The organism is Streptomyces sp. NPDC001544, assembly GCF_042894285.1.
Lineage (GTDB): Bacteria > Actinomycetota > Actinomycetes > Streptomycetales > Streptomycetaceae > Streptomyces.
In genome coordinates, this window is record NZ_JBIAVN010000014.1 from 153,617 (window position 1) to 206,501 (window position 52,885).

The following is a 52,885-nucleotide window of genomic DNA, read 5'->3' on the forward strand; positions in this document are numbered from 1 at the left end:
CCGGGCCGGCATCGGTCACCGCAACGGTCACCGCGGCCAACACCGCCTGCTCCTGCACCAACGTCACCTCCACCCCCATCACCGTCAACGTCAGCGCCCCGTCGTCCTGTCTGGTGTTCCTGCTGCCGCCCTCGGGTGCGGTGGTGGCCGGTCAGCCGACCACACTGACCGCGGTCGTACTGTGCAACGGTGTACCCGTCTCCGGCGCCTCGGTCACCTTCAGCGGAGGCGGAGCGACACCGGTGACCGTCACCACCAACGCCTCCGGAATCGCCACCGGATCGCTGACCTTCCCCACCGCCGGAGCGGCGTCGGTCACCGCAACGGTCACCGCGGCCAACACCGCCTGCTCCTGCACCAACGTCACCTCCACCCCCATCACCGTCAACATCACAGGTGCGGGGACGGGCGTGACAGTGCAGGTGCTGCCGTCCTGCTGGCAGTTCAACCCGCAGATCCCGCTGCCGAACACCTTCGCGGCAACACTGCGGGCGCGTGTCTCGCCTGCGACCGCGGGCGTGACGGTGAGTTTCTTCGTGGGCGGGCAGTTGGTCGGCACCGCGGTAACCGACGCCACCGGCACGGCCACCCTCAACACCAGTCTGAACCTGGCGCAGGCACTGTCAGGCAGCTTCACCGCCACCGCCACCGTCGGGGGGACCACCGTCCAGGCGACCGGTCCCCTGCCGCCCTGCCGGCCGGTGTGACCGGTCCCGACCCCGCCTCGGCCGGAACAGCACCACACCGTCGGGACAGACGGTTGCCAGGACCCGTCCGACGGTCAACCTGACCTGACGGTTCGCCGACAGCCGATCACCTTCCCCTGCAAAGTCGTCCCCCCGTTGCGCAAGGACGGGGGGACGACCCGGCCTCCAAGCCTAACGGCGAGCGTATACACGCCGCCCGGTCCCACACCAAGCCCACCTGCACTGAGGGGAGCCTTTCATGAGCCTGACGGACTTCCTGCTGGCCCTCGGCGCCACTTGCCGCATGACCCGCCTTCTCACCAAAGACACGCTCGCGGCCGGCTTCAGATCACATATCGCCGATCGCTTCGGCGACGACTCCAAGGCCGCCTACCTGGCCAGCTGCGGATGGTGCGCAAGCGTATGGGTCGCGACCGCCGTGACCGTCTGCCTCCTCGCCCTGACGGACAGCATCTGGTTCACGGCACCGGCAACCGCCCTGAGCCTGTCCTACCTCGCGGGAGTGGCCTCCCGGTGGCTGGACTGACCAACACCTGAACGCCATCAGGGCACCACCCATCAGGTGCACTGCAGAGCGCGCGCATGCGGACGGCATGACAGCGCAACGGCCGCCACTCCGGCACTCAAGCGCCGAGACACGAAACGAGAACGAACATGACCTGCAACTGCGGCGGGGTGTCCCCGCAGACCCCCATCGTCTACCAGCTGAACTTGCCCGACGGCACAACCCGCCAGTACGTCACCTACCAGGAGGCCCTGGCCGCCCAAGAACGAGCAGGCGGCGTCGGGGAGATCACGATCAGCACTCAGTGACCCTCAGGGCCCGTGCTTCGGCATCGCCCGCCTGCACAACCTCGCCCTCACGGGACGACTCGGCCCCATGTGCTCAGTCGATACAGAGCTTCTGCCCTTGATGTCCAGCATCGGGATGCGCGCATCATTGCCGTATACAACGTTGGTACGTGTACTACGCCGAGCGGGACCAGTCGTGCGCATTCGACCTCAAGCACGGCGAGGTGATCGTCCCTGTCAGCGGGTGGTGAGCATTCCCTCCCGCAGCCGAGCCAGGCAGCGAGAGAGCAACCGGGAGACATGCATCTGGGAGACGCCGAGGCGTTCGCCGATCTGTGCCTGGGTGAGTTCCTCGACGAAGCGCATGTGGATGATCTGCCGGTCGCGTTCGTCGAGTGCGGCGATCATCGGCGCGAGGGCGTGGAAGTCCTCTACCAGCTCGAGGGCCCGGTCGTCGGTGCCGACGAAGTCAGCCAGAGCCGTCTCGCCGTCCTCACTGCTGCTGATCGCAGCGTCGAGGGATGAAGCACTGTAGCCGTTGGAGGCCAGCCGGGCCTCGATGACCTCGTCCTCCGTGAGGCTCATCAGCTCCGCCAGCTCCTTGGCGGTGGGCGTACGGCCCATGCGGCTGCGGAGCTCTTCGGTGGCGCGGGCGAGCTGGACGCGGGCTTCCTGCAGCCGGCGCGGCACGTGGACGGCCCAGGTGGTGTCACGGAAGAACCGCTTGATCTCGCCGACGATGTAGGGGATGGCGAAGGAGGTGAACTCCACCTCCCGGGACAGCTCGAACCGGTCGATCGCCTTGATCAGGCCGATCATGCCGACCTGGACGACGTCCTCCATCTCCTCCGGCCCGCGGCTGCGGAACCGGCCGGCCGCGAAGCGGACCAGGGACATGTTCATCTCGATCAGCGTGTTGCGCGCATAGCTGTATTCGGGCGTGCCCTCCTCGAGGACCGCGAGCTGGTCGAAGAACAGGCGCGTCAGCTGCCGGGCGTCCTTCGGCGCCACCTGGGAGGGATCAGCGACCTCCGGCAAACCGCTTACGTTCGTGTCCGTCTTCGCCGCAGTCACTGTCGCCATGATGCTTCCCTCCCCTGTCACTGCACGCTGCCGGCCTGCCACGGACCGACGGCAGGGCGCCTGCCCCGATGTCTGCAAGTCATGCTCACAACGAAAGCGGGTGCGCCCTCTCGCGTGCGGGGCAGCTGTCACCTCGGCCTCGACCCCACCATCCCGCACCGGAGGAGCTCCGAGAAAGAGACTCGCAGCAGACGGTCGGGCTGCTTTCGGACTGGGCCCCGGTGCACCGCCGTGCAGGGGGCCCAGGAGCACGCCGCCTCCCGTATCCCTCGTGTCGGCAGGTGCTCGAACGGACACATCGGTCCGAACCCTTGCTGTTCATTCTTGAAATATCCGCGAATCGGATGCGTCTCCGAGGTGGCTTTATCGAGCAGTAGCGACGTCGCTTGTCGATGGGTTCGCTGGACTCGTCCTGGCCGGAGCCGCACAAGCTTCGGCCCCCGTGCTGCTGTGCAGCGCGGGGGCCGAAGGGGTGCCGTCCTTGCTCCGACTCAGGTCACTGGATCCCGGTGGCTCCGGTCACCAGACGGTGATGGCCGGCGCGTCGGGTTCGTGCTGCCGCCAGGCCTCGTCGAGGCGCGCGAGCCGGTCCGCGGCGGCGATGCCGTGCAGGGCCGCGACCTTGCCGTCGCCGACTTCGAACGCCACGGCGCCCACGACCCGGTCGTCGACCACGGCGAGGACGGCCGGGGAACCGTTGACCAGCGCGATGTGGAACGCGGGGAAGCCGCCGGCCAGCCGCCGCTTGGCCGCCGTGGGCTTGAAGCCGGCCCGCACATAGGAGGCGATGCGCTCGCGGGTGTCGTACCGCAGCAGCCGCCTGGCCAGTCCGTAGCCGTCCGAGACTGCGGTCGCGTCGTCTGTGAGAAGAGCCACCAGCCGTTCGGTGCGCCCCGACGTGGCGGCGGCGAGGAACTCCTCGACGATCCGGCGCGCGGACGCGGGGTCCACCGGGCCGCCGCCGCGCCGCTCGGCGGCGACCCGGCGCCGGGCCCGGTGGACATGCTGTTGGCTCGCGGACTCGGTGATGTCGAGAATTCCGGCGATCTCGGCGTGGGGGTACGAGAAAGCCTCGCGCAGGACGTAAGCGGCCCGCTCGACCGGCGAGAGGCGCTCCATGAGAATCAGTACGGCCAAGGACACCGATTCGCGCTGCTCGAAGGTATCGGCCGGACCGAGCATCGGGTCGCCCTCGAGGAGTGGCTCCGGCAGCCACACACCGGCCGCTCGCTCGTGGCGCGCCTGCGCCGAGCGGAGCCGGTCAACACAGAGATTGGTGACGACCTTGGTCAGCCACGCTTCCGGCACCTCGATACGTTCCCGGTCCGTAGCCTGCCAGCGCAGGAACACGTCCTGCACGGCGTCCTCGGCGTCGGCGGCCGAGCCCAGCAGACGGTACGCGAGCGAGGCCAGCCGGCCCCGGCTGGCCTCAAACCGATCGAGGGCTGCCCTGTCCATGGGGAGCAGCCTATGCGGCGGCCCTCACGCCAGCCCGGTCAGGCGAGGTGGCCAGGCGGCGCCTGCGCTTCGGCATGCCGAAGGTCGGGTGGGCGATGCCCCACCCCGCCCCCTTGAGCACGCCCGACTTGAGCCGCGCGGCGGTCCGGCCGCCCAGGTACCAGGACTTCGCCCGGACGTTCGCGTCCACCATCTGGAAGATCGCGTCCCGCCGCCCGAGGCTGATGTGGTTACCGTAGTACTTCAGCCCGGTGGTCGGGACCTTGCCGCCCGTCAGGCGCGCGATGATCGCGGCGGTAGCCTGCATGTTGGTGACGCCGGCCGAAGCGCAGGACATCGGCAGCGGCCGGCCGTTCTCGCCGATCGCGTAGGCGCAGTCACCGGCGGCGTAGACGTCCGGATGTGAGACCGAGCGCATGCTGCCGTCGACGACGATCTGGCCGGTCTCGGCGACCTTCAGACCGCTGCCGGCCGCGATGGGGTCCACTGCGAAACCAGCGGCCCACACGGTCACGTCGGCCGGGATGGACATGCCGTCGGCGGCGATCGCCTGTGTCGGCTCGACGGCTTCGACGTCGGTGTGCTCGTGGACGGTGATGCCGAGCCGGTCGAAGGCTTGGCGCAGGTGACGGCGGGCCTTCGCGGAGAGCCAGGCTCCCAACTCGCCTCGGGCGGCGAGCGCGACCGAGAGGTCAGGCCGGGATTCGGCGAACTCGGTCGCGGTCTCGATGCCGGTCAGCCCCTCACCGACGACCAGCACGGCGCCGCCCTCTCCCATTCCGGCCAGGCGCTCGCGTAGACGCAGCGCCGAGGACAGGCCGGTCACGTCGAAGGCGTACTCGGCCACGCCCGGGACGCCGTGGTGGGCCACGGAGCTGCCGAGCGCGTAGAGAAGCGTGTCGTACACGAGCTCACCGTCGCCGTCCTCGCCGGTCACGGCGACGGTCCGGCGCTCGGGGTCGACACCGGTGACGCGCGCCAGGCGCAGGCACACCCCGGTGCCCGCGAATACATCGGTGAGCTTGCGGAACGTGAGGTCCTGGCCGATGGCGAGCTGGTGGAGCCGCATCCGCTCGACGAAGTCGGGCACGGCGTTGACGACGGTGATCTCGGTGTCGGCCGGAGAGAGCCGGCGGCCCAGGTTTCCGGCGGCGAAGGCCCCGGCGTATCCGGCTCCGAGTACCACGATGCGATGCTTCATGGCGTTGCTCCTGTCTCATTCGCGTGCCCTTCGAACGAGATGGCGCCGCAATTGCTGACAGGAGCCGGATGTGACGCCGGTCACATAACCAAAACGAGCGGCTGAGCCTCCGGCAGGTGCCTGGGCCTGCGTGTCGAAACGGAGAGATGGCGGACTATGGATCGGCATCTCAATCGGGAAGGGCTCGCTGCCCAGCCGCGGAGTGGCACGGTCGGGTGACCTTTGGCATGCAGTGCGTGTCCCGAGCGGCCGCCGACGCCGTGCAGCGGCAGCGTCCGAGTGCCGGTCTGCGAAGGACTGGGCCGTGTGTCGGAGCTATCCAGTCCACACTGACCCCGGCGAGCGGCACGACCTCTTCGCGGCGCAGGCCGGGGTACTCGCCGGCCCGGGTAGTCGGCCATGCCGAACTGGGAGCACAAGGCCGCCCGCCACGCCACCAAGGCCACACCCCGCTCCCGCTGAGCACACGCTCGCCGCTCTGCGACCTGGAAAGCCTCCCCGGCCGTTCTTTCCCGCCTGCATCGGTCAGTCGCCGAACTGCACTGCCCTGCTGCGGGAGAGCGGACCGGGCCGGCTTCACGATCCGGAAGGGTGAGGGGATGGCACCGGCGGCTCGGGGGGCTCGAGCAGGTGACGTTGCCCGCCCGGCTTCGTGCAGCCGTGTCGACCGGAGCGCAGCTGCGTGCAGGCCTTCGCCTCCGAGGGGTCGGAGGCGGGGACCATGGCGGTGTACACATCGGTGTCGTAGTGCACCCGTTCCCGCATGTGTCTGCCGCGTGCCGGGACGACCTCTGCCACGTCACCGGGGACGCCCCAGCTGATACGGCCCCAGGCGGCCCGGCATGCGTCGCTGTACCGCAGCTCGACGTACACCCCGTCCACCCGGATCAGGGCGGAGGTCCAGGCGTCGCCTGCGCACCCGGTGTCCTTGGGGTCGAGTCCGGCGCAGCCGTCCGAGTAGCACTGCGTGTCCGGACCGGCTTCCGCGCCGGTCGTCGATGTCGCCGGGGTGGCGGACACCCCGTGCGGGCCGGCCGCGTCATGACCGCCTGCGGCGGCGAAGGCCGCCAATCCGGCGGCCACTGCGGCCGACAGGACGAGGACGCCGGCCAGCCGCGCACCCGGGGACATCCGGCGCGCGAGCCGAGTGGCCGGCTTCACCGCCTCAGCCGCCGGCTCTTCGCTGGGGCCGCCCTCCGCGCGGGGAGTGTGCGGCCGGTTCCACGCCTGCTCCGCCAGTTCCCACAGGGATGTCAGGGCTGCGGCATCGCTGCCCACCAGCCGACCCAATGCCTCGACGGCCTCTCGGGGCGGCAGCTTCTTGCCGTTCAGGTACCGCTCCCAGGCGGATTTGCTGAACGGCGTCTGCCCGGCCAGCGCCGCGAGGCTCAGCCCGCTGGCGTCCTTCATCTTCCGCAGCCGGTCCACCAAGGCCCATACATCGGGCTCCAGTTCCTCCGGTAACGCCCGCCACTCCCCCATTGCCGGCCCCTCACACCATCCGCCACGGACGACACGCCCAACCGACGGTACGGGCACGGCTGCTGTCGCAAAAGCGCACTGCTTGCCATTTCCCGTCGCCGGGTAGAGGCGGGACATGGGGGTTACCGGGGGGCTGCATCCAGTGCGCGTGGTACTCGTCCTTGCCGTCGCGACGGTCCTGGCGTCCGTACCGGCCGGTGCCGCCGACCGGCCGACGGCGTCGTATGTCACCGGCCGCGGCGCCCTCAGCGACGACTGGCGGGACGAAGGGCTGCTCGACGCCCGCGAGCATCCGCGCAGTGATCTCGTCGGCCTGTGGCAGTCCGTACTGTGGGCGGACGGTTATCTCGCCCGGGCCTTCGTCACCTGCCGCTACGACGGCCGTACCCAGGAGGCCACCCGCGTCTGGCAGAGCAACCACGGTCTGATCGCCGACGGGGTCACGGGAGCCCAGACGTTGGGCTTCGCGGCCGGCAGACTGGTGTCCAGACCGCCGTGGACGGTGTACGTCGGCGAGTGGTACGCCCTGCCGCTGCGCCGCACGGGCGCGGGTGTCTACGAGGCGTACGACGAAGGCCGCTTCGTCCCGCTGCGCACCGACGCGGCCACTCTGCACGTCTGCCGGGACGCTCACTGATCCACGATCCAGGAGGTGCGGGCGCTGACCCCGAGTTGGCGGCCGGGCAGGTCCACGCTCCCCTTTGCCCTGTCGGGTGTGGCGCCCAGCATGCCGGTGCGTGCGTTGCCGGCGGGTGCGGTCACCGCGTGGCCGTCGGCGGAGACGGTGAGATCTGTCGTTCCGGCGCCGGGGGCGACCTCCGCCCACACCGCACGGCAGAGCGGGCTGTACCACAGCGATAGCGTCCGGTGGTCGGCGCGGAGCGTGTGCACCGGCACACTGCCCCGGTCGCAGCCGATCCGGTACGGGTCCCGGCCCCGGCAGCCGTCGCCGAGACAGGGCGCCCGCGTTGGTGATCCGGTCGCGGTCTGCAGCGGCCAGGGCCATTCGGGGGCGCCGGGCGGCGCCGCGTGGGGAGCCGGGACACGGAACGCTGGGCGACCGCCGCCGTCCCAAGGGCTCAGCAGGGTCAGCAACGAGGCCAGCAGCAGTGCCGTCCCCAGCAGACCGCCGAGCGTGGTCGTCCGAGATCCGGGGCGAGGGGCCGCACCGGTCGCCGCCGCTGCGGTTGCCTTCGCGGCCCGGGGCGGGAGCCCTGTCCGCCCCGGTGCCGGTTGCCGGGCGACGGCGGTCGCGGCCACCTCCCACAGTGCCAGCAGTCGGCTGCGCTCCTGGGAAGCGAGACGTCCAAGGGCGTCGACGGCTTCCCACGGCGGCATCGCCCGCCCGGACAGATAGCGGTGCCACGAGGTCGCGCTGTAGCCCGTCTTCCGAGCGAGCTGGGCGAGTGTCCAGCCGTGGCGGCGTTTCAGGCGCCGCAACTCGTCCAGCAGCCGCCGGTGGGCGTCCGGAAGGTCTTCCGGCACGGGCCTTCGCAGCGTCACGCGAGACGCCGGGCGATGCCGGGCGCGCGGAACCGGCCCCGTCGTGCTCGCGCGCCGGGGTGCGCGGTCAGCAGCCCGCCTTGCCGTCGATCTGGACCGTGCTCACGGTGTCCGGCTGGAGCGTCCGGTCCTCGTGGGGTGCCAGGCAGATGCCGTACACGCCGCCACCCGCGGCGGTCATGTGCAGGATCGCCCGCTCCTCGTTGAGGGCGCTGTAGACCGCGTAGGCACCGTAGGCGTCCGGTTTGAGGTCTTGCGGGAACGACGTGACGCCGCGGTACGAACCCGTCGGCTGCCCGCGCGCCCAGTCGTCCGCCGTCTTGTAGAAGCAGACGTCCAGTTCCGCGCAGCCGTTGTCGGCTCGCGCCGCCGCCGACGGGGTGCCCGCGGCCAGGGCGGTGGTGGCGAGTGCGCCGGCCACGGCGGTTGTCGTCAACCTCTTCGCACGTCCCATGACCATCAGGGCAACACGCAGGATGCGAGAGGGAAAAGGAGTTTTTCGGTCCGCCGTCCCAGCCGTCTCGCGGGGTCGTCTTTCCGCCCGGTGTCTTCCGAGGTCGCCGGGGTGGGGTCCGCCGCCACAGACCTCGGCGGTCGGTTCGCGACCGTCCCGGCCACCACCGCGGCACCGTCCCGGCAGTACAGCGCCGTCAAGGGCGACAGGAGGTGGACCGCGCGACGTATGGTGCGCACGAGACCTGTGCGCCGCACGCGCCCAGCATGCCTGCTCGGAGACCCTGGCGGGTTGCCTTCGACCTAATGGAGATTCACATGCGTATACGTACCCTGTCGGTGGCCCTTCCCGGCGCCGTCGCTCTGTCCGCGCTGTGCCTTCCGGCAGCCGCTCAGGCGGCGGAGCGTCCAGGCGCGGCCGCGAGACTCGGCTCCTTCGCCGCCCACGACGTCCATCCCCGCACCTCGCTGGGCGACATCAGTTTCTCCAAGGCGGTCATCAACGGCGGCAAGGACATCGTTCTGGGCACCGCCACCAGAAAGTCCGTCACCGTGACGTACACGGCCACCAGTTCCAGTGGGGTGGCCCTCACGGAAGCGTTCCTCTGGCAGGGCACGGACAGCTCGAACACAGACACCATCACCGGATCCCTGGGCACTGACGACGACCCCACCTGCACCGAGTCGACGACCCGGACCGGCGTCTACGCCTGCAAGGCCGTCTTCCACATCAACGCCGCGTCCGACCTGAAGAACAACGGCGTCGCAGGGACCTGGAAGCTGTTTCTCGGCGGGTACGACCTCTACGCCAACGCAAGCTACAACGACGACGTCGCAACCACCCGGATCAAGAAGGCGTCCCAGGTGACCGTCGACGCCACCCCGGAGCCGGTGAAGAAGGGCAAGACCGTCACGGTCACAGGCAGCCTGAAGCGTGCCGACTGGAACAACGGCACCTACGCGGGCTACGCGGGGCAGGAGGTGCTGCTCCAGTACCGCAAGAAGGGAAGCAACACCTACACGACCCTGAAGAAGGTCACGAGCAGCACCGGTGGCGCGCTCAAGACCACCACGACGGCCACAGCCGACGGGTACTACCGCCTGTCCTTCGTCGCCAACACCACGACCGCTGCCTCAACGGCGGCCGGTGACTACGTCGACGTCAAGTAGTCGCGGGACACCCGCTGTTCAAAGCGTCATGAAGCGTCATTCTGGATGAGGCCAGGGGCCGCTGTCCTCTTCATGGACCGCGGCCCCTTGCCGTGTCGGCCGCATCGGGTGTTCGGCTGACCGTCACGAGTCGTCCGCGCGGGGCCGGACGGGATCCCAAGGCATCCCAGGTACCGTCTGTTTCCGCAGGTCAACGAGGGTGGGACCGTTCCACCGCTGCTGGTGCGGCGACAACGGTTGTGTGGATTCCCGCCGTCCTCGAAGCTCTGGGTGTCGCACCGGCCGAGGCAGCACGACCGCCCCGGCAGCGGCATGGCAACGACACCACCCCGCGCCCCCGTACCGGGGCACCTCTGTGTGTCCGAGGGCCGCATGTGCGACACGGACGCGGAGGAGGTGGGTGGCGACAAGTCGGCACGCGCCTTCGGTACTGAAGCCGGAGTCGGCCGAGAGCAACTGCCCACGGACCAGACGGACAAGAAGAGGAAGACACAGATGAACAGCAAGTCCCCCGCACACCGCCGTACGGGCCGCCGCGTGGCCGTCGCAGCCGGCCTCGTCCTGGCTGTCGGACTCGGTGTGTCGACCCAGGTGCCGGCACAGGCGTCCGTTCACGCCCCCGCAAAGGCGTCCGCCGCCGCACCACAGTCGGTCAGCGGCACGACCGGCCAAGTGGTGACCCGGGTCGCCGACTTCTACGGCGCTTACATCGACGCGTTCCACGACTACGCGGACCCGGACGTCACGCTCGCCGCGGCGCTCCGCAAGCACTACCTGACGCCCGACTTCGCCAGGCGGCTGGCGGCCTGGGAGAAGGAGAACGGGGAGGACGGCGTTCTGCGGGCCCAGAACGTCCCGGCGAAATGGACGGTGGGCGACAACGGCGCCGTGGGCAACGGCCATGAGGTCGTCGTCACTCTGACCTTCGGCAGCGGGGAGACGACGACGAAGATCAAGCTCTTCGTGCTGGTGGAGCGGTACAACCACATCGTCGACATCGGCACCACGAGCGCCCGCTGACGACGTAGCCGCTCCGACCCGGCCTGCCCCGGTCGGGGCAGGCTCGAAGGTCCGCCGAACACATGACGGGTCATCACCTCCCTCTAGCTTCGGCAAATCGTTCGATCATCGAGTAGTCGTCCCCTATCGTCAGCTTGTCCTGTCCGGTCGCCCGTCGGGGGAACGCACGAGTGAACAGACCTACCAAGCTGCTCAGTTCATTGACTGCCGCCTGTGTGGCCGTCGGGCTGATCACCACAGTGGTGGTCGAACCAGCCGGCGCTTCCCCTGCCGTTCCAGCCGCACCGCACTGGACGGCCGCGGCGGCGATGCGGTTCTGGACCGATCAGCGTATGGCGGAGGCCAAGCCCTTTCCGGACGCGCCGGGAAAATCCTCGTCACAGCGTGCGCTGCACGCCCGGGCAACGGGGGCCGGACCTACGAGCTCGCACTTCGACGGGCTGGCGATGATCGGGCGGATGTACCTGCGAGCGGCGGCGGATCCTACTTCTGCACCGCGAGTGTGATCAACAGCCCGCACCACAACATCGTGCTGACCGCAGGCCATTGCATGGACGCCAGGGCCGGTGGCGGCTCGATGGCGTTCGTGCCGCAGTGGACCGCGGCGAGCCCACGACCGCACGGGATCTTCCCGGTCGCCAGCGACTCCCGGGGGCGCGGCCGGGTCTGGATCGATCAACGCTACTACGATCGCGGACATGTGAAGGGTGCCCCGTGGGATGTGGCGTTCGTCCAGGTCGGGGCCCGCAACGACGGCAGGCAGGTGCAGGACGTCGTAGGGGGTAACGCCCTTGCCACCGGGCGCGGTTACGCGTTTCCCCGAGTCAGGCTCATCGGCTACCCGAACACGGATCGCCAGCCTCTGTCCTGCACCAACTCCACGAAGCGGTTCGCACCCACGGACGGCACACCCGGGGTGTACCTCCGGATCGCCTGCGACGACTACCGGTCGGGTACCAGCGGCGGCCCGTTCCTGGCGAACTTCAACTCGCGCACCCGGACGGGAGACGTGGTGGGCAGCATAGGTGGTTGGCAGACCGGCGGGCCCACCGCGGACATCTCGTACAGCCCGTACTTCGGCTCCGATGTCCGGCGCCTGTACAACGCGGCCGTGGCCGGCACCCCGCCCGCCCGCCCGGCCTGACCGCACCGCTTCGGTCCGCCTGGACGCCGGCACGGGCCGTCGGTGAACCTCGCCCGCGGGTACCGGCGTTGACGACATCCGCCGGGCTGTCGCCGCACGACGTCCAGGGTGCCGCTCGTCCCGGAACTGCGGCGGCCGGTGCATACCTCCGTCTCCCGGCCTGCCGCTGGATGTGCGAGCACCTCGACCGCGTCACCGCCGCGAACCGCAACGTCTGCGACGGCTCGTGGCAGTGCGTCAGGGCGCACCGGCCTCCTCGGTGTGGTCGGTCACGGGAGGATTTCGACGTACCCGTCGCTTCCGTGCACGCGGATCCGCTGCTTGTCACGGATCAGCCGGGTAGCGTGCTCCACGCCTACGACGGCCGGCAGGCCGTACTCCCGGGCGATCACCGCGCCATGGGTCATCAGGCCGCCCACCTCGGTCACCAGGCCCGAGATCCCGACGAAGAGCGGCGACCAGCTGGGGTCCGTATGGGCCGTGACCAGGATGTCGCCCGTCTCGAGATCGGCTTGCGCCATGTCGTGGACGACGCGGGCCCTGCCTTCGATCGTCCCGGCGGAGACCGGTAGGCCGATCAGGGCACCGGCCGGCACGTCGTCGCGTCGGTACGTTCCGGTGACGGTCTCGCCATCCGAGGTGAGGACCCGGGGTGGTGTGAGCGCGTGGTACGACCGGAACGCGTCCTTGCGCTGCCGGATGAGCCGGTCGTCCACGTGGTGGGAGCGTACGACGTCATGGAGCTCCTGGAACGTGAGGTAGAAGATGTCTTCCTTCTCACGAAGCACGGTGGCCTGCACGAGGCGCTCGGCCTCCGCCAGCAGAGCCTGCTTGTAGATGAAGTAGCGGCTGATGATGCCGTATTTCGGGTACTCCCGGTATCCGATGAAGGTTCGGACCCGGTCGATCATCCGCTTGGTCTCCTCGGCCTTCAGGTCCCCGTCCGGCAGGGCCCGCAGGCGGGACAGCACATCCTGTTCCTTCTCCTGCGCCTTCTGCCGTCCTTGCTCGAAGCGCAGGCGGGCGGCGCCCGGTTCGAAGTTCCTGACGTTGTCGAGGATCGCCGGCACAAGCGTGGTGGGGCTCTCGCGCCAACGAGGCCTGGTGATGTCGATCTCGCCGGCACAGCGCATGCCGTACCGGTCGAGGTATTCCTCGAGGGCATCGCGCACTTCGGTCCCGCCCGCGAGCTTCGCCAGCTCGTCCAGGAAGCTTTCGTCCTCGACGTTCTGCAGGAACGCCACAACCTCCGGGTGGGGGCGGATCACATCCGCGACGTCGAGCAGTGCCAGCCCCATCTCCGAGGTGACGTTGCCGGGCGCGGACAGTGTGAGCGTGTCTGCCGCGTTCTTCTCGCCGAGCCACTCCTGCAACTTCTCGTTGAGCCACCAAGTGGCCTCCATCCCGGCCATGATCGCCTGGATGCTCAGCGGATCACTGAGGACGCGCTTGTGTTCCTCGAAGGCCTCCAGCAGGAAGTCGCACAGAGCCGGTCCGGTCTTCGTCCGGATGTCGCGTCGCAGGTCGGCGATGGACGCCTGGCTGCGCTCGATCAGCTCGGTGACGATGGCCGGATCGGTCTCGATCGGGGCGGACGCACCGCCGGCCGGCGGCCTGCCGAGACCCGCGTCCGCAAGCGCCGGGACGAAATCGTCGTGCTCGAGGACGGTTTCCAGCGCGTCCCTCGTCAGCGGATCGCCCCGCCCTATGACGTCCAGGAGGGCGGCGCGGCTCGCGGGTGAGGCGAGGCGCCGAGTGACGTCGACGAAGAGTCTCCCGCCGGCCGCGTGCATGGGCACCATGGCCGTCAGCTGCCACATGGACAGCCCGAGGGGTTTCATGGGATCGGTCATCATCTGTTGATGACCGACGGAGACATAGACGTGATTCTCCTGATCTCCGGTCTCCGGAATGGGGAACAGCGTCGTGATCGGCCGACTCTGAACGATCTGGAAGCCGTCGTCGTCCAGACACCATTCGATGTCCTGAGGGCAGCCGAAGTGCGCCTCGATCCGCCGCCCCAGCCGCACCAGCTCCACGACCTGTGCGTCTGTCAGCGCCGGTTTTTCCTGCCACTGCGAGTCGATGGCCGTTGCCCGCGTGCCGCCGGTCGGCAGGGCGTGAACAGCACGCTGTTTGACGGCTATCGTCTTGGCGACGACTTCGCCGTCTCGGACTTTGAAGACGTCCGGGTTCACCAGGCCGGAGACCAGGGCCTCGCCGAGGCCGAAGCCGGCGTCAATGGTGGCAACCTTCCGGTTGCCTGTAACGGGGTCGGCCGTGAACAGGATGCCGGCCGCATGGGGGAAGACCATCTGCTGCACGACGACAGCCATGTGGACCGTACGGTGGTCGATGCCGTTGCGCCGGCGGTAGGTCACGGCCCGCTCGGTGAACAGCGAGGCCCAGCACCGGCTGACATGCTGGAGAATCGCCGTCGGTCCCACGACGTTCAGGTACGAGTCCTGCTGGCCGGCGAAGGACGCCGTCGGCAGGTCCTCTGCCGTGGCGCTGGATCGGACGGCGTAGGCGGCGTGCTCGCCGAGCCGGGCGAGCGCGCGGGTGATCGCCGCCGCGACATCGCCCGGGACGGCGATTTCCTCGATGGTCCGGCGAATCTGCGCGCTGAGCATCTGGATCGCCTCACGGTCGTCCGGGTTCAGGCGCGACAGCTGATCGAGCCGGTCCTCGATCGACGGCGCTTGCGCCACGATCCGCCGGAACGCGTCCGTCGTGACGCAAAAGCCACGCGGCACACGGATCCCTTCGATCCGCGACAACGCGCCCAGGTGCCCGCCCTTGCCGCCGACGACCGCGACCCGCGGGTCCCCCTCCAAAAGGTCCACCACATACTGCTCGGTCATCGCGGTACCCCCGAGACGGCCGTGCCCCGTCGCACTGAACCGGCCGGTCGCATCACCGGGGCCTCCCGCTCTGTCGCCCCGCTGGCCGCACATGCCCTCATCCCTGACTGCCTTCCCTCCGACGAGTCGGGCCTCCCCCGCGTCTCCGCCTCGAGCACCCGTGACCGCACAGCCGTTACAACCGCTGATTCGACGTCACCGCGTCCCCGTACGCCGACAACGACACACGCATGCCGCGCCTTCGCCTCCGCAGGTTGTGGCCTTGGTGGACGATTCTGCGGCGCGACGGGGGTCTTGCCGCAAGCCCCCCAGTGCGCTATACCTTGGTAGTGGCAAGGAGAGAGATCTCCTTGCCTTTGTCTTTTGCCGTCGCACCGGTGACCGGTCTCCGGACCGGACGCGACCCGTTGCTGCCGACGCTCACCAGGTCTGCCCCCGTCGGCGATGTTCCACAGGATGGGAACGCCGTTCGGCGGGGGTGACGTCTATGGCGGGCGTCATTACAGGCGCCCTGCTCCCTCCTCGGCACGGGTCATGTGGTGCCGCGGATGTCCAGACGTGGCGTGAGTACGGCGGGAGGGGGCAGTTCGCCGGTGAGGAGCTGGTCGACCTGGTGGACAGCCAGTTCGCCCAGCCGCCGCTTGTCGAGGTGGAGGGTGGTCAGCGGCGGGTCGACGAGATCGGTGATACTCAGTCCGTCGTAGCCGACCAGTGCGCAGTCGTCGGGTACTCGGACGCCGAGTCGGCGAGCGGCCCGCAACGCGCCCATCGCGACAAGGTCGTTGAAGGCGAAGACAGCGGTGATGTCGGGGAACGTGGTCTGCAGTTCCTCGAACGCGGCGGCGCCGCCGGCCGGTGACTGTTCACCCATGACCACCCAGCGGTCATCGACCGGCAGCGCGTGCTGGGCAGCGACTTCCAGGAAGGTGCGGCGCCTTACGACCGGGTCACAGACACACTCGCAGTCGATCAGGCCGATCCGGCGATGCCCCTTCTCGATGAGGTGGTGCATTCCGGCCCGGACGCCGGACGCGGTGTCGACGTGGACCAGTGCGTGAGTCGAGGAGTCCAGCCCTCGATCGACTATGACCAGCGGCACGCTTTCCAGGTACGGCTCAAGCTGCTTGTCGGGATGGCTGAGGTAGCCGACGAGTGCGTCGACCTGCCGGCCGAGCGAGCGGACCAGCGCCAGCTCTCGCGACCGGTCGTTTTCGGTGCTGGCGACGAGCACCTGCCAGTCACGCTCGTCCGCAGCCGATATCACCCCTGCGACGAACTCGGGGAAGAAAGGGTTGACCACGTCCGGGACGATGAGCCCGACTGTCACGACATCCGGGCGGACCAGCCCGCGGGCGAACCGGCTCGGCCGGTACCGCAGCCGCCTGGCCACTTCGAGCACACGACGCTGAGTCTCCGGGTCGATCTCACCTTTGCCGTTGACCGCACGGGAGACGGTCTGATGGGACACGCCTGCGGCCTGGGCGACATCGCGGAGTGTGACGCGCTTGACGGGCCTCGTGGCGAGGGGGTCCCGTCCTCGCGGGTCTTCCGTTTCACGCTGTCCGGCCACTGTGCCCACTCACTCCCGTTGTCGTGCTGCTCCAGGCCCAAGTCAATCAGGTTCAGTGGTCTGCCGCGCCCCTGACGTCGCCGTCCCCTCCCGCGCGGCCGACGCACGTCGCAGGCAAGCCGTCGACCGATCGCAGGCTCCGACGGCCCGGGCATTGACGCACGCCGACGGTGTGCGCGACCATTCGTTAGCGTTCACGTTAACGGTAACGGAGAGGAGATGCGTCATGGCTTCCGCGAGGAGCTCGCTGCCTGAGCCCCACCCCTTGCTCCAGGGCGTGTTAGGCGAATGGCACGCACAAGCCGGAGTCTTTTCGGCACTGCCGGACGCGCCAGTGGAGCCGGATGATCCACAACGGCGATCTTGGTTGCGTCAACTGGCAGTACGTTGGGGTGAGTCGAGCAGTGGTCGGTCTTCTTCCAGCCGGTCCGTCCGCCGTCGTCAGTGCGTTCCCGCTCCCAGCGCACGGCCTCGGGCCTGATCGGGGTCCGAGAGACCGCCCTGCGGCCAGCATCCACCGCCGCAGTCGTTCCCGAGCGCCGCACCCCTGGCGTTCCCTTGCATCTTCTCGGAGACCAAGTGACTGACACGGCTCTGGAACCACCGCAGACCGAGCGGCTGTTCACCCGTCCGGCCGCGGCCGCGTCCTGCGTCGGCTTCGTCCTCATCGGCATGCTCCAGGCCCTCTACGGCCCGGCGGTTCCAGCCCTTCGTGCCGAGTACGACCTCGCCCCGTGGAGCGCCGGTCTCGGCCTGAGTCTTCATTTCACGGGCGGAGTCGCGGGCGTCCTCCTCTTCAACGCCATCCGCTCCCGGCTCACCAACCGGGCACTGCTTGCGACGAGTTACGGACTCATGGCGGCGGGCAGTGCCGGCTTCGCGCTCGCCCCCAACTGGCCGACCGCCCTCGCCGCCGCTTTTGCCGGCGGTCTGGGCTTCGGCGGCATCGACTACAGCCTGAACCAGCTCTTCGCGGTCGGCTTCGGGAGCAGGTCCACCGCCATGCTGAACATCCTCAACGCGCACTTCGGCATCGGCGCGGTACTCGGCCCGGCGCTGATCGCGTGGCTCGGGCCGGACGACTACCCGTACACGTTCGCAGTGTGCGCCGCGATGGCCGGACTGTTGATCCTCTGCACGGGGGGCGTCCGCACGCAGGGAACCGTCACCGAGGGCCCGCGCACGTCCAGGGCAAGAGGTGCCCTCTCCCGTGTCCTCGTCGGCTTTCTCGTCCTCTACATACTGAACGTTGCCGTCGAGGCGGGCGTCGGCGGCTGGGAGCCGACCCATCTCGAGACCGTCGGCTACAGTGCGGCGGCGGCCGCGTCCGCGACCTCCGTGTACTGGCTGATGATGACAGCGGGCCGCTTCCTCGTCGCGCCGGTCACGTTGAAGTACGCCCCCGAGTACATCCTCGGCGTGTGCGCCGCGGGCATGACCCTTTGCCTGCTGCTCGCACTCGTCAAGGCGCTGGCGCCCCTCGCTTACGCCGGTGTGGGCTTGTTCATCGCGCCGGTCTTCCCGACCGGTCTGCCCTGGCTCAACAAGGTGCTCCCTGAGGCCAGGCGTGCCGGCGCCTGGGTGATCGCCGCTTCCATGATCGGCGGGGTCGCAGCACCGCCCTTGCTGGGCGTGGGGATCGAAGCATCCGGGATCCATACCGTTCCCTGGCTGCTGACCGTTCTGTCGGCTGCCTCTCTGGTGGCGACGGCCTGGCTGATCGGGATGACGAGGACGTCGAGCGGCACGAAGTCCGCCTGACGCGGGTGCGGCGCTGTTGTCGCCGGTCGGTACGGCGTGCGGACCGCCGTACCGACGGTGACGCGGACCGGGTCAGCCCCCATGGAACGTGGGCGGTTCAGCCCGTGGGAGCGACGGCGTGGCCCGTCTGCGGAGAGATCATGCCGGCGCACAGGCCGCGGCTCGCCAGGGTCTGGGCGATGCGCGGGATCGCGGCGAGCGTGTTGGCGGGCCACTCGTGCATGAGGATGACCTGGCCGCTGGCCAGCCGGGACACGGCCTGGACGATGGCGTCGGTGCTCGCACCGTTCCAGTCCTGCGAGTCGGCATCCCAGATGACCTGCGTCACACCGTACTTGGCCGCCACCGCCCTGACGGCGGCATTGGTGTCGCCGTACGGCGGGCGGAACAGTCTGGGCGTGCCGCCGCCGGCCGCCGCGATCGCCTGCTGGGTGCGGGAGATCTCGGAGTCGATCTGCGCCTGGCTCAGACCCGTCAGATGCGGATGGGTGTAACTGTGGTTGCCGATCCACATCCCGGCGGCCGCCTCGGCCCGGACCTGGGCAGGGTAAGCGGCCGCGTACTGGCCCTCGTTGAACACGGTCGCCCGGAGCCCGTTCTGCTTGAGGGCGTTGAGCAGGGCAGGGGTGTGGGCGTTGGACGGACCGTCGTCGAAGGTGAGTCCGACGTAGCCGGAGCAGGTGGCCGCGTGGGACGGGGCGGTGCCGATGGTGAGCGCGCCGGCGACGGCCAGCGTGACGGCCGCGAGGGCGGCCGCCGACGGACGCGCCGTGAGCCGTCGTACGGTCTTCACGACGTCACCGTGATGTTGGAGTTGCCGCTGCTCTGGTACCCCTCGGTGGCGAGGATCATGTAGTACTTGAAGGTGCCGAGAGGCATTCCGGCTCGCGCCCAGGCGTCGAAGTGGTTGCCGGTGGTGATGGTGCCGCCGATCCGCTTGGACTGCCGTACGCTCCAGTACTGGTTGAAGGTCCTGTTGCCCTCGACGGACGGAGCGTTGTACCGCGTCGTCTGGTAGATGTCGTACGTGCCGCCGTCGCTGGTGACGGTGCCCTTGTACGCGCCCGTGGGCCGATAGTTGCCCCAGCTGTCGACGATGTAGTACTCGACGAGTGGATTCGACGTCCAGCCGTAGAGGGACAGGTAACCGTTGCCGGACGGATTGAAGCTGCCCGAGTAGGTCACGTTCCGTCGTCCGCCCGTGCTCCAGCCCTTGCCGGCGACGAAGTTGCCGGTGTTCCGCCAGCTGGTGCTGTAGTTGCCGCCGGAGCCCAGGGTCATGGAGACCGTGCCCTGCGAGTCGGTCCAGAACGAGTAGTAGTACCCGTTGTTGGTGCCGGTCTGGTTCGTGGTGATGACCGTGGCGGCGCGGGCGGTACCGGGCAGGGCCAGCCCGGCTGCCGTGCCCAGCAGTAGGGCGCCTGCGCTCCTTCGACTCAGCGCGTGATCGAATGCGTTCACGTCGTGTCGCCTCCTCGAGGCCTGTGGGGGTGTGGGTTGGCGGGCAAGAGTGTTGGCCCAGCCATTCCATCTGTCAACAGTTTCGGCAGCTCATTCGAAACATTCGGACCCGGGATACTCAGGGGCTTGATCTAGGTTTGGCCTGGTGAGAGCGCTTGGGAGAGTGAATTGGCCAAAGTAGGATCCAGTGCGCCCAACCCGCAGATCGAAGCTCACCAATGCGGCTTCGAAACTTTCGAACTGCCTCTGTCGGACCGGTCTACCGCTGACGATGCGCGGGGCGTTCGAGAGTGCCGGGCACCCTCCCGACTCTTGGCGAATGGAACCATCCCCGCCCATCTGACGTGCAGGTATGTGAGTGCCTGGGATACGGGATCGCGGGCCGACGACGGGGGAACGGTGTCGATTCGCGACGATGTCGAGGAGTTCGCGGCGTTGCTGCGCCGGCTGAAGGACCGGACGGGTCGGAGCTACGGCTCTCTGGCTCGCCGCCTCGGCATGAACACCTCCACGCTGCACCGGTACTGCGCGGGCGAGGCGGTGCCGCAGGACTTCGCGCCCGTGGAACGGCTCGCGGCCTTCTGCGCGGCGACACCTGAGGAGCGGCTCGAGTTGCACCGGCTGTGGCTGTCGGCGCTGGCGGCCCGGCAGCGGGTGCGTACCGCCGGTGCGGCGGAAGTGGCCATACCCGCGCCGGATGCGGACGGTGCACTCGTCGAGGCGAGCACTTCCGCGATGCGGCCCGGGAACGATCCCGCCCCGGACAAGCCCGCCCCCTCCCCCACTCCCCGCCCCTGGCGCCGCCGCCGACGAGTACTGACGCCCACCGCCGTCGCCTGCGCGCTGCTCGCCGCTGTGGGCAGCAGCATGTCCGCCCTGTCGGACGACCGCTCCGCCGAAGCTGCCACCCCCGGCTCCGCGAGCCCACGGACGACCGCCCACGGCGCACCCCACCGCCCGGTGAAACCGTCCGCAACCACCTCCTCCTCGGCTTCCCGGAGCTCCGCGTCACCCGGCTCCCGGCACAGGGCCCCTGCCCCGTCCGCGACCGGCAGTGGCCCCACCTCCGCCGCGAAGCGGGCCGGCCTGCCCCTCACCTGGAGCGCCGACTCCCAGGTCTGGGAGCTGGGCTGCAACCACGACTACGTCATCGACAAGCCACCCGCGCAGGTGCCTCCTCCGCCGGTGCAGCAGGACGCCGGGGTGTGGGCGGCGGCACAGGGCGCGGTGCACGGGCGGCAGACGATGGTGCAGATCTCGGTGCAGGGGCGGTCGTCCACGGCCGTGGTCCTGGAGGCGCTCCGTGTCCGCGTGGTCAGCCGCGGCACCCCGGTCCGAGGCATCGCGTACTCCATGGGCCAGGGCTGCGGAGGCGACCTCGCGCCCCGCAGCTTCACCGTGAACCTCGACGTCGACCGCCCCATCGCCCGCCCGAAGGACGGTGCCGACAGCGCCGACAGCGAACACAAGATCCCGGCCGTGCACTTCCCGTACCGAGTCTCCGCCCAGGACCCCGAGGTGCTGCTGGTCGACGCGACGACCCAGACCTACGACGCCCGATGGTATCTCGAACTCGACTGGTCCTCGCAGGGCCGCACCGGCACGGTGCGTATCGACGACCACGGTCGCCCGTTCCACACCACCAGCATCGAAGGCATGCCGCACTACTGGTACGGCACGAACGACGCGGGCGGGCGCGCCTGGGTCCCGTACAACGGCTAGCGGCTCGACGAGGAGGCCGTCGGGACCCCTGGGTGGGGCGTCCTCGGGCGGCAGCGGCCACCGCCGGGCCGTCAGCGCTTTCCCACCTGCTGACGAGCAAAGGTGGCCGCCCACCTTCGGTCAGCCAGTCATGTCAGCGGCCTCGGCCGCGCTGGTGGCCTTCCGTTGCGGAAGCGCACCTGCCGACGGCGCTTGCCGCACGGCCCGGTTGGCCGTGGTGATGACGGCCAGGATGAACAGCCATCCTCCGCAGAGCCAGACCAGCGGCTTGGCGCCCAGCGCGGTGATCAGCGCGCCGCCTGCGAGCGTGCCGATCGACAGTGCTCCGGTGGTCAGCGTGGAGACCGCGCTCGTGGTCCGGCCCCGCAACTCGTCGGGGGTGATGGCCAGCTGGTGACTGGTCATCGCCACCGCGTACACGGGAGCCACCAGCGACTCAGCGGCCGCGACCGCTGCCAGCATCAGCGGGTTGGGCGCGAGCGCGTAGAGGGGGAACATCAAGGCCTCCAGCCACAGCATCACCACGGCGATCCGGCCCAGTGGAAAGCGGCGTGTGGCCCTGTCCGAGACGAGCGCCCCCGCCAGGGCACCGACCGCCGCGCCGCTGAAGATGACGCCGATCCACAGCGGCGAGGCACCCACCTGCCGGGCGAGCGTGATGATCAACAGGTACCCGGCGCCGTAGCGCACCTTGTCAGCGGCCGAGACCAGAGTGAGGAACCGGATGACCGGCTGGTGCCAGAGCCGGCCGAGCCCCTCTCGGATCTCGCTGGTGATCGGGGACGTCGTCCGCGCGTCCTGCCGGTCCAGTTGGAACCGAGCACGCATCAGGAGCAGCGACGCGGCGGACACCGCGAAGGAAACCGCGTCGACGGCGAACGGCACGGTCCTGCCGAGAGCGTAGAGCGCACCGGCGAGTGAGGCGCCGACGACGCCCACCATGCTGGACGCGGACTGCGAGTAGGCGAGCGCAGCGGACAGTTGTCGCGGACCGACCACGTTGGGCAGCGCCGCTGTGTTCGCCACCTGGTAGAGGGTGGCCAGGACCCCGGCCAGAACGGCCGTCGCATACAGCTGGGGCATGGTGAGCTCGTTCAGCCACAGCGCGACGACGACTCCGGCGATGAGCACGGCCCGGCCGAACTCACACCAGATCATGGTGGCCTTACGGTCCCACCGGTCGACCAGGGCACCGGCGATCAGCCCGAAGGCCAAGAAGGAAAGGGTGCCGAGGCCGAGTACGACGCCGGCTTGGGTGGCCGACCCGGTGAGGGCCAGCACGATCAGCGGCAAGGCCATGAAATGGGCCTGGTCACCGAGGGCAGAGACCAGCTGGCCGCTCAGCAGCAGCGAGAAGTCCCGGTTCCGGAACAGGCCGGGACCGCGAAGAGAATTCATGGAGTTACGCTCCGTAATTGCTCAAGGACACAAGGGTGGCGTCGAGGCTGGGGTCCGAGCTAAGAAACACGGGGCGTAATGACCATGCGCGGACCGTACTCAGCCCCCGGGTCGCCCGCCAACCGTTTAATTTCCAGCGCTTCACGAGAGGATAATTGACCGAGCGTTCCAATATCATCTAGGGTCCGAGCGATGGCCAGTACCACCCAGCCGTGGCCAACAGACGCAGGTTGCAGACGAGTTGTCGACTGATCAGTCCAGTTGACTACCGACCAAGGGAGTCATCACCATGACCGCGCGCTTCACCGGTAAGACCGCCCTCGTCACCGGCGCGGGCTCCGGCATCGGCCGGGCCGTCGCTCTCGCCTTCGCCGCCGAAGGAGCCTCGGTGGTCGCGGCCGGACGTACGGCGGTTTCACTCGGCGAGACGGTGGCCCTGATCGAGAAGGAGGGCGGCACGGCGGCCGCGGTCACCGCGGACGTGACCCGCTCCGAGGACGTCAGGGCTCTGGTCCACCGCACCGTGGAGCTCTTCGGCAGCCTGGATGTCGCCGTCAACAACGCGGGTGTCTTCCGGGGCGGCGCTCCCGTAGCCGATCTCCCCGAGGAGGACTGGCGCACCCTGCTCGACATCAACGTCACCGGTGTCCTCCTGTGTCTGCAGGCGGAAGTCGGCCGGATGCGCGAACAGCCCACCGGCGGCGCAATCATCAACGTCGCCTCCAACCTCGGCGCGCACAGCCGTGTCCCAGGCGTGGCCGGCTACATCGCCACCAAGGCGGCCGTCTCGGCCCTGACCCGGGCGGCCGCTCTGGACCACATCGCCGACGGGGTCCGTATCAACGCCGTCAGTCCCGGCCCCTCCGACACCGTCATGTCGTTGCGGCCGGGGGAGACGGACGCCGACCGCGCCGCCCGGATGCAGCGGGTGCTGCCGCTCGGGCGGGTCTCCTCCACCGCCGAGGTCGCGGCAGCCGTGCTGTATCTGGCCTCGCCGGATGCCGCTTCCATGGTCGGCAGCGACCTGGTCATCGATGGCGGCGCCGCCGCCTGAGCACATGGTCAGCCCGTCACCCAGGAGCGGAGTTTCTCGGGATTGAGTACCGCCCAGATGCGGCTGATCCGATCGCCCGCGAAGTCGAACGCGTACACCGCCACGGTGCGGCCGTCCTGGCGGGCGACCAGACCGGGCCCGCCGTTGACCGTGCGTTCCAGGACGGTCAGGGTGCCAGGAGCCCTCGTGAAGAGGTCGGTCAGGTAGTGCGCGATTCGCTCGCCGCCTTCGATGGGGTCGAGTGAGGCCCTGGTGAGGCCGCCGCCGTCGGCGATCACTGTGGCTTCGGGGTCGAGGAGACCGATGAGGGCGCTGATGTCCTTGGCCTGCCACGCCTGTCCGAAGTCCCTGACGAGGTCGGCCCGGTGGGCCGCCGGGGGCGCGGGTGTCCGGGAGGTGCGGATACGGCGGCGGGCGGAGGTGGCCAGCTGACGGCAGGCCGCGGGCGTGCGGCCGACGATGTCGGCGACTTCGTTGAAGGAATAGCGGAAGACGTCGTGCAGGATGAACGCGACGCGTTCGGCCGGGGTCATCGATTCGAGCATGACGAGAAAGGCCATGCTGACCGACTCGTCGAGGGTCACCCGGTCGACCGGGTCGGCCGTGGCGCTGCCCGTAGGCCCAGTGGTCCACTGGGTGGGTTCGGGCAGCGGCTCGGGGATCCACGCGCCTACGTAGCGCTCGCGCCGGGCCCGCGCCGAGCCGAGCAGGTCCAGGCAGATACGGCCCGCGACCTTCGTCAGCCAGGCACCGGGGGACTCGATGGCGTCCTGCTGCCCGCGGGACATGGCGTACCAGCGGGCGTACGTCTCCTGGACGACGTCCTCGGCCTCGGCCAGGGAGCCCAGCAGTCGGTAGGCGAGATTGATCAGCCGACGCCGTTCACCCATCATCGCGTCCAGGCTTTGATCGTCTCCGGTTGTCATGGTCCTCCCCTTGCCCTGTGCTGGTCGGATCCGCGCTCACCAGACCGACGAAACGGCTCCCCGGAATGTGAGGTCGGCGTCTCGCCTCACATTCCGGGGAGCAGCGGCGTCGAAGTGCTGACACCGGCACAGCATCCCCCGTGGATGTGACAGGGAGGCGGAGATGAGTGACTTTCAGGCGATCGCGGACCGGGTCGGAATCGAGGCGCTGCGCGGTGAGTTCACCGACGCGGTGATGATGCGCGACTACGACCGTGTCGCATCGCTGTTCACCCCGGACGGCGTGTGGCGGATGCCCGGCATCCCCGCCGAGATGAACGGCCAGGAGCAGATCCGCGCATGGGGCCGCCGGGTCCCGGAGTTCGTGGACTTCCTGGTGCAGAACACCCATCCGGGCCTGATACGGCTCGACGGTGACACCGCGTCCGGCCGTGCGTACATGTCCGAGGTCGGGCGGGGCCGCGACGGTCGGTCCGGGGTGAACTACGCCATCTACCACGACCGCTACCGGCGAATTCCGGACGGCTGGCGGTTCACCGAACGCGTCTACGAGATCCGCTACCTCGACGAGAGTCCCCTGACGGGCTTCGCGCCCCGGCACCGCGCGGAGCCCGCCGACGAGGTGTAGTCGCCGTCTCCCGGGTTGCCGTGCGCCCCCGAGTCTGGTTGGGTACCAGCGCCACAGGCACGTGGGCCGTGCCGGTCGGGTGGGGAGTGGAGCGGGCAACGTGCACACGACGGTACGACAGGACGGCACCTGGCCCCTGCCCGACGGGCTGGGGCAGGCGATCCGGGGCACTGCCGAGGAGATCGCCACGCTGGTGCGCAACGCGAACGACACGACGCTTGCCGTGCCGGGATCGCAGTGGACCGTCGGAGAGGTCGCCGCTCACCTGGCCATGGCCAACGAGCTGATGGCAGACCTGGCCGCCGGCCGGGAACGCCCCTACGGCGACGGAACGCCGCAGAGCCTCGCCAGGGCCAACGAGGAGTCCCTCGCCGTATTCGCAGAGCGCCGGGCGGAGCCTCTGGCAAGGATGCTCACGGAGCAGGCCGAGGCGTTCCTGGACGCTCTGTCGCTCCCTGCGGCCGACGGCCCGGCACCGACCACGCCCCTGGGCTCGATGAACCGGTCCGTCCTGGCGTCGTACCTGCTCACGCACATGCTCGGCCACGGGTACGACCTCGCCCGTGCCTTGAGGCGTCCGCACATGGTCGACCCGGCGCGGGTGGGCTTGTGCATGCCGTTCATGCTGTCGGTCATGCCGCGTGTCGCGAACTGCGCGAACACGGCCGGGCTCACGGCCCGTTACCGGATCCGGTTGCGCGGGGGCGAAAGGTTCGAGGTGTTTCTGGCCGACGGCGCCGTGCAGGTGACACCGGGGGCGCCGTCGCGGCGCGTGGACTGCACCATCCTGCTCGACCCCGTAGCCTTCCTGCTCATCGCGCTCGGCCGGCTGAATCCCTGGCGTGCCATCGCCCGGGGGCTGGTCCTCGCCTGGGGCCCCCGGCCGTGGCTGGCTCCTCGCTTCCCGTCCCTGTTCACCGCGCCCTGAGCCGTCCACCGGCCGGCACCCACGCCCCCCTCACTGCCGGTGCCGCACGACGCGCAGGTAGGCGTACGCCTCCCCCGCGCGTGGTGCCCGTGTCCATGAGCGGGTGGTGAAGACGGGAAGCCTGCCCCGGGTCAGCGCGAAACGGGGAAGCGAGAGCCCGAGTTCGGTGTGCAGGGCTTCCAACACCCGTCGTTCGTGGTCCGTTTCGGTGTCCTGCGGGCGGAACAGCCGTCCGGGGTCCAGGGCCTCCGGTATCGCGCCGGAGCGCTGGATCTGCGGACCGCGCACGGTGAACGCGTAGAGTTCCTCGCCCTGTTCGGCCACCGACAGGTGGAACGCGGTCGGGTGGCCGCCCGGGGTGGAACGCCTCGGTTCGCGCCACACCACCACCGCGCGGCCGCACGAGGAGGCGGCCGGAGCCGGGGACTGGAACCGCGTGTTCATATGGTGGTGGGAGTAGACGTCGAAGGCGAAGGCCCACGCCTCGGCAGTGCGGCCGACGGCGACCACTGCCCGGTCTTCCCAGGGTTCCACGCCCTCCCGCTCATGGGGTCGGGGCGCCCGCCAGAACGCCATGCGCACATCCGTGGGCGCGCTCAGCTCTGCGCCTTCCTCGCCGATCAGGGCGGGCAGGCGGGCCGGGTCGACGCCCTCGACCCAGACACAGCGGTATCCGTCGAGCGGCTGCCCGTTCACCGCGGGCTCCGTCAGCCAGGCGAGGCCCGGCGGGTCGAGATCGGGCACCGGCTCGGGAGCGGGGCCCGTCTCCCCTGACCGCGGTGTCGCGAGGATTTCCCGCCCACGCTCCGGGGTGATCAGCGACCCCAGGACCGGATCGGCGAGCAGGCCGAGCGGGGCGATGAGCGAGGGTCCCGGTGCCTCCCACTGCGGGAGCGCGTCCCGCAGCAAACGCCAGGCGGCGTCGGTCGCCCCCCAGCGGGCCGCCCCCCGGGCCTCTGCGACGGCCTGGCCCCATGGCCCGTCAGGCGCGTAGCGGTGGGTGCCGTTCCGCATCGCGCTCAGCACGGTCTCGGCGGCCTTGCGGGCGACTCCACGGGCGGCCATGACCCTGAGCCAGTGGTCGTCCCCGCCCGGCCGCCCTTCGCCGCGTGCCGGCTCCATCGCCTCCACTGGCAGAACCTCCGGCAGGTAGCGCGGGTCGGCCACCAGGTTGCCGTACCCCCGGGAGCTGCGCGGAGCCAGCAGATGCCGGAGCTGGTCGAGCAGTACGGCGCTCCGTGGCCGTCCGAAGGACCGCGCCTCCTCGAGCAGGGGCAGGGCCTCCTCGTACCGTCCGCGCAGTGCCAGCAGACGGGCCTCCTCCACATGGGCGTCCTGGGCGCGCGTGGTCGCGTTCACGAAGTCGGGTCTGTGCGCCCGGTCACTGTGGAAGTTCCGGTACATCGCCTGCATGTACGCGCGGAACGACGGATAGCGGTCCGGTAGTTCACCGCTCCAGCCTTTGTAGACGTAGAGCGCCCACTCGCCGTCCTGGTCGCGGTCGCCCGGGTCGAGCAGGGCGTACGACATGTCGGAGTCCGTCTCCAGCCGTAGCGCCCGCTGCCACATTCCGGCCAGCAGGACGTCCTCCTCGCTCGGGTGGTCGTCCAGGTTCTCCTCGTACAGCGGGGTCATGTCGTGCGGATCCCGGAACCAGTCGATGTCCGCGGCACCGCCGAGCTGGTAGACCCCGGCCGTCCGGTCCAGGTGCCACCCGTCGCTCACGGCCAGGAACTCCCGGTACGAGGGCGGCAGTCGCCGCCCCAGCCGCTTCTCGGCCGCGGCGATCGCCGCCTCGTCCGCACCGGGCCTGCCCAGGGGAACGACGGTCCGTCCGTCGCCGTCCTCGCGCGGAATCCATTCCTCCTGCCAACGTTCAAGGAAAGCAGGCCAGTTGAAGGTCTCTTCACTCATGACGGGATGGTGTCACCCGGCACTGACAACGACGCCTCTCGCGGGGCCGTCCGGTCCGTTCAGCTCTTGCCGGTGAGCCTCCAGATCTGATTCTTCTTGGTGCTCAGTGCGCTCGCGGGGTCGCAGGTCCACTGGTGGATCTTCGCGCCCGCGGAGGTGGAGACATTGCTGACGTCGACGCACTTGCCGCTGTGGACGGCGACCAGCTGGTAGTCCTGGCTGTTGCCGAGCGCGGTGACGGGGTTGAGGGTGAACTGCTGGTTGGTGGCGCCGTTACAGGTGTACTGGATGACTGCGGCACCGTCCGCCGTGGACGCGCCGGAGACGTCGAGGCACTTGCCGCTGCGCTCGTTCACCACCGTGTACGTGTTGGTCCTGCCGCTCACCGGCTTGAGGTCGAGCATCTGCTGGTAGCCGCCCTCGCAGTAGTACTGCTGGTACTGGGTGCCGTTGGCGGTGCCGAGGTCGGTGTCGTCCAGGCACTGGCCGCTGTTCTCGCTGACCGCGACGGTGGAGACGGTCGTGTCGGACGGCGGCAGGAGAGTGACGGTGTAGCCGTCCTTGGCGCTCGTCCACGGGAGGGAGACCGAGGCAGCGTTGTTGCTGACCGTCAGGGTGGTGTCCGAGATGGTCGTCGGGCCGGTGACGGCGGCACCGCTGTTGTACGGGATGCGCTGGACGACGGCGCGGACCTGGCTGTTCTCCACCACCGACGTGGTGTTCAGGCCGGTCAGGTTGACGGTGACCGTGCCGGTGTTGCCGCTGCTGCCGAGCAGCACCTTGGCGTTCTCGGCGGTGTTGTCCTTGGTCGCCAGGCCGTCGGTGCCGGCGCCGGGCGTGAGTTTGACGATGTTGCCGGTCTGCGAGCCGTAGTAGCGGTACATGAACCACTCCCCCAGCGGCAGGTACTGGCCGGCGCTGTTCTTGGTGAGCAGGTTCGCCTCGTAGTCGTGCAGGTGGGTGCCGGAGGCCCAGTTGCCGCGCAGTCCGTCGGCGCCGGCCCGCTCCAGCCGGCCGATGAACCAGGCGCCGCCGCCCGGGGACTGCATGGACAGTGTCGCGTACTCGTTGATCTGGTACGCCCGGGTGTTGGTCAGGCCGGCGGCGGCGAGGGTGGAGTCTGCCCGGCCGACGTCGGTCGCCGGGTCGCCGGGCTCGTCGTGCCAGCTGTAGATGTCCGGGGCGACGTTGTTGGCCTTGACATGGTTCAGGTAGGTGGTCCACCAGGTGTTGGAGGAGTTCGGCTGTCCGGCGATGCTGGGGCCGACGATGAGCTGGGAAGGGAAGGCGGCGCGCACCTTGGCGTAGAAACGCGACCACATCTGCAGGTACTGCGCCTGCGGGGGCTTCCAGAAGCCGCTGCCGTCGGGCTCGTTCCACAGGTCCCACTCGACGGTCATGTTGCTGGCTTTGACATCGCTGATGAGCCGGCTGACGAAGTTGTCGAACTGCGTCCAGTCACCGTTGTCCCCCGGCCAGCCCTGGCTCGTTGTGCCGTCCGCACCCCACAGGTCATGGGGCAGTAGGACGAATGTGCCGCCGAGGGCGGTGGTGCGCTTGTACTGGGCCAGGGTGGAGGCCCATCGGGTCTGGTAGTCGGCGAGGCTGGTGGCGTAGCCGCCGCTGTTGAGCTGTGCTCCGCCCGCCCGCATGAAGTGCCACTTGATGTCCTTGAAGAAGTGGTCCTGCGGGAGTGAGCCGTCCGGCGTCATCCCGTAGATCATGCCCGAGGCGTGGTACGCCGGGGCGCCTCCGGCGGTGGCGAAGTCGACGGTGACTTCGGTGTCGGCGGCCTGTGACGGGGTGGCGGGCAGCAGCGTGGTGGCCAGTGCGGCCGTGAGCGCCGCGAGACATGACGCTGCTCGCCGCCCCGTGAGGTTTCGCGTCCTGGTGAGTGTCCGGGACCGGTTCATGTGCGGCTCCTTGATGAGTGGCGGTGGACGTGTGCTTCGGCCAGGAGGAGGTAGCTGCTGGCGGTCCAGGTGTAGGCGCGGTCGCGCAGGCCGGTGCCGGTGAGGGCGTCGAAGTTCTCGGCGAAGCCGTTGGTCTCGCACAGGACGCGGAAACGGGCGCTGATGTCGTCCGCGAGACACTGGTGGCCGGCGCGGCGCAGGCCGTCCTCGATGAGGATCGTGGCGGGGGCCCAGATGGGACCGCGCCAGTATCCGTCGGAGCGGTAGTGCGGTGAGGTGGGGTGTTCGGTTGCCAGGCCGTGCGGCGTCAGGTGGGCTTCGATGCGGCCGGCCAGTACGGCGCTGATGTCCTCGGGGAGGTGCTCGCCCAGCGCGATGGGCATCAGATCGAGGAGGCCGGCACTGGTCCAGGTGTCCGAGCCGCCGGCGGAGCGGGCGACGAACCGGTCATCGGTCCAGAGCGTTTCCAGCATCGCCGCCTGCGTGGCGTCGGCTGTTCGCATCCACCGGCGGGCGTCGTCCGGATTCCCCAACTCGTCAGCAATCGAGGCGAGTTCGCGCATTTGCAGGGTGAGGAAGGCGGCCAGGTCGGCGCTGACGACGACGCGTTCGGGGTCGAAGGTGGTGGCGTTGTCCCAGCCGCTGTCGTTGCCGTGCTGGTAGTGGGGCAGGGCGGCGCCGCGTGTACGCCGTGCGGTGAGCCAGAAGTCCGTCCAGCGCACCAGCCGGTCGTAGGCCTCGGCCAGTTGGGCCCGGCCCAGGGGTTCGGGGAGCCGAGCGCGCAGGTGCCGCAGGGCCCAGCCGTGGATGGGGGGTTTCACGAAGTTGTACAGGACCTCGGAATGCGTGACCGAGTCGGGCAGGGCTCCCGCCTCGTCCTGGTGGTCGAAGGGCAGAGAGAACTGGTCCCAGGCGAGGCCCGGGGATCCGCAGGCCAGGGCGAGGGCGTTGAAGCAGTGGTCCCAGCTCCAGACCTTGTCCATCCAGTGTTTGGACATCAGTACCGCGTGACGGGTGACCAGGCCGGCCGGGCGTACGGTGGCGGACCACACCACATAGGCGGCGAGTTCGGCCGCCGGTGTGGCGGCCGAACGCCACGGGGCGACCGCGTCCACGAACCCGGCGAACGATCGCCGCGCGGCCTCCATGACCTCGCCGAACGACGTCGACGGGTGGTAGGGCTGTCGCGCACTGTCGAGTTCCTCGACCGCGACCTCCCACGAACCGTCGGCTTCGGCGCTGACCGTGAGACCGCGGTCACCGGCGCCCAGGGCCTGGATGCCGGACACCTCGGCGACCCTGCCGGACAGCACGGTGATCCGGTAGCGGCGGCCGGTCTCGTAGGAGGTGAACGTGTGGGTGCCGTCCACCGGGTCACGGTAGAAGTAGGTTCCGCTGAAGGGGGTGAGGGTCGTCGCCGCCGCGGTGACGCGCAGGCCCATCCCTTGGCCCCGTACGCGTACGGTGTCCGGTGACTCGTAGGCGAGGTCGACGAGGCCGTCCGCGCCGGTCCAGCGGAGCAGGCTCGGTGTGGCCCGCACGACGGTCTCCGCCCGCTCGCCCGTCACCGCGTCGAGGGGGACGAGGCGCAGGACGGCGTGCATGCCGTTCTGGTGCGAGACCAGGTGAAGGTCCTCGGCGCGTGTCTTCTCCGCCAGCACGGGAGAGATGCCGAACCAGGATCCGTACGTGCTGAACGGGATGTCGTGGACGGAGAAGGCCGGGCCGGGCGGGGCAGCGGTCATGAAGGCGGCACTCATTTCTTGGGCGGAGTGTTCGGCGGTCTGCCGGTCGGGGTCACCGGTGCTCGCGCGACGGGCCGTCAACAGCGCCGTCGCGTCCGGGCGCTGCGGTGTCAGTCCTTGACGGCTCCGGCGGACACGCCGGCGGCGACGTAGCGCTGGGCGAGGACGAGGATGACCGCGGCCGGAGCTGAGGCCACGACGGCGGTGGCCATGATGGCGTTCCACTCCTGGTTGTTGTTGCCGATGTAGTGGTAGATGCCGAGGGTGATCGGTTCGTGCGCACCGCCGTTGACCAGGGTGCTGGCGAAGACGAAGTCGGACCACGACCACAGGAACGCGAACAGGGACACCGTGACGACGGCGTTGCGGCTCATGGGCAGCACGATCGACCGGAAGGCACGCCAGGGTCCGGCGCCGTCCACCGTGGCGGCCTGGAGCAGTTCACCGGGGATGCCCGACATGAAGGCGGTGAAGATCAGCACCGCGAAGGGAACGGCCAGGGTGGAGTCGGCGACGATCAGGCCGGGCACGGACTGGAGCAGGCCGAGGCTGAGGTAGATGGCGTAGAAGCCCATCGCCATGATGATGCCGGGGATCATCTGGGCGGCCAGCAGGACGAAGCTGAGGACGCCACCGCCACGCGGACGGAGCTTGGCCAGGGCGTAGCCGGCGGGCGCGGAGAGCGCGACGGTCAGGACGACGGTGCCCAGAGCGATGACGAGGCTGGTGCCGAGGTAGGGCAGCTGCTCGTGGAGGACGGTGCGGTAGCCGGTCAGGGTGCCGTGCATCGGCAGCAGGTCCGGTGGGCTCTTGCGCATGTCCTGGTCGCGGGTGAAGGACACGTTGATCATCCAGTAGACCGGGAACAGTATGATCGCGGTCAGCAGGACGCCCGCGGTCGTTTTCCCCCAGGCGCGGCGACGACGGCTGAGGACCCATGGTGAACTCGTCATGACAGCGCCTGCTTCCGCTGGGCCCGGACGTGGATCAGGCCGAAGACCAGGGCGGCGACGACGAGCAGGTTGCCGACAGCCGCGCCGGGGCCGAACGCGGGCAGCAGGTTGCCGAAGCCGAGTTGGTAGGACCAGGTGGCGAAGGTGGTCGACGAGTCCGCCGGACCGCCCTTGGTCATGATCCAGATGATGTCGAAGACCTTGAGCGTGTAGACCAGACCGAGGAGCAGCGTGATGGCGGACACCGGGCGCAGCAGCGGGAAGGTGATGCGCCAGAAGCGGTGCCAGGCGTTCGCTCCGTCGAGGGCGGCCGCCTCGTACAGGCTCGTGGGGATGGACTGCAGTCCGCTGTAGAGCACGACCAGGTTGAAGGGGACGCCGATCCAGACGTTCGCGATGATCACCGAGGTCAGTGACCACGACGGTGACGTCAGCCAGTTCACCGGGTCGATGCCGAGGATGTGCAGTGCGGCGTTGACGATTCCGGAGTCGCTGTTGAGCATCCACGACCAGGTGGACGCCGAGACGATCAGCGGCAGCAGCCACGGCACCAGGAACAGGGCGCGCAGGGTCGCCGACAGCCGGAAGTGCTGGTTGAAGAAGACCGCGAGGGCCAGGCCGATGGCGTACTGGAAGATCAGGCACACGGCGGTGAACACCACGGTGTGCAGCAGCGCCGGGGCGAAGGTCGGGTCGTCGAAGACGGTTTGGTAGTTCTTCAGGCCGGTGAAGGGCGCGTTGCCCTGGACAAAGGAGCGGACGGTGTAGTTGCGCAGGCTGAGATCGATGTTCCGGTAGAGCGGATAGGCGTAGAAGAGGACGAGGTAGAGGGTCACCGGGGTGAGGAATCCCCAGGCGGTCCACTGCGGCGAGGTCGGACGGCGCCGTGCTCGCGCGTGTGCCGGGGCCGGGGCGGCGGTGACCGCCCCGGCCCGGGCAGGCGCGGACCGGCGGTCCGGCAGTTGTGTCGTGTGGTTCATCTGCGACCCGGACACTTCCTGGCTACTGGGCGGCCGACTGGGCCTTGGCGAACGCTTCCTTGGGTGACTCGGCCCCGCTGAGGGCGGACTGGACGGCCTTCCACAACTGTTCGGAGATCTTGGGGTACTTGGTGCCGAGGTTGTCACTGGTGCGTCCCTTGGCCGCCTTGACCGCGTCGACCCAGGGCTTCAGCTTGGGGTTCGCCGCGACCTGCTTGTCCTGGACCTCGCCGGTGGGGGCCACGTAGGACAGGGTGGTGTCGGTGGCGTACAGGTTCTGGCTGCTGGTCAGGCAGGTCGCCAGCTTCCGGGTGGTGGCGTAGCGGCCCGTGTCGCCCTGGACGGGGATGGTGACGAACTCGCCACCGGTGGGGGCCGCGGCGTTCCCGCCCGAGGCGCCGGGGATGGGCAGGACGCCGTAGTCGAAGCCGGCCTTCTCCGCGCCTGCGAGCTGCCAGGTGCCGTTCTCCGCGAAGGCGTAGTCTCCGCCGGCGAACTCCTGCCAGCTGGTCGTCTGGGTGTTGTTGAGCACCGAGTTGGGGGCGTAGCCCTCCTTCAGCCAGTTCTTCCACAGCGACAGCGCCGAAACACCCTCGGGCGAGTCGAGTTCGGTCAGTTTCGCGCCCGCTCCCCAGAACCACGGCAGGAACTGGAAGCTGCCTTCCTCCGTGCCGATCGCGGAGAAGGTGATGCCCTTCTTGCCCGCCTTCTTCACCTTCGCCAGCGCCGACGTCAGCGACTGCCAGTCCTTGACCGAGGCGACGTCCACGCCTGCTGCCTTGAGGACCTTCTTGTTGTAGTAGAGGGCGAGGGTGTTGGCGCCGATGGGCGTTCCGTACGTCTTCCCGCCCGACTGTCCGGCAGCGAGGAGGTTGGGGTCCACCTTCGAGGTGTCCAGCTTGTCGTCGGCGGTCGTGGTGAGCACTCCCGCCTCGGCCAGGGTCGACACCACAGGGTTGTCGACGATGAGGACGTCCGGAGAGTTGTCCTGCTGCGCTGCCAGGAGTGCCTTGTTGGCCAGGTCGCTGGTGTCGAAGGCGGTCCGCTTGATCTTCACGCCGGCCTTGGTGCCGCACTCGTTCAGCAGCTTCGCCCAGGCCGAGGTCTTGTCGAACTGCGGGTACGGGTCCCAGATCGTGTACGTGCCGCTGCCTGCGCCCTTGGTGTCGGTGCTGCCGGATCCGGACGAGCAGGCGGTGCCGACGACGGCGACGACGGTCGACACGGCCACGGCGGCGAGGAGCCGTCTGGAGGAGCTGTGCATGGCGGGTCCTTCGTTCTTGGCACGGGGGTGCCGTGGGAGGGGTGACGTGGGGGAAGCGGGCACACCGAACGGCGGCGGGGGCTGGGTGCCCTGTGCAGAAGGAGAAGGAGAAGGAGAAGGGGGAAGAGAGAAGGAGGCTGGGGGGGAGGTGTGCGGTCAGGAGTGCGGTGCCTGGGCGGCGGGGTTACCGCCGGCGGGCCCGGTGCTGGCCCGCAACGAGATCGGCGGCGTGAGGAGATGGTGCCGGGGGGAGGCACCCGGACGATCGAGCCGCTCGACGAGCAGGTCGACGGCTCGGCGGCCCATCTCCTCCGCCGGCACGTCGGCCGCGGTCAGCTGCGGGGTCACCGTCTCCGCCCACCTCCCGGCCACGACTCCGGTGACGGAGAAGTCGCGCGGCACATGGCGGTCCGCCTGGGCGAGTCCGCGGTAGAGGCCGCCCAGAGCGGCCTCGTTCAGCGTGACCAGGGACGTGGTGGCCGGGTCGTCGTGCAGAATCCGCTCCACACAGAACTGGCCGGACGCGGCGTCGTCCCCGCAGCAGTACGTCCGCACCGTCAGCCCGCGCTCGGCCGCGGCCTTGGTGAAGCCCTCGAGCCCCCGGTGCGCGGACTCGTACCCCGCCTGCAGGAGTTGCTCGGGCCGGTTGACGAAGGCGACCCTGGTGTGACCGAGGTCCGCCAGGTGGCGAACGCACGCCTCCACCAGCGCGGTGTGGTCCAGGCCGACCCACCAGCCGCCCTCCGGGTGGGCGGTGCGGCCGATGGCGACGGAGGGGAAACCCAGCTCGGCCAGATGGTCGACCCGGTCGTCCTCCAGCCTGATCTCCATCAGGATCGCGCCGTCGACCCGTCGCTCCCCCAGCAGCCGCTGGAACGAACGGTCACTGTCCACGCCGCTCGGGGACAGCAGGACGTCGTAGTCGTGCGCCGCTGCGGCCTCCACGACACTGCCGATGAAATCCAGCTGCATTCCCGTGTAGTGGTTCCCGGCAGGCGGGAAGACCAGACCGATGGTGCTGGTCCGTCCGTTGGCCAGGGCCCGTGCGCTCGCGTTGGGCCGGTAACCCAGCTCGTCGATGACCCGCTGGATCTTCCGGCGGGTGTCCTCGGACACGGGCCGCTTGCCGCTGAGCGCGTACGACACGGTGCTCCGCGAGACACCAGCTCGCTTGGCGATCTCACCGATGTTCACGGACACTCCTCGCTGTGAGTGGTCGAAGCGGTTCGACTTTTTACATGAGTCAGTGAGGTAACAATCATCGAACCGGTTCGCGTGCAGTGAAATTAGGAGCTACCGGGACGGGTGTCAACGGCTCGCACCGAATTTTTCGTGGCGGCCGGGAAACGTCACCGGGTGCGGGCGAGGGGCCCGGCCCGCCCGGTTCGCCCCTGCCTGTCGCCGTCCGCGCTTCGGCAGGCCCTGCACGTGCCCGGAACTGTGGCTTCCACCACGGCGGATCCGGGCTTGTCCTGATGAGATCACCGGATGCTCGGATTACTCCTCCGCCTCCTGCCGTTCTGGGTCCGCGAGCCCCTTCTCATCGCCGTGGGGTCCGTTCTCGGCGTGCGCGTCATGTATCTCGCCTTCCGCGATGACGACCTGGTCGCGGCCGGCCTCGGCGTGCTGTTCCTCCTGTTCACGGCAGTACGCGTCCACAGGGTGATCCAGGCATTGCGCGCACGCCGGAATCCCAGTCCGGCAAGCCCCGCGGAAGGGGCGGTGGTTGACGCCGCCGTCCCGTCCGCGGAGGTCGGTCCTGTGCCGCGGCCAGGCCCGCTCACCGTGGAGAAGGAGCCCAACGCTTGGGGCCAGGCCCTCGCCGCCGTGGCCGTTTTCGGGGCACTCGCGGGGGCGCTGTGGCTCGGCCCGCACGTGCTGCCTTCCGGCGACAGCACCCCGCAGCCCGCCTCGTGTTCGGGTGGAGAGCACGAGAAGCTACCGAAGGTCTACAAGAAGACACCCCCGCCCGTGACCGGTGAAGAGCTGTGCAAGGCGCTCAACCGGCCAGATCTGGCCAGGCTCCTCGGCACGCCCGAAGAGACCGCGAACGACGCTACGGGCACCAGCGACACCGCCCCCCTGACCGATGGGAGGGTCGCCCAGCCGGAAGCCGAGGTCACCTTCGACACGTACACCGTGCATGTCTCGGCCACATACAACGAACTGTCGACCCACCAGTACGTGAAACTGATGAAGTACGGCGACGAGACGGACGTCAGGACACTCTCGGTCCTCGGCCGACCCGCGGTGTTCTCCTCCGACCACACCATGAAGTTCGAGATCAACCTGGGAAGCGGCGGATCGGGCGGGCCCGTCCAAGACGGCCCCCTGGCCAGGACACTTTCCGTGGCCCTCGACCGTCATGACCGGGGCGGTTACTACGACGTCACCGTGTGGAGCACGTCCGGAGCCCTCCCCGACGACGGCGTTCTCGTCCACATCGCCGAGAAGGTTCTGCCGACGATTCCCGAACGGGTCGTCCGGTGAGACGCCGAGGTCTGCACTCGGGTCCGGACTCCCTGGGCCGCGAACGGTCATTCCTCGCCGTGCCCTGGTCCCGGCCAGATGGCAGAGGCGTCGTCACGTTCCGGTGAGGGGATGCGCATCGGGCGGACCGGTACCGCGCGGGTACGGCCCTCGGTCAGCACCGTCCAGGGCGTGGGATGGCCCGAGTAGCAGGTGGCGGTCAGCATGAAGACGCCGTCGGCGTACACCTCCACGTACTCGCCCACGGTGAGGATGCGCACCGTGGCGGCCGGCTCGGTCAACCTGGTCTCCGCGATGCGCGTTCCGCCGGGGCCCGCGACCCAGATGTCCTCGCCGTCGTAACCGACGGTGAGGGCCGGGCGGCCACCGTCCGGCCGTTCCGCGCGCAGCGCGACCTCCACGGGACCCGAGACGGGGACGTCGCCGACCGCGTGCAGTGCGGCCTGGCTTCCCGGCTCTCCGAGCCAGTGGTCCAGTCCAGGCCACCATTCCAGGCGCGGTGCGGCTTGTGCGGGCGTGACCAGGAGCTTCGGCTGGGCGAGCATGCCGCGGCAGGGGGCGCCGTCGTCGGTCAGGCCGACGCGGCGGGGTGCCGTGTGCAGGACGACGCGGGAACCGTCCGGTGCGCCGATGACCCGGGGGGCATAGGAGCCTGTGGGCCCCAGAGGGCCGCGGCGGGTCCAGGGACCGCGCAGCCGTGGCGCGGTCCATGCCTCGAAGCCGCGGGTGGCGCCGATGGAGCCCAGCAGCAGCCAACTGCCGTCGGCGAGACGTTCGAGCACCGGGCACTCCAGTTCGTCGACATCTCCGGGCGCGATGAGCGGGGGGTGGATCGTCCAGTGCTCCAGATCGTCGGAGGTCGCCCAGGCGACGCAGCCGCCGGCATCGACCGGGAGTGAGGCGTCGCTGGCGCAGACCACCATCACCCAGCCGTCCGACTCGTCGTCGGGTACGACGAACGGGTCGCGCCAGCCCATGCGTTCACCGGTGCGGTACCAGCGCGCGTCGGCTTCGGCCACCGGGCCGGTGCCGTGGCGCCGCCAGCCGGTGCCGTCGGTGCGGGCGGAGTACGCGAGTCCGACGGACTGCAGGGGCCAGCCGCCCGGCGTGAGGCCGCGGACGCCGGTGTAGAACATCGCCATGCCGCCGCCGTGCCGGATCGGGTGCATGGTCCACACGGCCTGCTGGTCGAAGCGGCCGGGCAGGCCGTTGCCGAAGGCGGCGCCCTGCGGCTGCCAACCGACCAGGTCGCAGGAGGTGGCGCGACCGTACGACGTCTCCATCCGCAGGTGGTCGAACTCGTCCGTCCACGGGCCCTGCAGATGCAGCACCACGTAGGTGCCGTCGTCGTCGCGGAGCAGGGCGAAGTCGTTCACGCAGAGGCCGGGCGGAGCGTATCGCATGCGCACTTCCTGTCAGCTGGGCAGCGCTCAAACGCGTGCGCTGTTGAAAGATACAGAACGTCTCGGCTGAGAATCGGCCCAAGTAAATCTGAACGCAAACGCTTGCGCAACGGCGAGGCCGGGTCTACGGTCGCGTCACCCACAGACACCACCGAGGTGAAAACAACGAGAGGTAGTGCGCCTTGACGGTCAGCATCACCGACGTCGCCCGCGCCGCCGGCGTCTCCGCGTCCACCGTGTCCCGCGCGCTGCGCGGCAGGCCGGGCGTGTCGGACGAGGTACGGGCCCAGATCACGGCCGTCGCCGCCTCGCTCGGCTACACCGCCTCCCGGTCGGCCTCCAGCCTGGCCAGCGGCCGCACCTTCACCATCGGCGTGATCGCGCCCTACATCGGCCGCTGGTTCTTCGGCACGGTGCTGGACGCCGCCGAGAAGGAACTCAGTGCCGCCGGCTACGACGTCCTGCTCTACAACCTCGGGACGCCGGAGACACGCAAGCGTTTCTTCACCAAGCTGCCCGTGCGCAAGCGGGTGGACGCGGTGTTGTCGCTGCTCATCCCCGACGAGGACGAGGCCGCGGCGCTGCGCTCGCTGGGGGTGCCCCTGGCGACGACCGTGGGCGGCCCTCGGGACGGCTTCACCGTCGTCGGCATCGACGACCACGCCGGTGCCACGAGCGCCGTACGGCACCTGGTGAACCTCGGTCACCGCCGGATCGGCATGATCTCGGGGGCCAGTGAGCCGCTGCACTGGACGACCCCCGTCGAGCGCCGCCAGGCGTTCCTGGACGTCCTGGCCGACGCCGGTATCGCACACGACCCGGCGCTGGAGGCGGACGGGGGCTACACGGTAGACGGCGGCGAGCGGGCCATGACCGAGCTGCTGAGTGTTTCCCGGCCGCCGACAGCCGTGTTCGCCCAGTCCGACGAGATGGCGATGGGCGCGCTGCGCGCACTGCGCCGGCACCGGCTGAAGGTCCCGGACGACGTGTCCGTCGTCGGTTTCGACGACCACGAACTCGCGGAGGTGATCGGGCTGACGACCGTCGCCCAGCCCGTCTCGGGCCAGGGAGCGCAGGCCGCCCGGCTGCTGCTCCAGCAACTCGACGACCCCGGTACCGCACCGGACGGGCACGTGCAGATGCCCATCCGGCTGGTGCTCCGCGACACCACCGCCCCGCCCCGGCCCCGCGGTCCCCAGTGATCCGCAGCGGTCCCCCACGCCCGTTCCGCCACCACCCTCATCCGACCCTGACACACGTACGGAGGCAGCCCCCTATGAACGCCGGACGCAGAAGGTTCCGTCACGCGGCCTGTACGAGCCTGGCCCTCGCCCTGCCCCTGGCGGCACTGGCCGCCTGCGGCGGGAGCGGCGGTGCCGAGGCCTCCGCCGAGGCCGGCAGCGGGAAAGGCACCATCCGGGTCTGGGCGCACCAGGGGCAGAAGAGCGAGGACGCCGCGCTGCAGAACGCGGTGAAGGCCTTCAACTCGACGCAGAAGGACATCAAGGTCCAGCTGAGGCTCATACCGGCCAACGACTACACCAAGACCATCACCGCCACGGACGCCTCCCAGCTGCCGGACGTGCTCGAGTTCGACGGCCCGACCATGGCGAACTTCGTCTACAACAAGAAGCTGGCTCCGCTGGACTCCTACGTCTCCCAGCGCACCCTTGCCAACGCCACCGATGCCGCCAAGGCCCAGGGGGCGATCGGCGGCAAGCACTACGGCCTGGGCATGTACGACTCCGGGCTGGGTGTCTACGGCAACAAGAAGCTCCTGGACGCCGCTGGGGTGAAGTACCCCACGGGTCTGTCCGACGACTGGACCGCCGCACAGTTCACCGCCGCCCTCAAGGCGCTCAAGGCCAAGGACTCCGACGGCAAAGTCCTCGACATCCAGGAGGGCAACGGCCTGGCCACCGAGTGGGGCACGTACGGCTTCGCGCCGGTCGTCTGGTCCGCCGGCGGCGCCCTCCTCAAGGACGGCAAGGCGTCCGGTGCCCTCGACGGCCCGGCGGCGGTCTCGGCGCTGAAGACCTTCCAGTCCTGGAAGCCCTACGTCGACGCCAACACCGACGGCAACGCGTTCGCCAAGGGGAGGGTCGCGCTCAGCTGGGTCGGCCACTGGATGTACCCCGCCTACAGCGCCGCCCTCGGCAAGGACATGGTGGTCCTGCCGCTGCCCGACTTCGGCAACGGCCCCAAGACGGGGCAGGGTTCCTGGGCCTGGGGCATCGGCGCCGGCACCAAGAACGCCAAGGCGGCCGGCGCCTTCCTCGACGCACTCCTCGACGACGCCAACGTGCAGGCCATGACCAGCGCCAACGGCGCACCGCCCGCCACCAGGAGCGCGCTCGCCAAGAGCCCCCTGTACAAGAAGGGCGGCCCGCTCCGGCTGTTCGCGGAGCAGCTCGCCAAGCCCTGCGGTGACGCGCACATCACCAAGTCCTGCGTCGCCGTCACCCGGCCACTGACCGCCGGATACCCCACCGTGACCGCCCAGTTCAGCGAGGCCCTCAACTCGGTCTACGGCGGCGCCGACCCGAAGGACGCCCTGTCCAAGGCCGCCCGTGCCATCGACCGGGACTTCTCCGACAACGCCGGCTACCAGATCCGTTGAGAGCGTCATCGGTTGGGGGCGGGACCGCGCACGCCGCGGGCTGCCCCCGCCGGGAACAGGACTTCCCGTGAAATCCGTCGGATCCGTACCCGCGCCCGCCACGGCCGACCGCGAGCCGAGCCGGCCCGCGCCGACTCCCGCCGCCTCGTCCGCCCGCCCCGCGTCGCGCCGCGACCGTGGCGGGGTCCACGGGCTGCTGATGGCTGCTCCCGCGGTCGCCGGGCTGATCGCCTTCGTCGGCGTCCCGTTCGTGTACGCAGTCGTCCTCTCCTTCTACAACGTGCGCCTCAACTCACCTTTGCCGCCCACGTACTTCGGGTTGGAGCAGTACCGGCGCCTGTTCACCGACCCGGACCTGTCGGGTCCGTTCCTGCGGTCCCTGCTGAACAACCTGACGTTCGCCGTCGTCGTCGTGCCGTTGCAGACCGGTCTCGCCCTGGCCCTCGCGATCCTGCTGAACCGAAAGCTGAAGGCCATCGGCTTGTTCCGGTCGCTGTTCTTCCTGCCGGTGGTGTTCCCGATGGCGCTGGTCGCCGTCGTCTGGCGGCTGATCCTGGCGCGCAGTGACCAGGGCATGCTCAACTCCCTTCTGCACGCGGTGAGTCTCGGCAACTGGGGCGCATTCGACTGGCTCGGTGACGCGGCCACCGCGATGGCCTCGGTGATCGTGCTGTCGGTATGGCAGGGTGTGGGCTTCCAGATGGTCATCCTGCTCGCCGGCCTGCAGCAGATCCCGGACGAGCTGTACGAGGCCGCCCGACTGGACCGTGCCTCGCGATGGCAGCAGTTCCGCCACGTCACCCTGCCGGGAATCCGCGGCACCCTGACCTTCGTCGCCCTGCTCACCTCCGTCCTCTCCTTCCGGGTCTTCGACCAGGTCTACATCCTCATCCGGGGTGGCGGACTCGACGAGGACGCGACACGGACCGTGATGTACCAGGCGGTCACCACCGCCTTCGACCAGAACAACGTCGGTCAGGCCGCCGCGATCACCGTGGTGTGCTTCCTGATCGTCGTCGCCCTGACCCTGATCCAGCGCCGCGTCGTCCGGCCCGACAACGAGGACTGACCATGGCCACGACCCGCACCCGTGCGCGCCGCCTGCTCGACTACACCGTCCTGAGTCTGCTGGCGTTCGTCTTCTCGCTGCCGGTCCTCTACCTGTTCCTGGGCAGTCTGAAGCCCTCCGACGAGGTCCTGAACGGCCTGTCCGGCTTCCTGCCCACGCACCTGTCCTTCCACAACTACGCGGCTGTGCTCGACAGCCTGAACTCCGACAGCACCGGGTACTTCTGGCGCTTCCTGGGTGTGTCGCTGCTGGTCGCGTTCGTCGTCGTGACCGGAGGCCTGTTCGTCAACTCGATGGCGGCCTACGGGCTCTCGCGGCTGAAGTGGCGCGGCAGAAACGCCGTCCTCACCCTGGTCCTGCTGTTGATGCTGGTCCCGTTCGAGTCGGTGGCCGTACCGCTCTTCTACCTGTTCAACGACCAGCGCAACACGCTCTACATCCAGGCGATCCCCTTCATCGCCAACGCCTTCTCCATCTACCAGTTCCAGACCTTCTTCCGGAAGATCCCGCCGAGCATCGAGGAGGCCGCCCGTCTCGACGGTGCGGGTCCCTGGCGCACCTTCTTCGCCATCGTCGTTCCGATGTCGAGGCCGGCCTTCGCCTCGGTGGCGATCCTCACCTTCCTCACCCAGTGGGGCGCCTTCCTGTGGCCGGTCCTGATGGTGTCCGACCCGTCGGTACGTCCGCTTCCGCTGGAGATGAGCGTCTTCCAGGGCCAACAGCCGCCCGACTGGGGTCAGATCCTCGCCTTCGGCGTCCTCCTGGTGCTGCCGGTCCTGGTCGTCTTCGCGTTCTTCCAGCGCTGGTTCGTCCAGGGCGTCGCCAGTTCCGCGGTCAAGGGCTGACGCCGGTCGGCTGGTCGTTGGCCGCCAAGGTCGTCCTCGCCGGGTCGACGGTCCCCCCGCTGCGCCCGGGCGGGAGCGTGAGTAACCGGCGCGACGGTCGGCTTTGCGTGCCCAGATGACGTTCTTTGGCAGATTGCGGCGCAGAAGTCCGGTTCCGTACACGTTCCCCTTCTCCAATGTCGGCGCGTGACTCGTCGCAGAGTCACACGCTCCGGCCAGCTCAAGGAGAGAACCACCGTGTTCCGACGCCCGCTCCGTCCTGTCGCGGCGGCTGCCGCCGCGCTCGCCGCCGTCGGCGGTCTGACCGCCGCGACCGCCGCTCCCGCCTCGGCATCCTCCACGTCCCGCTCCCGGCACATCCTGCTGCTGTCGGTCGACGGCCTGCACCAGTCCGACCTGGCCCGGTACATCGCCCAGCACCCGCGGTCCGCGCTCGCCCGGCTGGCCGGCGGCGGCGTGGAGTACACCCACGCGAGAACCACCGTCCCCTCCGACTCCTTCCCCGGCATGGTCGGCCAGCTGACCGGCGGGGACCCGGGTGTCACGGGCGTGTACTACGACGACACCTACAGCAACGCCCTGCTCCCGGCCGGCACCACCGACTGCGCCGGCGTCAAGCCGGGCGCCGAGGTCGACCTCACCGAGGATCTCGACAAGAACAAGAACTCCATCGACGCGGGCCAGGGCCTGTCCGGACTGCCCGACAGCATCCTGAACATGACCGGCAACGCTGCCGACCTCATCGATCCGGCGAAGCTGCCCGTCGACCCCAAGACCTGCCGACCGGTCTACCCGCACTCGTACCTCAAGGTGAACACGGTCTTCGACGTCGCCCGCAAGGCCGGGCTGCGCACCGCGTGGTCCGACAAGCACGTCGCCTACGAAATCCTCGACGGGCCGTCCGGCAACGGCATCCAGGACCTGTTCGCCCCGGAGATCAACAGCCAGGCCATCGGCTACCCGGCCGGCGAGGACTGGACGAAGGACAACGCGGCGACCGAGCAGTACGACACGTACAAGGTGAAGGCCGTCCTCAACTCGATCGACGGCTACGACCACAGCGGCACCCACAGGACCGGCGTCCCGGCGGTCTTCGGGATGAACTTCCAGTCCGTCTCCACCGCCCAGAAGCTGCCCTCCTCCGACGGGCTGGCGGGCGGTTACACCAGCGCCGACGTGCCCGGGCCGCTGCTGGAGAAGAACCTCGGCTTCGTCGACCAGGAGGTCGGGGCGCTCCTCGACGAGATCCACAAGCGGGGCCTCGACGGCAGCACGACCGTCATCCTGTCCTCCAAGCACGGCCAGTCGCCCACCGACCCCAAGGCGCTGACCCGCATCGACGACGGTCCGCTGCTCGACGGCCTCGACGCCGCCTGGAAGGCCGCTCACCCGGGCGCCGGTGACCTGGTCGCCCACGCCGTGGACGACGACGCCATGCTGCTGTGGCTCAACGACCGTTCCCAGGCCGCCGCCGACTTCGCCAAGGCCTACCTGCTCGCCCGGTCCGGCACCGGCACCGGCATCGACGGAGCCGCCAAGCCGTTCAAGGCGAGCGGCCTGAAGACCGTGTACGCCGGTGCGGCCGCCGCCCGGTACTTTCACGTCCGGCCGGGCGACTCGCGCGTGCCCGACGTGTACGGCGTCGGCCAGTACGGCGTCGTCTACACCGGCGGCAAGAGCAAGATCGCCGAGCATGGCGGTGCGCACGCCGACGACCTCGACGTGCCCCTCGTCGTCTCCGGCACCGCCACCCCGCACAGCGTGCGCGTCGACAGTCCGGTGCGGACGACGCAGATCGCACCGACGATCCTGCGGCTGCTCGGCCTGAACCCGCGGGACCTCGACGCGGTGCGCATCGAGCACACCCGGTCGCTGCCGGTGCGCTGACGCACCCGCTGGGCGACGATCAGGTCCGCCATCCGCGCGGTAGCGAACCTGCGGGGAGATCAGCAGCGTGATGCGCCGCCTCCGCCCGGCCCAGCCGGGCGGAGGCGGCGATCCGCATGTCGGTGCCGGGTGAGGGCCGGTCTCACCTACGAACCGGGGCGCTGACCGCGCGTTGACGCCGGGCTGTGTTGGAGACGGTCAGGCCCGCCCGGTGCGGGCTCGGCCTGGGGCTCGGGGAGAGGTGCTGCCGCGCGTCGGCGGAGCAGCAGCGGGGTCGTCAGCAGCAGGACGCCGGCCAGGCCGATGGCCGTCCGGGGGCCGAGGAGACCGCCCAGCACGCCCCAGACGGCCGTGAGCAGCGCGGTCGTGGCCTTGGTCGTCACCGCCCAGGCGGACAGGGTGCGGGCGACCCGGTCGGTCGCGGTGCGCTCGAGCCGGTAGGTGGTGTAGACGGGGTTGAAGACCCCGCAGCTGAAGATGAGCCCGAGTTCGACGCCCATCACCAGCAGCAGCCCTCGGGTGCCCGGACCGAGGAAGGCCAGGCCGACGGGCCAGATGGCGCGCAGCGTCCCGGTCACGACCAGGACCTGGTGCTGTCCGAACCGGGTGACGAGTGGTCGGGCCAGCCGCGAACCGAGCAGGCCGCCGATCGAGGGCGCGGCGAAGGCGAGACCGTACTGCCATGGCGCGAACCCGAGTCGGCCGAGCATCAGGACGGCCACGAGTGGCTGGGCGGCCATCACCAGGCCGTTGAACAAGGCGGTGTTGAAGAACAGCGGACGCAGCGTGGCGTCGGCGAGGATGTACCGCCAGCCTGCGAGCAGGTCCTCGGCCCGCACGCGCGGGGTGTCCCGGCGCTCGGGTCGCGGCTCGTGCCCGCCCGTCGCGCGGATGCCGAGGGCCGAGAGCAGATAGCTGACCGCGTCGGCCACCACGGTCGCCACCGGACCGAGGAGCCCGATCACGGCGCCGCCGAGCGGCGGTCCGATGATCGTGGTGGTCCAGGTCGTCGACTCGAACCGGGCGTTGGCGACGAGAAGGTCCTCTGCGGGCAGCAGTGTCTTCAGGTACGCGCCGGAGGCGGCCCGGAAGGTGATGTCGGCCGCGGCGACGACGACCGAGACGAGCAGGAGCTGAACGAAGGTGAGCGCGCCGAGCGCGAACGCGGCCGGGATCGTCAGCAGCGCCGCGAAGCGCACCAGGTCCATCGCGACCAGTACGGGCCGCTTGTGACGGAACTCCACCCATGGGCCGAGCGGCACCGCCACGGCCGCACCCACCGCGGTCCCCACCGCGGAGAGCGCGGCGACCTCGGCCGGTCCGGCGTGCAGCACCTGGACGGCGATCAGCGGGAACGCGCCGAAGGCGAGCCACGTGCCGAGCGCGCTGGTCCCGTACGCTGCCCAGAGCCACCCGAACCGCCGCCCCAGCCGTTGCCCGCTCCTCATGCCCCACACACCCGTCTCTCGTCCCTCGCCGCACAACCGATTCGCGAACCGGGCCAATCAAAGCGAGCCCATTGCCGGGGGATCAAACAACCGCAGGGCCGCCGGCCACAACCAGTGGTTGTGGCCGTAGGGTGTGGGCATGGACCTCGACGCCGTCCGGACCTTCGTCGCCGCCGCCGACGCGGGGCAGTTCCAGGAGGCCGCCGCCGAACTGGCGGTCACCCAACAGGCCGTTTCCAAGCGCATCGCCGCGCTGGAGCGTAACCTCGGTGTGCGGTTGTTCGTACGCACCGCGCGCGGTGCGGAACTCACGATCGACGGGCAGGCGTTCCTGCCCCACGCGCGCGAACTGCTGCGCGTCGCCGAGCGCGCGGTCGCGTCCGTGCACACCGGCCGCCGTCCGCTGCGCGTCGACATCATCGCCTCGCGTGGCGCGGCGTCGGGCCTGATGCGCGGCTTCCACCGTGCGCACCCCGAGATCGACCTCGACGTGGTGATGCTCTTGGACATCGAGACGGCCGTCGCCGCCGTACGGTCGGGGGAGATCGACGCCTCCTTCCGCGCCGTCGCCGCGCCCGGCCGGCCCCTTCCCGAGGACGTCTCCTCCGTCCGTGTGCTCGACGAGCCGCTCCAGCTCCTCACCGGCCCCGCCCACGTGCTGGCGGGCGCCCGGTCGGTGCCCCTCGCTCAGCTCACCGGGCACCGGATCTGGATGCCGGGCATCGTCCCCGGTACCGAGTGGGCCGCCTACTACGACGACCTCGTCGCCGAGTTCGGCCTCACCATCGAGGCGACCGGCCCCAACTTCGGCTCCGACGCGCTCCTCGACACGGTCGCCGACACCCCGGCCCTGGCCACCTTCATGGGCGAACACACCCGCCTCGTCTGGCCCGCGGACCACGGTCTGCGCCGTATCCCGGTGACCGATCCGACGCCCGTCTACCCGCACTCGCTCCTCTGGCACCGCGACAACCCCCACCCGGCGCTGGCCACCCTCCGCGCCCACCTCGCCACCGCAGCGGCCGGCCACGACGCCGTCGGCACCTGGGCACCGAGCTGGGTGATTCCACGCTGAAGCGCTTCCGCTTCTTCGATCGTCGCGGACGGCTCCGAGCAGCCGTTCAGGACTGACAGGCGCCCGGGCCCCGCCCACGTGGTCGAGGGGACGAGTCCGTGGTCACTCGGCCTGTCCGCGACCGGAGTCGTACGGTCGGCAGCCGAGGTAGGCGTCCAGTGCGGCGGCACCCGCGAGCATGGCGCGGCTGCGGGCCGAGAGACGGGAACGCCAGTCGCGCAGCATCGACTCAAGGGGTGCGACGCCTCCGGCGGAGCGGACTTGGACGATCAGCGGGGCGATCTGCTCCAGCAGGTAGCCGCCTCGTCTGAGCTGGTGGACGAGCAGGGCGTCGCGCACGTCGGCCGCGCCGTAGACCCGGTAGCCCGTCCGCGGGTCGCGGCGCGGTTGGATCAGACCGGCGCGTTCCCATGTGCGCAGGGTGGCCGGGCGGATGCCGAGCCTTCTCGCGAGCGGGCCGACGAACGTGTCGCCGCGTTCCTGCGGTACGGGATGGAGGTCGTGAAGCGCGCGTTCCACTGCCTGGAGGGTGCGGCGGTCGTCGAGGAGCTGGGCGTGACTTTCGTCGATGAGCCGCAGAGCGTCCTCCGTCGTGCCCCGGTTGACCGACTGCATGATCAAAGTCGCTGTCCGGTGGCCGTGTCCGGGCACGAGTGCGAGGAACGCGCGCAGCGCCTGCGCGTGGAGCGGCGTGTAGGTGCGATAGCCGTGCGGAGTGCGTTCGGCGCCCGGCAGGATGCCGGCCGCCTCGTAGTTTCTGATCGCCTGCGTGGACAGACCGTGCCCACGCGCCAGATCGACCGGCCTGAGCCGACGACCACCGTCTTGAGGCTTTTTGCTCACCGCTCCGCCATATTCCGCGACCAAGTCTCAACCGTTGGTTCAACGATACCGTTGAGGCCATGACTGCTTCTGTCGAAGACGCCGCCCAAGCCGTGGACGCTGCGGCCGTCGTGGGATTGCTGCCGACCCGGCCGCGGCTGCTCGCCCTGGGTGAGCCCACCCACGGCGAGGACGTTCTGCTCGAGGTGCGAAACGATCTCTTCCGGCAACTCGTCGAGCAGGAGCACTACCGGACGATCACGATCGAGAGCGACTGCATGAGGGGCCTCGTCGTGGACGACTACGTCACGTCGGGTACGGGCACCCTGGACGCGGTCATGGAGCGCGGCTTCAGCCATCCGGAGATCGGGCTCGGCGCGTCTGCGGCCAACCGCGACCTGGTGCGCTGGATGCGTGCGTACAACGACGGCCGGCCCGAGTCGGAGCGGCTGCGTTTCGCCGGTTTCGACGGCCCGCTGGAGATCACCGGCGCCGAGAGCCCCCGGGAAGCCCTCACCGCACTCCACGGCTACCTCACCGCGCGGGTGGACGCCGCGCTGCTCCCCTGCACCGCGCAAACGCTCGACCGCCTGCTCGGCGCCGACGACCGGTGGACCGATCCCGCCGCGATGACGGACCCGGCCCAGTCCGTGGGGCGGTCGGCGGAAGCCAGACATCTGCGGGTGCTCGCCGACGAGCTGGTAGCCCTCCTTGCCGGCCAGGCGCCACATCTGATCACCGCGTCCTCGTCGGACGACTGGGAACGGGCTCACATGTACGGCCGTACCGCCACCGGACTGCTGCGGTACCACTTCTGGATGGCCGACACCTCACCGAGCCGCATGGCGCAACTGCTGCGCGTGCGGGCGTCGATGATGGCCGCCAACCTGCTCGCCGTCGCCGAGCGCGGCCCGGCTCTGGTGTTTGCGCACAACGCGCATCTGCAGCGGGAGAAGAGCAGCATGCGGATGAGCGGCCTGCCGGTGGAATGGTGGAGCGCAGGGGCGATCGTCAGCGCCCGGCTGGGCGAGGACTACGCCTTCATGGCCACGGCTCTCGGCACGATCCGCCACCACGGGGTGGACGTCCCGCCTCCGGACACCGTCGAGGGGCTTCTGTACGCGCTCCCCCAGGACCGGTACGTCGTGGACATCCGCCGGCTGGCCGCTGTCCTCGGCGAGGCGACGCCCACCGCGCGCGTGTCCCCCTGGTTCGGCTATTCCCCGCTGGATCCGGCCCACATGGCCGGTGTCGACGGGCTCGTATTCGTCAAGGACGCTCCGCCGAGGTAGGCGGTGTCCTGTGGAGCAGGCCGGGGTGGCCGGGCGCCGGGGCCGGTGGATCTCGCCGCGTAACGTCTGGGCTGCTGGGCGGACTCCATGGTGTCCACGCCGATTCGCGGGAGCAGCCATGAGTTCGATCGCCATCGCCGACTACGCACTGATATCGGACCGTCATTCCGCCGCACTGATCAGCCGTGACGGATCGGTCGACTGGTTGTGTTTTCCTCGTTTCGACAGCGCCTCGGTGTTCGCACGGCTGCTGGACGAGGAAGCAGGCCACTGGTCGATCCGTCCCTCCGTCCCCTACGAGGTTTCGCGCCGCTACCTGGAGCGGACGATGGTGCTGGAGACGACTTTCCGGACCGCCTCGGGGACGGTCGTGCTGACCGACGCCCTGCTGACGGGACCCGACAACGGTGGTCATCGGCTCGGGGTCGGAGTACCCCGGCTGCTGGTGCGTCGGGTCTACGGCGCTGAGGGGGAGGTGCCGGTGGAGACGGACTACCGTCCTCGTCCGGAGTACGGACTGATCGCTCCGATCCTGTCCCGGACAGAGGGCGGAGTGACCTCCCGGGGAGGCGCGGAGTGGCTGGTGCTGACCACGCCGACGGCCATGACCTTCACGGACGCCTCGGCCCACGCCGCCTTCACCGTCCGCGCCGGCGAGTCGTCGTACTTCGGGATGCACCGGTCCACGTTGGAGGAGACCCCGGCTCACGTGTGGCCCCAGGAGGAACTGGCGGTCCGGCTGGATTCGACGATCGCCGCGTGGCGGTCCTGGTCCGACCTGCATCAGGCGTACGACGGGCCCTGGCGCGAGTTGGTGCACCACAGCGGCCGGGTGCTGCAGGCGCTGTCCTTCCAGCCCAGCGGCGCCATCGTCGCCGCCGCCACCACCTCGTTGCCCGAGGGGGTGGGCGGCGAACGGAACTGGGACTACCGCTACACCTGGGTACGCGACGCGAGCCTGACCATGGAAGCGCTGTGGGTCGCCGCCTGCCCCGACGAGGCGCACGACTTCTTCGCCTTCCTCGCGACCGCCGCGCCGTCACTGAGCCAGGACAGGTCACTGCAGATCATGTTCGGAGTGGGTGGCGAGCACGACCTGTCCGAGCGCACCCTGCCGCATCTGAGGGGCTGGCGGGACAGCCGTCCGGTCCGGGTCGGCAACGGGGCCTGGAGCCAGCAGCAGATCGATGTCTACGGCGAACTGCTGGACGCCGCCCACCGGCTGGCGGACCAGTTGGAGCACATCGACGACGACACCCGGCGTTTTCTCATCGCCTGCGCCGACACGGCGGCCGAACGCTGGACGGAGAAGGACCAGGGCATCTGGGAGGTGCGGGGCGAACCCCGCCACTTCCTGTACTCGAAGGTGATGTGCTGGACCGCACTCGACCGTGCCCTCGGGCTTGCGGACCGTCTCGGTGCGCCGCTGGAGAAGGTCTCGGCCTGGCGGCGGACCCGCGAGGAGATCCGCGCCACCGTACTGGACGAGGGGTGGAGCGACGAGGCGGGCGCCTTCACGCAGTACTTCGGCTCCACGGCTCTCGACGCCTCGAACCTGATGATGCCGATCGTGGGTTTCCTCCCGCCGGACGATCCCCGGGTGCTCGCCACCATCGACGCCATCGCGGAGAAACTGACCGACGACGCGGGACTGGTCTACCGGTATCGCACCGAGGGCGGTGTCGACGGCCTCGCCGGTGAGGAGGGCACCTTCCTGCTGTGCACCTTCTGGCTGGCCGAGGCCATGGCCCTGGCCGGGCAGGCGGATCGGGCGAGCGGTGTCTTCGAGCGAGCGGCCGCCTACATCAACGACGTCGGTCTGCTCGCCGAGGAGGTCGACCCGGCCACCGGCGAGCTCCTGGGCAACTTCCCCCAGGCGTTCAGCCACATCGGCCTGGTCAACGCCGCCTGGGCGATCAGCCGGGCACGCCGGGCCGTGGCGGCTTGAGAAGGCCGCGCCGCGGGGGCCCGATCGCGGATCAGGCGCCCTGGGCGAGGCGGTCCGCCCCGTCACCCGTCGCGTCTTCCGCCACCGGGGAGCGGACGTAGTCCTCGACAGCGGCACGCATCCGCGCCCGCGCACGGTGCAGCAGGACCCGCTGGTTGGCGGCGGAGATGTCCAGCGCCGAGCATGTCTCGTCCGCCGAACAGCCGTACACGTCCCGCAGCTCGATGACCTCTCGCTGTCTGCGCGGCAGGCCCGCCAGCGCACCGCCCATCCGGTGGCGCAGCTCGGCTGACAACGCCTCGTCCTCGGGTGTGACGGGCCACCGCTCGGGGAAGACCCGCCAATGTCCGGACCACCTGTGGGGCGAGGCGCTCGGGTCGGCCTCGTGTTCGTCGAGCAGAGTCGCCGGTACCGCTCTGCGCTCCCGCAGGGCGCACGACCTCGCCTTGTTCACCAGGATGCCGAGCACCCATGTCCGCAGCGTGGAGCGCTCCCTGAACCCGTCCAGGCCGACGAGTACGGCCAGCCACGTGTCCTGTACGACGTCCTCCGCCGACTGCGTCGTCCTCACGTACACCCGGGCCAGCCTCAGCATCCCCGGCGACCATGAAGTCATGATCGATACAAAGGCGATCTCGTCGCCTTCCCGGAGTCTGCGAAGGTTCGGCGCGTCGGCCCCGTCGGCAACCACGACAGCTCGCCTCCCGCTGGTGGAGTCGTTCTGCTGGCCCACTTCGGCACTTCGACGCTAGACCAGCCGGTCCCGGCTGTCATACGGGCGCACGAGGGGGTGTCTCGTGGATCAGGCCGGTTGAGACCGACGGCGCCTTCCAGCCGACCCGAGCGGGGGCGATGGGGGTGCCCCCGCGCGAGTCTGTTCGAGCGTGGGGGA

42 protein-coding genes and 2 pseudogenes are annotated in these 52,885 nt (G+C 69.7%); 21 read left to right on the forward strand and 23 right to left on the reverse strand.

The features are described 5' to 3' along the window. The 3 genes and pseudogenes from ACFY0F_RS29600 to ACFY0F_RS29610 form a co-directional block, all read left to right on the forward strand. Window positions 1-707 (forward strand): annotated as a pseudogene (locus ACFY0F_RS29600) (hypothetical protein); the annotation flags it as partial. Window positions 708-945: 238 nt separating this feature from the next. Further along, complete coding sequence (locus tag ACFY0F_RS29605) at window positions 946-1,233, forward strand: hypothetical protein (RefSeq protein WP_388800765.1); 288 nt, start codon at window positions 946-948, stop codon at window positions 1,231-1,233. A gap of 128 nt (window positions 1,234-1,361) precedes the next feature. Continuing rightward, window positions 1,362-1,520, forward strand: coding sequence for a hypothetical protein (locus ACFY0F_RS29610; protein WP_388800767.1), 159 nt, complete (start codon window positions 1,362-1,364; stop codon window positions 1,518-1,520). Between the two features lie 216 nt (window positions 1,521-1,736). On the opposite strand, the gene ACFY0F_RS29615 is transcribed toward ACFY0F_RS29610, so the two are convergent. From ACFY0F_RS29615 to ACFY0F_RS29630, 4 genes are all read right to left on the reverse strand, one after another. After that, window positions 1,737-2,582, reverse strand: coding sequence for an RNA polymerase sigma factor SigF (locus ACFY0F_RS29615; RefSeq protein WP_388800769.1), 846 nt, complete (start codon window positions 2,580-2,582; stop codon window positions 1,737-1,739). 519 nt (window positions 2,583-3,101) lie between these two features. Next, window positions 3,102-4,040 carry a sigma-70 family RNA polymerase sigma factor gene (locus ACFY0F_RS29620; RefSeq protein WP_388800772.1) on the reverse strand — a complete coding sequence of 313 codons (939 nt, stop codon included), beginning with the start codon at window positions 4,038-4,040 and terminating at the stop codon, window positions 3,102-3,104. 10 nt (window positions 4,041-4,050) lie between these two features. Beyond that, window positions 4,051-5,241 carry an NAD(P)/FAD-dependent oxidoreductase gene (locus ACFY0F_RS29625; protein ID WP_388800775.1) on the reverse strand — a complete coding sequence of 397 codons (1,191 nt, stop codon included), beginning with the start codon at window positions 5,239-5,241 and terminating at the stop codon, window positions 4,051-4,053. 576 nt (window positions 5,242-5,817) lie between these two features. After that, window positions 5,818-6,723 (reverse strand): DUF2690 domain-containing protein, encoded by a 906-nt coding sequence (locus ACFY0F_RS29630; RefSeq protein ID WP_388800778.1) that lies wholly within the window; start codon window positions 6,721-6,723, stop codon window positions 5,818-5,820. A gap of 148 nt (window positions 6,724-6,871) precedes the next feature. Here ACFY0F_RS29630 and ACFY0F_RS29635 point away from each other — a divergent pair, with 148 nt between their 5' ends. After that, entirely contained in the window at window positions 6,872-7,360 is a 489-nt protein-coding gene (locus tag ACFY0F_RS29635) for a peptidoglycan-binding protein (RefSeq protein ID WP_388800781.1), read from the forward strand. Here the strand turns inward: ACFY0F_RS29635 and ACFY0F_RS29640 are convergent. Both ACFY0F_RS29640 and ACFY0F_RS29645 read right to left on the reverse strand, forming a co-directional pair. After that, entirely contained in the window at window positions 7,354-8,208 is an 855-nt protein-coding gene (locus ACFY0F_RS29640; protein WP_388800784.1) for a helix-turn-helix domain-containing protein, read from the reverse strand. The two genes, ACFY0F_RS29635 and ACFY0F_RS29640, sit on opposite strands and share 7 nt — an antisense overlap. Before the next feature lie 85 nt (window positions 8,209-8,293). Next, window positions 8,294-8,680 carry a hypothetical protein gene (locus ACFY0F_RS29645; protein WP_388800787.1) on the reverse strand — a complete coding sequence of 129 codons (387 nt, stop codon included), beginning with the start codon at window positions 8,678-8,680 and terminating at the stop codon, window positions 8,294-8,296. A gap of 317 nt (window positions 8,681-8,997) precedes the next feature. On the opposite strand from ACFY0F_RS29645, the gene ACFY0F_RS29650 reads away from it, so the two are divergent. From ACFY0F_RS29650 to ACFY0F_RS29660, 3 genes are all read left to right on the forward strand, one after another. Continuing rightward, window positions 8,998-9,849, forward strand: coding sequence for a hypothetical protein (locus tag ACFY0F_RS29650; protein ID WP_388800790.1), 852 nt, complete (start codon window positions 8,998-9,000; stop codon window positions 9,847-9,849). A 495-nt stretch (window positions 9,850-10,344) separates the two neighbouring features. Then, a complete protein-coding gene (locus tag ACFY0F_RS29655) occupies window positions 10,345-10,869 on the forward strand; it encodes a hypothetical protein (RefSeq protein ID WP_388800792.1) in 525 nt (174 codons plus the stop codon). A 502-nt stretch (window positions 10,870-11,371) separates the two neighbouring features. Continuing rightward, window positions 11,372-12,013, forward strand: a complete 642-nt coding sequence (locus ACFY0F_RS29660) for a trypsin-like serine peptidase (RefSeq protein WP_388800795.1) — start codon at window positions 11,372-11,374, stop codon at window positions 12,011-12,013. Between the two features lie 269 nt (window positions 12,014-12,282). On the opposite strand, the gene rph is transcribed toward ACFY0F_RS29660, so the two are convergent. After that, window positions 12,283-14,877 carry a rifamycin-inactivating phosphotransferase gene (gene rph, locus ACFY0F_RS29665; protein ID WP_388800798.1) on the reverse strand — a complete coding sequence of 865 codons (2,595 nt, stop codon included), beginning with the start codon at window positions 14,875-14,877 and terminating at the stop codon, window positions 12,283-12,285. 532 nt (window positions 14,878-15,409) lie between these two features. Beyond that, a complete protein-coding gene (locus ACFY0F_RS29670; protein ID WP_388800800.1) occupies window positions 15,410-16,447 on the reverse strand; it encodes a LacI family DNA-binding transcriptional regulator in 1,038 nt (345 codons plus the stop codon). A gap of 579 nt (window positions 16,448-17,026) precedes the next feature. Here ACFY0F_RS29670 and ACFY0F_RS29675 point away from each other — a divergent pair. Beyond that, window positions 17,027-18,208 (forward strand): MFS transporter, encoded by a 1,182-nt coding sequence (locus tag ACFY0F_RS29675; protein ID WP_388800803.1) that lies wholly within the window; start codon window positions 17,027-17,029, stop codon window positions 18,206-18,208. Window positions 18,209-18,308: 100 nt separating this feature from the next. Here ACFY0F_RS29675 and ACFY0F_RS29680 read toward each other — a convergent pair. Next, window positions 18,309-19,001: pseudogene (locus ACFY0F_RS29680) on the reverse strand (polysaccharide deacetylase family protein); the annotation flags it as partial. Then, entirely contained in the window at window positions 18,998-19,648 is a 651-nt protein-coding gene (locus ACFY0F_RS29685) for a glycoside hydrolase family 11 protein (RefSeq protein ID WP_388800888.1), read from the reverse strand. The gene ACFY0F_RS29685 and the pseudogene ACFY0F_RS29680, both read right to left, overlap by 4 nt. Window positions 19,649-20,068: 420 nt before the next feature. On the opposite strand from ACFY0F_RS29685, the gene ACFY0F_RS29690 reads away from it, so the two are divergent. Further along, window positions 20,069-21,391 (forward strand): helix-turn-helix domain-containing protein, encoded by a 1,323-nt coding sequence (locus ACFY0F_RS29690; protein WP_388800806.1) that lies wholly within the window; start codon window positions 20,069-20,071, stop codon window positions 21,389-21,391. Between the two features lie 120 nt (window positions 21,392-21,511). Here the strand turns inward: ACFY0F_RS29690 and ACFY0F_RS29695 are convergent, their stop codons facing one another. Then, the gene (locus ACFY0F_RS29695) at window positions 21,512-22,789 is read right to left on the reverse strand and encodes an MFS transporter (protein WP_388800809.1); all 1,278 of its coding nucleotides are present in this window, start codon (window positions 22,787-22,789) and stop codon (window positions 21,512-21,514) included. 289 nt (window positions 22,790-23,078) lie between these two features. Between ACFY0F_RS29695 and ACFY0F_RS29700 the strand changes: the two genes are divergently transcribed. Further along, the gene (locus ACFY0F_RS29700) at window positions 23,079-23,843 is read left to right on the forward strand and encodes an SDR family NAD(P)-dependent oxidoreductase (RefSeq protein ID WP_388800811.1); all 765 of its coding nucleotides are present in this window, start codon (window positions 23,079-23,081) and stop codon (window positions 23,841-23,843) included. A gap of 8 nt (window positions 23,844-23,851) precedes the next feature. On the opposite strand, the gene sigJ is transcribed toward ACFY0F_RS29700, so the two are convergent. Continuing rightward, a complete protein-coding gene (gene sigJ, locus ACFY0F_RS29705) occupies window positions 23,852-24,769 on the reverse strand; it encodes an RNA polymerase sigma factor SigJ (RefSeq protein WP_388800814.1) in 918 nt (305 codons plus the stop codon). A 163-nt stretch (window positions 24,770-24,932) separates the two neighbouring features. Between sigJ and ACFY0F_RS29710 the strand changes: the two genes are divergently transcribed. Further along, window positions 24,933-25,397 carry a nuclear transport factor 2 family protein gene (locus ACFY0F_RS29710; protein WP_388800817.1) on the forward strand — a complete coding sequence of 155 codons (465 nt, stop codon included), beginning with the start codon at window positions 24,933-24,935 and terminating at the stop codon, window positions 25,395-25,397. Window positions 25,398-25,497: 100 nt separating this feature from the next. Then, window positions 25,498-26,325, forward strand: a complete 828-nt coding sequence (locus ACFY0F_RS29715; RefSeq protein ID WP_388800820.1) for a maleylpyruvate isomerase family mycothiol-dependent enzyme — start codon at window positions 25,498-25,500, stop codon at window positions 26,323-26,325. Between the two features lie 30 nt (window positions 26,326-26,355). On the opposite strand, the gene ACFY0F_RS29720 is transcribed toward ACFY0F_RS29715, so the two are convergent. The 7 genes from ACFY0F_RS29720 to ACFY0F_RS29750 all read right to left on the reverse strand — a co-directional run bounded on the left by ACFY0F_RS29720 (window position 26,356) and on the right by ACFY0F_RS29750 (window position 36,288). Then, a complete protein-coding gene (locus ACFY0F_RS29720) occupies window positions 26,356-28,239 on the reverse strand; it encodes an SMI1/KNR4 family protein (protein WP_388800821.1) in 1,884 nt (627 codons plus the stop codon). Between the two features lie 59 nt (window positions 28,240-28,298). Further along, entirely contained in the window at window positions 28,299-30,152 is a 1,854-nt protein-coding gene (locus ACFY0F_RS29725) for an RICIN domain-containing protein (protein ID WP_388800824.1), read from the reverse strand. Further along, window positions 30,149-31,897, reverse strand: a complete 1,749-nt coding sequence (locus tag ACFY0F_RS29730) for an amylo-alpha-1,6-glucosidase (protein ID WP_388800826.1) — start codon at window positions 31,895-31,897, stop codon at window positions 30,149-30,151. The genes ACFY0F_RS29725 and ACFY0F_RS29730 overlap by 4 nt, the downstream gene beginning before the upstream one ends. 110 nt (window positions 31,898-32,007) lie before the next feature. Next, window positions 32,008-32,850 (reverse strand): carbohydrate ABC transporter permease, encoded by an 843-nt coding sequence (locus tag ACFY0F_RS29735; protein WP_388800829.1) that lies wholly within the window; start codon window positions 32,848-32,850, stop codon window positions 32,008-32,010. Next, window positions 32,847-33,830, reverse strand: a complete 984-nt coding sequence (locus tag ACFY0F_RS29740) for a carbohydrate ABC transporter permease (RefSeq protein WP_388800832.1) — start codon at window positions 33,828-33,830, stop codon at window positions 32,847-32,849. Before ACFY0F_RS29740 ends, ACFY0F_RS29735 begins: the two co-directional genes overlap by 4 nt. 22 nt (window positions 33,831-33,852) lie before the next feature. Beyond that, complete coding sequence (locus ACFY0F_RS29745) at window positions 33,853-35,094, reverse strand: extracellular solute-binding protein (protein WP_388800835.1); 1,242 nt, start codon at window positions 35,092-35,094, stop codon at window positions 33,853-33,855. 156 nt (window positions 35,095-35,250) lie between these two features. Next, entirely contained in the window at window positions 35,251-36,288 is a 1,038-nt protein-coding gene (locus ACFY0F_RS29750; RefSeq protein WP_388800838.1) for a LacI family DNA-binding transcriptional regulator, read from the reverse strand. A 294-nt stretch (window positions 36,289-36,582) separates the two neighbouring features. Here ACFY0F_RS29750 and ACFY0F_RS29755 point away from each other — a divergent pair, with 294 nt between their 5' ends. Continuing rightward, on the forward strand, window positions 36,583-37,584 hold the full coding sequence (locus tag ACFY0F_RS29755) for a DUF6215 domain-containing protein (protein WP_388800841.1): 1,002 nt from the start codon (window positions 36,583-36,585) through the stop codon (window positions 37,582-37,584). 47 nt (window positions 37,585-37,631) lie between these two features. Here ACFY0F_RS29755 and ACFY0F_RS29760 read toward each other — a convergent pair whose 3' ends face one another. Next, window positions 37,632-38,987 carry a mucin-1 gene (locus ACFY0F_RS29760; protein ID WP_388800843.1) on the reverse strand — a complete coding sequence of 452 codons (1,356 nt, stop codon included), beginning with the start codon at window positions 38,985-38,987 and terminating at the stop codon, window positions 37,632-37,634. Between the two features lie 182 nt (window positions 38,988-39,169). Between ACFY0F_RS29760 and ACFY0F_RS29765 the strand changes: the two genes are divergently transcribed. The 5 genes from ACFY0F_RS29765 to ACFY0F_RS29785 all read left to right on the forward strand — a co-directional run bounded on the left by ACFY0F_RS29765 (window position 39,170) and on the right by ACFY0F_RS29785 (window position 45,408). Then, entirely contained in the window at window positions 39,170-40,189 is a 1,020-nt protein-coding gene (locus ACFY0F_RS29765) for a LacI family DNA-binding transcriptional regulator (RefSeq protein WP_388800846.1), read from the forward strand. Window positions 40,190-40,263: 74 nt separating this feature from the next. After that, the gene (locus ACFY0F_RS29770) at window positions 40,264-41,607 is read left to right on the forward strand and encodes an ABC transporter substrate-binding protein (protein ID WP_388800849.1); all 1,344 of its coding nucleotides are present in this window, start codon (window positions 40,264-40,266) and stop codon (window positions 41,605-41,607) included. 67 nt (window positions 41,608-41,674) lie between these two features. Beyond that, the gene (locus ACFY0F_RS29775; protein WP_388800851.1) at window positions 41,675-42,676 is read left to right on the forward strand and encodes a carbohydrate ABC transporter permease; all 1,002 of its coding nucleotides are present in this window, start codon (window positions 41,675-41,677) and stop codon (window positions 42,674-42,676) included. 2 nt (window positions 42,677-42,678) lie between these two features. After that, entirely contained in the window at window positions 42,679-43,521 is an 843-nt protein-coding gene (locus tag ACFY0F_RS29780) for a carbohydrate ABC transporter permease (RefSeq protein ID WP_388800854.1), read from the forward strand. Window positions 43,522-43,758: 237 nt separating this feature from the next. After that, entirely contained in the window at window positions 43,759-45,408 is a 1,650-nt protein-coding gene (locus ACFY0F_RS29785) for an alkaline phosphatase family protein (protein ID WP_388800855.1), read from the forward strand. A 146-nt stretch (window positions 45,409-45,554) separates the two neighbouring features. Here the strand turns inward: ACFY0F_RS29785 and ACFY0F_RS29790 are convergent, their stop codons facing one another. Further along, window positions 45,555-46,856 carry an MFS transporter gene (locus tag ACFY0F_RS29790; RefSeq protein ID WP_388800858.1) on the reverse strand — a complete coding sequence of 434 codons (1,302 nt, stop codon included), beginning with the start codon at window positions 46,854-46,856 and terminating at the stop codon, window positions 45,555-45,557. A gap of 139 nt (window positions 46,857-46,995) precedes the next feature. On the opposite strand from ACFY0F_RS29790, the gene ACFY0F_RS29795 reads away from it, so the two are divergent. Beyond that, a complete protein-coding gene (locus tag ACFY0F_RS29795; RefSeq protein ID WP_388800861.1) occupies window positions 46,996-47,931 on the forward strand; it encodes a LysR family transcriptional regulator in 936 nt (311 codons plus the stop codon). A 102-nt stretch (window positions 47,932-48,033) separates the two neighbouring features. Here ACFY0F_RS29795 and ACFY0F_RS29800 read toward each other — a convergent pair whose 3' ends face one another. After that, window positions 48,034-48,774: a TioE family transcriptional regulator gene (locus ACFY0F_RS29800; RefSeq protein WP_388800864.1), complete on the reverse strand. Its 741-nt coding sequence runs from the start codon at window positions 48,772-48,774 to the stop codon at window positions 48,034-48,036. A 59-nt stretch (window positions 48,775-48,833) separates the two neighbouring features. Between ACFY0F_RS29800 and ACFY0F_RS29805 the strand changes: the two genes are divergently transcribed. Both ACFY0F_RS29805 and ACFY0F_RS29810 read left to right on the forward strand, forming a co-directional pair. After that, complete coding sequence (locus tag ACFY0F_RS29805; protein ID WP_388800867.1) at window positions 48,834-50,045, forward strand: erythromycin esterase family protein; 1,212 nt, start codon at window positions 48,834-48,836, stop codon at window positions 50,043-50,045. Between the two features lie 118 nt (window positions 50,046-50,163). After that, window positions 50,164-51,993, forward strand: coding sequence for a glycoside hydrolase family 15 protein (locus ACFY0F_RS29810; RefSeq protein WP_388800869.1), 1,830 nt, complete (start codon window positions 50,164-50,166; stop codon window positions 51,991-51,993). A 31-nt stretch (window positions 51,994-52,024) separates the two neighbouring features. Here the strand turns inward: ACFY0F_RS29810 and ACFY0F_RS29815 are convergent, their stop codons facing one another. Continuing rightward, a complete protein-coding gene (locus ACFY0F_RS29815; protein WP_388800872.1) occupies window positions 52,025-52,609 on the reverse strand; it encodes an RNA polymerase sigma factor in 585 nt (194 codons plus the stop codon). Window positions 52,610-52,885 lie beyond the last annotated feature (276 nt).

Coding starts and splice junctions, on each gene's coding strand:
- ACFY0F_RS29605 (WP_388800765.1), top strand. CDS start 946: ATGAGCCTGACGGACTTCCTGCTGGCCCTCGGCGCCACTTGCCGCATG.
- ACFY0F_RS29610 (WP_388800767.1), top strand. CDS start 1,362: ATGACCTGCAACTGCGGCGGGGTGTCCCCGCAGACCCCCATCGTCTAC.
- ACFY0F_RS29615 (WP_388800769.1), bottom strand. CDS start 2,582: ATGGCGACAGTGACTGCGGCGAAGACGGACACGAACGTAAGCGGTTTG.
- ACFY0F_RS29620 (WP_388800772.1), bottom strand. CDS start 4,040: ATGGACAGGGCAGCCCTCGATCGGTTTGAGGCCAGCCGGGGCCGGCTG.
- ACFY0F_RS29625 (WP_388800775.1), bottom strand. CDS start 5,241: ATGAAGCATCGCATCGTGGTACTCGGAGCCGGATACGCCGGGGCCTTC.
- ACFY0F_RS29630 (WP_388800778.1), bottom strand. CDS start 6,723: ATGGGGGAGTGGCGGGCGTTACCGGAGGAACTGGAGCCCGATGTATGG.
- ACFY0F_RS29645 (WP_388800787.1), bottom strand. CDS start 8,680: ATGGGACGTGCGAAGAGGTTGACGACAACCGCCGTGGCCGGCGCACTC.
- ACFY0F_RS29650 (WP_388800790.1), top strand. CDS start 8,998: ATGCGTATACGTACCCTGTCGGTGGCCCTTCCCGGCGCCGTCGCTCTG.
- ACFY0F_RS29655 (WP_388800792.1), top strand. CDS start 10,345: ATGAACAGCAAGTCCCCCGCACACCGCCGTACGGGCCGCCGCGTGGCC.
- rph (WP_388800798.1), bottom strand. CDS start 14,877: ATGACCGAGCAGTATGTGGTGGACCTTTTGGAGGGGGACCCGCGGGTC.
- ACFY0F_RS29695 (WP_388800809.1), bottom strand. CDS start 22,789: ATGAATTCTCTTCGCGGTCCCGGCCTGTTCCGGAACCGGGACTTCTCG.
- ACFY0F_RS29700 (WP_388800811.1), top strand. CDS start 23,079: ATGACCGCGCGCTTCACCGGTAAGACCGCCCTCGTCACCGGCGCGGGC.
- sigJ (WP_388800814.1), bottom strand. CDS start 24,769: ATGACAACCGGAGACGATCAAAGCCTGGACGCGATGATGGGTGAACGG.
- ACFY0F_RS29710 (WP_388800817.1), top strand. CDS start 24,933: ATGAGTGACTTTCAGGCGATCGCGGACCGGGTCGGAATCGAGGCGCTG.
- ACFY0F_RS29720 (WP_388800821.1), bottom strand. CDS start 28,239: ATGAGTGAAGAGACCTTCAACTGGCCTGCTTTCCTTGAACGTTGGCAG.
- ACFY0F_RS29725 (WP_388800824.1), bottom strand. CDS start 30,152: ATGAACCGGTCCCGGACACTCACCAGGACGCGAAACCTCACGGGGCGG.
- ACFY0F_RS29730 (WP_388800826.1), bottom strand. CDS start 31,897: ATGACCGCTGCCCCGCCCGGCCCGGCCTTCTCCGTCCACGACATCCCG.
- ACFY0F_RS29735 (WP_388800829.1), bottom strand. CDS start 32,850: ATGACGAGTTCACCATGGGTCCTCAGCCGTCGTCGCCGCGCCTGGGGG.
- ACFY0F_RS29740 (WP_388800832.1), bottom strand. CDS start 33,830: ATGAACCACACGACACAACTGCCGGACCGCCGGTCCGCGCCTGCCCGG.
- ACFY0F_RS29745 (WP_388800835.1), bottom strand. CDS start 35,094: ATGCACAGCTCCTCCAGACGGCTCCTCGCCGCCGTGGCCGTGTCGACC.
- ACFY0F_RS29755 (WP_388800841.1), top strand. CDS start 36,583: ATGCTCGGATTACTCCTCCGCCTCCTGCCGTTCTGGGTCCGCGAGCCC.
- ACFY0F_RS29760 (WP_388800843.1), bottom strand. CDS start 38,987: ATGCGATACGCTCCGCCCGGCCTCTGCGTGAACGACTTCGCCCTGCTC.
- ACFY0F_RS29770 (WP_388800849.1), top strand. CDS start 40,264: ATGAACGCCGGACGCAGAAGGTTCCGTCACGCGGCCTGTACGAGCCTG.
- ACFY0F_RS29780 (WP_388800854.1), top strand. CDS start 42,679: ATGGCCACGACCCGCACCCGTGCGCGCCGCCTGCTCGACTACACCGTC.
- ACFY0F_RS29790 (WP_388800858.1), bottom strand. CDS start 46,856: ATGAGGAGCGGGCAACGGCTGGGGCGGCGGTTCGGGTGGCTCTGGGCA.
- ACFY0F_RS29795 (WP_388800861.1), top strand. CDS start 46,996: ATGGACCTCGACGCCGTCCGGACCTTCGTCGCCGCCGCCGACGCGGGG.
- ACFY0F_RS29805 (WP_388800867.1), top strand. CDS start 48,834: ATGACTGCTTCTGTCGAAGACGCCGCCCAAGCCGTGGACGCTGCGGCC.
- ACFY0F_RS29810 (WP_388800869.1), top strand. CDS start 50,164: ATGAGTTCGATCGCCATCGCCGACTACGCACTGATATCGGACCGTCAT.
- ACFY0F_RS29815 (WP_388800872.1), bottom strand. CDS start 52,609: ATGACTTCATGGTCGCCGGGGATGCTGAGGCTGGCCCGGGTGTACGTG.